Source organism: Bacteroidales bacterium (assembly GCA_014860575.1).
Taxonomy (GTDB): Bacteria; Bacteroidota; Bacteroidia; order Bacteroidales; family JAAYJT01; genus JAAYJT01.
In genome coordinates this window covers 1-57,671 of the sequence record JACZJK010000054.1, presented here as the reverse complement: position 1 = coordinate 57,671, position 57,671 = coordinate 1, and the positions used below count along the sequence as shown (strand labels likewise).

At 43.5% G+C, this 57,671-nt stretch carries 42 protein-coding genes (1 of these 42 running past the window's edge); 19 read left to right on the top strand and 23 right to left on the bottom strand.

Translation table 11 applies throughout. The features are described 5' to 3' along the window. From IH597_14595 to IH597_14580, 4 genes are all read right to left on the bottom strand, one after another. Window positions 1–991, bottom strand: the start of a protein-coding gene (locus IH597_14595; protein MBE0663681.1) for an agmatine deiminase family protein. Its footprint begins 1,751 nt before the window's first position; the window shows 991 of its 2,742 coding nt (coding positions 1–991); it begins with the start codon at window positions 989–991; its stop codon lies off the left edge, out of view. 81 nt (window positions 992–1,072) lie between these two features. Further along, complete coding sequence (locus IH597_14590) at window positions 1,073–3,409, bottom strand: trypsin-like serine protease (protein ID MBE0663680.1); 2,337 nt, start codon at window positions 3,407–3,409, stop codon at window positions 1,073–1,075. Window positions 3,410–3,655: 246 nt separating this feature from the next. After that, a complete protein-coding gene (locus IH597_14585; GenBank protein MBE0663679.1) occupies window positions 3,656–7,387 on the bottom strand; it encodes a T9SS type A sorting domain-containing protein in 3,732 nt (1,243 codons plus the stop codon). A gap of 202 nt (window positions 7,388–7,589) precedes the next feature. Continuing rightward, entirely contained in the window at window positions 7,590–12,347 is a 4,758-nt protein-coding gene (locus tag IH597_14580) for a S8 family serine peptidase (protein MBE0663678.1), read from the bottom strand. A gap of 788 nt (window positions 12,348–13,135) precedes the next feature. Here IH597_14580 and IH597_14575 point away from each other — a divergent pair. After that, entirely contained in the window at window positions 13,136–15,196 is a 2,061-nt protein-coding gene (locus IH597_14575) for an acetate--CoA ligase family protein (protein ID MBE0663677.1), read from the top strand. A 143-nt stretch (window positions 15,197–15,339) separates the two neighbouring features. On the opposite strand, the gene IH597_14570 is transcribed toward IH597_14575, so the two are convergent. Further along, on the bottom strand, window positions 15,340–15,570 hold the full coding sequence (locus IH597_14570; GenBank protein MBE0663676.1) for a 4a-hydroxytetrahydrobiopterin dehydratase: 231 nt from the start codon (window positions 15,568–15,570) through the stop codon (window positions 15,340–15,342). A gap of 163 nt (window positions 15,571–15,733) precedes the next feature. On the opposite strand from IH597_14570, the gene IH597_14565 reads away from it, so the two are divergent. From IH597_14565 to IH597_14535, 7 genes are all read left to right on the top strand, one after another. After that, window positions 15,734–18,181, top strand: a complete 2,448-nt coding sequence (locus IH597_14565; protein ID MBE0663675.1) for a transketolase — start codon at window positions 15,734–15,736, stop codon at window positions 18,179–18,181. Window positions 18,182–18,255: 74 nt separating this feature from the next. After that, a complete protein-coding gene (locus IH597_14560; GenBank protein ID MBE0663674.1) occupies window positions 18,256–19,224 on the top strand; it encodes a tetratricopeptide repeat protein in 969 nt (322 codons plus the stop codon). Between the two features lie 106 nt (window positions 19,225–19,330). After that, window positions 19,331–21,295 (top strand): glycosyltransferase, encoded by a 1,965-nt coding sequence (locus tag IH597_14555; GenBank protein ID MBE0663673.1) that lies wholly within the window; start codon window positions 19,331–19,333, stop codon window positions 21,293–21,295. Between the two features lie 103 nt (window positions 21,296–21,398). Continuing rightward, window positions 21,399–22,784 carry a 2-oxo acid dehydrogenase subunit E2 gene (locus tag IH597_14550; GenBank protein MBE0663672.1) on the top strand — a complete coding sequence of 462 codons (1,386 nt, stop codon included), beginning with the start codon at window positions 21,399–21,401 and terminating at the stop codon, window positions 22,782–22,784. Window positions 22,785–22,874: 90 nt separating this feature from the next. Continuing rightward, entirely contained in the window at window positions 22,875–23,699 is an 825-nt protein-coding gene (locus tag IH597_14545) for a 3'-5' exonuclease (GenBank protein MBE0663671.1), read from the top strand. A gap of 156 nt (window positions 23,700–23,855) precedes the next feature. Then, complete coding sequence (locus tag IH597_14540) at window positions 23,856–24,467, top strand: fumarylacetoacetate hydrolase family protein (GenBank protein MBE0663670.1); 612 nt, start codon at window positions 23,856–23,858, stop codon at window positions 24,465–24,467. 60 nt (window positions 24,468–24,527) lie between these two features. Beyond that, window positions 24,528–24,791: a hypothetical protein gene (locus IH597_14535; protein ID MBE0663669.1), complete on the top strand. Its 264-nt coding sequence runs from the start codon at window positions 24,528–24,530 to the stop codon at window positions 24,789–24,791. 62 nt (window positions 24,792–24,853) lie between these two features. On the opposite strand, the gene ligA is transcribed toward IH597_14535, so the two are convergent. From ligA to IH597_14520, 3 genes are all read right to left on the bottom strand, one after another. Next, window positions 24,854–26,899 carry an NAD-dependent DNA ligase LigA gene (gene ligA, locus IH597_14530; GenBank protein MBE0663668.1) on the bottom strand — a complete coding sequence of 682 codons (2,046 nt, stop codon included), beginning with the start codon at window positions 26,897–26,899 and terminating at the stop codon, window positions 24,854–24,856. Window positions 26,900–26,922: 23 nt separating this feature from the next. After that, window positions 26,923–27,504, bottom strand: coding sequence for a phosphohydrolase (locus IH597_14525; GenBank protein ID MBE0663667.1), 582 nt, complete (start codon window positions 27,502–27,504; stop codon window positions 26,923–26,925). Window positions 27,505–27,654: 150 nt separating this feature from the next. Then, a complete protein-coding gene (locus IH597_14520) occupies window positions 27,655–28,500 on the bottom strand; it encodes a universal stress protein (GenBank protein MBE0663666.1) in 846 nt (281 codons plus the stop codon). Window positions 28,501–28,774: 274 nt separating this feature from the next. Here IH597_14520 and IH597_14515 point away from each other — a divergent pair, with 274 nt between their 5' ends. From IH597_14515 to IH597_14505, 3 genes are all read left to right on the top strand, one after another. Beyond that, window positions 28,775–30,799, top strand: coding sequence for a S9 family peptidase (locus IH597_14515; protein MBE0663665.1), 2,025 nt, complete (start codon window positions 28,775–28,777; stop codon window positions 30,797–30,799). Between the two features lie 386 nt (window positions 30,800–31,185). Next, entirely contained in the window at window positions 31,186–31,737 is a 552-nt protein-coding gene (locus IH597_14510) for a hypothetical protein (GenBank protein ID MBE0663664.1), read from the top strand. Window positions 31,738–31,882: 145 nt separating this feature from the next. After that, window positions 31,883–32,500, top strand: coding sequence for a T9SS type A sorting domain-containing protein (locus IH597_14505; protein MBE0663663.1), 618 nt, complete (start codon window positions 31,883–31,885; stop codon window positions 32,498–32,500). A 240-nt stretch (window positions 32,501–32,740) separates the two neighbouring features. Here IH597_14505 and miaA read toward each other — a convergent pair whose 3' ends face one another. From miaA to IH597_14490, 3 genes are all read right to left on the bottom strand, one after another. Then, complete coding sequence (gene miaA, locus IH597_14500; GenBank protein ID MBE0663662.1) at window positions 32,741–33,667, bottom strand: tRNA (adenosine(37)-N6)-dimethylallyltransferase MiaA; 927 nt, start codon at window positions 33,665–33,667, stop codon at window positions 32,741–32,743. A gap of 365 nt (window positions 33,668–34,032) precedes the next feature. Further along, window positions 34,033–34,611 carry a hypothetical protein gene (locus tag IH597_14495; GenBank protein MBE0663661.1) on the bottom strand — a complete coding sequence of 193 codons (579 nt, stop codon included), beginning with the start codon at window positions 34,609–34,611 and terminating at the stop codon, window positions 34,033–34,035. A gap of 35 nt (window positions 34,612–34,646) precedes the next feature. Beyond that, on the bottom strand, window positions 34,647–36,071 hold the full coding sequence (locus tag IH597_14490; GenBank protein MBE0663660.1) for an HD domain-containing protein: 1,425 nt from the start codon (window positions 36,069–36,071) through the stop codon (window positions 34,647–34,649). 320 nt (window positions 36,072–36,391) lie between these two features. Between IH597_14490 and IH597_14485 the strand changes: the two genes are divergently transcribed. Beyond that, entirely contained in the window at window positions 36,392–36,790 is a 399-nt protein-coding gene (locus IH597_14485; GenBank protein ID MBE0663659.1) for an Rrf2 family transcriptional regulator, read from the top strand. Window positions 36,791–36,925: 135 nt separating this feature from the next. Here IH597_14485 and IH597_14480 read toward each other — a convergent pair whose 3' ends face one another. Beyond that, a complete protein-coding gene (locus IH597_14480; protein MBE0663658.1) occupies window positions 36,926–37,903 on the bottom strand; it encodes a hypothetical protein in 978 nt (325 codons plus the stop codon). 484 nt (window positions 37,904–38,387) lie between these two features. Between IH597_14480 and IH597_14475 the strand changes: the two genes are divergently transcribed. The 6 genes from IH597_14475 to IH597_14450 all read left to right on the top strand — a co-directional run bounded on the left by IH597_14475 (window position 38,388) and on the right by IH597_14450 (window position 42,945). Further along, the gene (locus IH597_14475) at window positions 38,388–38,822 is read left to right on the top strand and encodes an Rrf2 family transcriptional regulator (protein MBE0663657.1); all 435 of its coding nucleotides are present in this window, start codon (window positions 38,388–38,390) and stop codon (window positions 38,820–38,822) included. After that, window positions 38,797–39,720, top strand: coding sequence for a 4Fe-4S dicluster domain-containing protein (locus IH597_14470; protein ID MBE0663656.1), 924 nt, complete (start codon window positions 38,797–38,799; stop codon window positions 39,718–39,720). The genes IH597_14475 and IH597_14470 overlap by 26 nt, the downstream gene beginning before the upstream one ends. A gap of 154 nt (window positions 39,721–39,874) precedes the next feature. Beyond that, window positions 39,875–40,204, top strand: a complete 330-nt coding sequence (locus IH597_14465; GenBank protein MBE0663655.1) for a cupin domain-containing protein — start codon at window positions 39,875–39,877, stop codon at window positions 40,202–40,204. Between the two features lie 18 nt (window positions 40,205–40,222). Then, window positions 40,223–41,770, top strand: a complete 1,548-nt coding sequence (locus IH597_14460) for a PepSY domain-containing protein (protein ID MBE0663654.1) — start codon at window positions 40,223–40,225, stop codon at window positions 41,768–41,770. Window positions 41,771–42,136: 366 nt separating this feature from the next. Next, complete coding sequence (locus IH597_14455; protein MBE0663653.1) at window positions 42,137–42,478, top strand: nitrous oxide-stimulated promoter family protein; 342 nt, start codon at window positions 42,137–42,139, stop codon at window positions 42,476–42,478. 152 nt (window positions 42,479–42,630) lie between these two features. Then, on the top strand, window positions 42,631–42,945 hold the full coding sequence (locus IH597_14450; protein MBE0663652.1) for a cupin domain-containing protein: 315 nt from the start codon (window positions 42,631–42,633) through the stop codon (window positions 42,943–42,945). Between the two features lie 90 nt (window positions 42,946–43,035). Here IH597_14450 and IH597_14445 read toward each other — a convergent pair whose 3' ends face one another. From IH597_14445 to IH597_14415, 7 genes are all read right to left on the bottom strand, one after another. Continuing rightward, window positions 43,036–44,526: an SLC13/DASS family transporter gene (locus tag IH597_14445; protein ID MBE0663651.1), complete on the bottom strand. Its 1,491-nt coding sequence runs from the start codon at window positions 44,524–44,526 to the stop codon at window positions 43,036–43,038. Between the two features lie 25 nt (window positions 44,527–44,551). Further along, window positions 44,552–45,031, bottom strand: coding sequence for a hypothetical protein (locus IH597_14440; GenBank protein MBE0663650.1), 480 nt, complete (start codon window positions 45,029–45,031; stop codon window positions 44,552–44,554). 331 nt (window positions 45,032–45,362) lie between these two features. Beyond that, the gene (locus IH597_14435; protein MBE0663649.1) at window positions 45,363–46,247 is read right to left on the bottom strand and encodes a restriction endonuclease; all 885 of its coding nucleotides are present in this window, start codon (window positions 46,245–46,247) and stop codon (window positions 45,363–45,365) included. A 189-nt stretch (window positions 46,248–46,436) separates the two neighbouring features. Beyond that, the gene (locus IH597_14430; GenBank protein MBE0663648.1) at window positions 46,437–47,018 is read right to left on the bottom strand and encodes a DUF1287 domain-containing protein; all 582 of its coding nucleotides are present in this window, start codon (window positions 47,016–47,018) and stop codon (window positions 46,437–46,439) included. 224 nt (window positions 47,019–47,242) lie between these two features. Further along, window positions 47,243–49,243, bottom strand: a complete 2,001-nt coding sequence (locus tag IH597_14425) for a cation:proton antiporter (GenBank protein ID MBE0663647.1) — start codon at window positions 49,241–49,243, stop codon at window positions 47,243–47,245. A 172-nt stretch (window positions 49,244–49,415) separates the two neighbouring features. After that, window positions 49,416–50,690, bottom strand: coding sequence for an NAD(P)/FAD-dependent oxidoreductase (locus IH597_14420; GenBank protein ID MBE0663646.1), 1,275 nt, complete (start codon window positions 50,688–50,690; stop codon window positions 49,416–49,418). 85 nt (window positions 50,691–50,775) lie between these two features. After that, window positions 50,776–51,882, bottom strand: a complete 1,107-nt coding sequence (locus tag IH597_14415) for an AI-2E family transporter (GenBank protein ID MBE0663645.1) — start codon at window positions 51,880–51,882, stop codon at window positions 50,776–50,778. Window positions 51,883–52,137: 255 nt separating this feature from the next. On the opposite strand from IH597_14415, the gene IH597_14410 reads away from it, so the two are divergent. Beyond that, a complete protein-coding gene (locus IH597_14410) occupies window positions 52,138–52,962 on the top strand; it encodes a sulfotransferase family 2 domain-containing protein (GenBank protein ID MBE0663644.1) in 825 nt (274 codons plus the stop codon). A gap of 56 nt (window positions 52,963–53,018) precedes the next feature. On the opposite strand, the gene IH597_14405 is transcribed toward IH597_14410, so the two are convergent. The 4 genes from IH597_14405 to IH597_14390 form a co-directional block, all read right to left on the bottom strand. Next, window positions 53,019–53,483, bottom strand: coding sequence for a VOC family protein (locus tag IH597_14405; protein ID MBE0663643.1), 465 nt, complete (start codon window positions 53,481–53,483; stop codon window positions 53,019–53,021). 533 nt (window positions 53,484–54,016) lie between these two features. Next, on the bottom strand, window positions 54,017–54,589 hold the full coding sequence (locus IH597_14400; GenBank protein MBE0663642.1) for a hypothetical protein: 573 nt from the start codon (window positions 54,587–54,589) through the stop codon (window positions 54,017–54,019). Between the two features lie 187 nt (window positions 54,590–54,776). Continuing rightward, window positions 54,777–55,778, bottom strand: a complete 1,002-nt coding sequence (locus IH597_14395) for a formylglycine-generating enzyme family protein (GenBank protein MBE0663641.1) — start codon at window positions 55,776–55,778, stop codon at window positions 54,777–54,779. 186 nt (window positions 55,779–55,964) lie between these two features. After that, window positions 55,965–57,275 (bottom strand): PQQ-binding-like beta-propeller repeat protein, encoded by a 1,311-nt coding sequence (locus tag IH597_14390; protein ID MBE0663640.1) that lies wholly within the window; start codon window positions 57,273–57,275, stop codon window positions 55,965–55,967. Window positions 57,276–57,671: the final 396 nt, after the last annotated feature.

The following is a 57,671-nucleotide window of genomic DNA, read 5'->3' as shown; positions in this document are numbered from 1 at the left end:
TGGCAGCTTCATAAGCAGCCAAAGCCTGGGCATCCCATGATGTGCCCATTACAGGTACCAGCACTTTTTCATTCAGGATGAGCGAGTTGGTATAAGGTTGCCTGTTTGGTGTATAAACACGGTAAACCCTGTATGGCGTCCCATACGAACTGGATTGTTGAGAGAAATACTCTGCTACCTCTTCGTAGGCCCAATAACGGGAGTCTGACTCTGGAACCTGGGCTATAAGTATTTTGTCCGGTGCCAGGAACTTTCCCCAGCAATCAATATGACGGATCGAACTGGCGGGTGGATCCAGGGTAGTGTGATAAGTATTGATGCCGAGGTAATCGGACATCATTTGTAATACATAAGGCTGGTTATTTCCATTTTCCTCAATAACAAGGTCGGTTGAAGCAGAAATACCGACACCATCGGTCATGTAATTTCCTCCGGTGTGAACCAGGCTCATGCCATAAAGTGGTATGTTAAGGAATCCGGCAACAATTACAGGAATTTCATCATCGTACGGCCGAGGACGGTTATATACAAAATCAACTATGCCCACCTGATGGTTTTGATCGGCAACAAACCAGGGTCCATAATCTCTTGTCCAATACGAGTTGGTAGGCGCATGAATAAAAACACAATTGTCAAGATCAACCCCGGCTCCCAGATAAGCGGAGCGTGCCTGGTTCTCGGTTGTTTGATTGGCCACAATGGTGATCACTTTACAGTTGCTTGCCATTTCAGCCACAAGTGCAAGCGAAATCCCAAGCGGATAGCGTATCAGAACGGCCTCATTGCGTTCCCACTCGGCAATGTTTCTTACAGGTGAAAGCGGCGGATCAGTGGCAACGAAATCGCGGCCAATCTCAGCTTTGCGTGTAAGCTCTTCGGAAGTGAAGCCTTTGGGAAGCGGATTTTGCTCGTATGGATTAATATCCTGAGACTTTCCGAAGTAAAAAAGATTGAGAAAAGCAGTTAAAACTATCAATTTGCGCAGGGACATACAAAGCGTTTTAGAAGCTTCAAAAGTACTTTAATCCTTTAAACAACAAGCTAATCAATGATGTACTTTATCAATTGTCAGTTAAAATTTCATTACTTTTTTTAAGCTTACATGAGTACCCTGCAAGACCTTAACTATGTAAAAACCGGCTGGTTTGCCTGCCAGATCGAACGTAAACCGATTTACGTCTGAAATAAAATTGTCAGACACTTTCTCGCCCATCGCCCCAAAAACTTCCACTGATGTTCCCTGGATACCCAATGGGTCATAAATTTCGATGGTCAATGGACCGCTGGTAGGATTGGGATAAACATTAAAGATTGGTTCATCGCGCCCTGCCATCTTTTCACGGCTTAGATCATTTTGAACCGGTTCGCCTTCCACCTGGTCATATACTGCAAGCAGGCTTTTATTGTTGTTGCAGTATTCCCCGTTCGTGTCAATCAGGGCATGGAAACTGCCACCAGTCTTTACCCACGTTCCTTCCAAAAGCAGGATATTATGCCCGGCAACCAGTGTGGCTGTTGCTCCATCTTCAATTAAAAAACTTGTACCGGATCCGGCGACTGAAATTGTTTGCGATGCTGCATAGCATTCGCTATCACCAATGTTCAGTTCAATATTCTGTAGCAGGATTTCAGCCGGAGGACCAGTATAAGTTCCGTTGATCTGCACATCATCAAGTACATTGGCGCGACCCCAAAGGTCAATTCCCTCGAAAGCGATCTGGTAAGTTGAGGATGGGTTCGGAAGAATGATATTTTCCACTAAAGTCCATTGGGCTATATTTCCAATAAAGGCATCTCCAATCTGAACCCATGGATCAGAAGGGTCTGACCGGTAATAGAGTATAAGTTCATTCTGGTCGCCCGACCAGCTTTCCTGTCCATACCAGAAACTGAGAATGATATTTTCGTAGTTATTGAAATTCAGAACCGGAGATACAAGTTTTGTGATCCAGGGACCGCCACTTGTACTTGTGAACCTGGCATTCTTGTCACCATTGTGGGCAGTTAAAATTTGGCCCCCGCCGGCACCGCTTGCAAATGACCAGCGTTTGTTTCCTGTTTCTGTGATCTGTGTCCAGCAATTGCGTGTACCTGAACTATCCTCAAATGTTTCAGTAAATGGAAGCGTGTAAACCGGGCAATCAGTTGTAGCAGCAGCCACTTTACCTATTGAGTATTCATGATCTTCTGACCACGCCCATATCTTATAATAATACCTTGTAGCCTGGCTCAAGCCCGAATGAACAAAGGCGTTTGCACTGCCACTGAACAAAACGGTTCCGCCACCTGGCAAAGTTTCGCCAGCATTATAAGTTTGTCCTGCTTCAGGCGATCCGATGAGGTAGCTATCAGACCATACAAGAAGTACATCGTCATCATCCGGGTTGTTGACCCAGTTGATCTCAATGGATTCAAGCCCTGCTGATTCAGCCGAAATGCTGTTGGGGTTGGGCAATGTAACCGGCCCATCCCAGCTTAAGCCGGTATGCATCGAAATCCAATCTTCAAAATACGAAACCCTGGCCCACACTCCCGGATACAAAGGCTGAGCACAGCCAAACCCCCAACTTGTAACACCTGCCACACTGAAGCCCAATTCACTTCCCGGATCAGCAACCACCAACGGGCCACCGCTATCACCCTGGCAGGCATCAATGCCGCCGGTTCCGAGAAAACCAGCGCAAAGCATATCATCAGTGATCGCCCCGGGTGCGTAACCACCTATTGTCATGGCATCTTCGTTGGAAACAATGGGTAGCTGAGCAAACTGAAGAATATTGGAACTCGGCCCACCCTGGGATAAAGCTCCCCAACCTGTAATGACAGCCATCACTCCGGGATCGGTATAGCCATCGTCAGCATGTGCCTGGGTGATTATTGGAATTGCCTTTACGTTTGGACCCGATAAATCCAGCGGTGATGCTAATTGAATGAGAGATACATCATTGGAATAAGGCGAGTAATTGGGATGATTTATCTTTTGTATAATGAACCTGTCCTGGCCTGTAAGATCAGTGCGGTTGGTAACACCGGCACGGATGCGATTTGGGGTTCCGCAATGCGCAGCGGTGAGTATCCAATTTTCGCCTAGAACTGTACCAGCACAAAACTGCGTCCCGGAAGTGGATATAAGAGCCACATGCCAGGGATAATCTTCAATATTTGCATCACCTCCGCCAACAATCCTGCCTGAACGCCAACCGAAATCTTCATAGAAGCTATCAATAAATTTGCTTTCCTCTTCCAGATCCCTTTCAACGGAATCACCTGGAGGAAACGAGTCATGAAAACCGTTTGAAGATCTTATTGGGTAGATTGATTTGTAGTCTGACCCCTGTCCATTTGCCGGGATAGAAGCATACATCAACAGCGATGCTAAAAGAAAGATCGAGTAAAAGGATGTTTTCATTACTTACAGCATTTTGCAACCTCAATGAATTGAGGTAGTATTTTTTAATTAATTGGCAAAAAGTGTTTCTCCGCAGGAAGTGATGTAAACCATTGCTTTAAAAACTGAAAATGAATCAATGCCATCCAGACACTGATGATTTCAGAAAGAATGATCTTTTAATTCGGGATTTAACAGTTCGCTGGCAACAATTGTTTTTGCAAACTGTCAATTAATTAGAAATGAAGTATCAAAGATAGGAAGGGTTTATCTGATGATGATCTTTTCAAAACCAGTTTCACGACCCATCATCACTCTGATTAAATAAACTCCCCTGGGCCAATGCGACAGATCAAAGTGATGATGACCATTGCCAGTTACACTTATTTGCAAAATTTGTTCGCCCATCAGGTTATATATGATAACTGGAACCAATTCCGGCTTGACTTCAGTAAGCAAAGCCAAGGTAAAAGCTCCATTACTGGGATTTGGAAATATTTTATAGTTGGAAGATTCTGGTATAATTTCGTTGTGTAATCCGGCAACTTCAGATTCATCATTCCTGGTCATCACCATGGTTTCCGGGTTCGCACAATAATCATTATTGGTTGCGATCCGTGCAAGGAAATAAGCACCTTCATTCACCGATGTGCCTTCCAGGAAAACAATATTCTGTCCTGCAACTATTTCGGCGATAGCATCAGCTTCAACAAGAAAAACACTTCCTGCTCCTGCCAGTGTGATTGTTTGTGTTGCATCAAAACATTCGGCTTGATACTGGGACAAAGTTATATTTTCAAGGTAAAGTTCGGTAGGTAAGGCAGTAGTAAACTCCAACTGTTGTCCATAAGCCATTCCTGCACTGTTTACAGCATAGGCTTTCACATAATACGTTGTTTTAGGGGCAAGGCTGTTCAATACACCGCTAAATTCTCCATTGCCGTTTCCTAAAGAAAACTGGGATCCACTGATTTCAGGGTTTGGATCCAGGCTCCAGTAAACACCCTTGTCTGATACAAGGGCACCACCGTTGGAAATGATGTTACCACCAACCCGGGCAGAGGTTGACAGAATATCTGTTGCCTCTACTGTTTCAACAGCCGGCACAACAGCTGGAGGTAAATAATACACCTTGATCGTCCAGGTATTGTTGTTAACCTTGTTGTATGTTGTATTACAACCAGTTCCGCCCCAGGTTCTGCCTGCATGAAGCTGGAACTGTATTGTACCTCCTCCGGTGACGTTATTTGCAATGCTCAAACCAGTACGGTTATAATTAAATGTACCTGTTGTGTTTCCCGAACCCCAGGCAAGAGCGCTTTCTGCCACTCCACCGGTCGAAATGCATCTGAGTTGAGTACACTGCTCTGACATATACCCATAATTTAATGCTGTCATCGAGTAACTAACATCTACCGCAGTTATGATTGCACCAGTTGGTATTGATATGCTTAAAGTTCCCGGGCAGGATGATGCGCCTGGCAGGCTTTGAAATGAAAAATCAGTAGAAATATCACCAGCGCTATAAGTTGCAGAAGCAAGGAATGAAAAACCGGCGATAATGCTTTTATCGGCATTCATCAATAAATTATAAGGGTTTGATGTACTGTTGGCATCACCTGACCAACCGGTAAAAGTTGTAGAAACATCTGCAATGGCAAGGAGGCTTACTGTACTTCCTTCCTTCAACGTGAGTGCTCCTGTATATGGAATACCATCAACTGAAACTGAACCAGCACCATTTACACCAACCGAGAGGGTGAACCAATCCTTTACCTGCACATAATTCGCTTTTTCCCTGAAATATAAGCCATCAACGGTTAATGAAATCGTTTTACCTCCCGGTGTATTATAAACTACTTCGTGCGGACCCGGGCCGATTGCCGTGGCAGGCACAGCGCCTTCGCCAAAATTCCATTCCCAAATGGTGAAGACTCCACCTCCCGAAGCATCCGAAAAAACTACGGTTTCGCCAGTGGCAGGGGCAATCGGATCGGCAATGAAATTGGCATAAGGACCAGATGTCATAACATCAAGATCTGTAATATACGGGATGCGATTATAGGCAGTGATGGCCAGGGTAACCTCGTCACCAATTGAAAGTCCAGAAGTTGAAATATTAATGAGGCCAGCAATTGCGCTCGCTGTGCTCATAATTTCCCCATTTCGTGTGATAACAGCAAAAGCATCATCTGCATCACAGGCAATTTCAAAATCGCCTGAGCCGAAGCTAATATGAGGATCATGGTTCACACTCATTGCTATGGCATTGTCGGTGCGGATTTTTAGTGTTGGATCGCCAAATACGGTCCAGGTTTCAGCAGTTTTATAGCCGTAGCTATCGGGGTTAAGATCCAGCATTTTATACACGCCGTTAATGGATATACCACCGTAACTACGTTTGGTATTGCTTGTGTATAACTCTGTCATGATATCATTAAACTCGTCCTGCGCATCCATTGGCGGGTGCCAGGGCTGATTGATTGTTGACATAAAAACCGCCACAGCACCTGTGGGTTCATTCTGACTATTGGTTGCCCTTAACCAGGTTTCGGCAAAACAGGTCTGCCCCTGAAACTGCCCATTTACACAGGCAACCGCCCAGATAAATGGCAGCTTTCCGGCATTGGTCAATGCATTAACGTGTGTAGCGCTGTAGCCTGCTACACTCCAACCTGTAACAGAACCGTGATTGCAATAATTGATAACGCCCACACCATCGTTGATGCGTTGTGATATCAGCGCCGCAGTAGTATTTGCAAGGCCTGGCACATTGCCATCATATTCTCGGTAAACTACATCATAAGTATAGTTTAAGAGTTTACCTCTGATCAGATCCATGTGCACATAGTCGGCTTCACCGCCATTATGCCCCATACCAGCACCTTCATTGCGGGCAATGCCAAGTCCGTGATGCAACCAACCATTACTGAGATCAAAAGCCTGTTCATATTCCAGGCTTCTTTGAACCTGGGTTTGAACCTGAGCAATATTCTGAGCCGAAAACCTGCCAACGAAAATTTCCTGGTACCTGTCAGAACCGGCCAGGTAACCATAGGCATTATCAGAGTAACCTTCGATAAGGCCGATGTTATATGGTGGAATCTGTTCTGCATCGCCGACCAGTAAAACATACGCCAGATTATTGGCATTATAGTAATTGCTTATGTAAGATTTGATCGCAGCGGGTGTAGTGCCAACAGAAGAAAGTGCTACCATCTCGGTTGGGATTCCTATTGTATTCTTCCATTCCACAAAAGGTTGCATGGCGCTCTGGAAAGCATCGTAGCAAATGATCAGCATCTGACCTTCTTCCTCGAGAGGCGTATAGCGCATATTTTCGCCGAAGTTTATAAACTGGCGGTTATAAATCGTTTGAAACTCACTGATAACATTATCCTGCAAACGGTTCCGGACTAAAACATTTTCACCCGTTTTTCCGGTTGAATATGCCCTGATGGTAAGTTCGGTGTATATCCTTAAGGTTTTGGTTCCGGGATTATATTGGAACGGATAAATATCAAGGGCCTGCCCCCTGAAATCGCGCAAAATATAAGGCTCATTGAGCCTTGCAAGTTTGCCTGGATAAAAACCGTCGCGTTCATACCAGGGGCCATAAACAAAAGGAATTGAATCCGGATCCTGATTTCTGTCGAACTGCCCTTTCGATGGTGCTATATCAATTCCGCTGAGTTCAATGAACTTACTGGATGTTACTTCAAACTCCATCTGATCCATGTCCGGAATGATAATGGATCGAACCAGCTTGGGAAGGTCTGGTGCTCCCTTCTTCGTGATTGCATGTGCGTCAGTTGCAGTGAGTATTTGCGCCGGGCCTTTGGGGGTCAACACTTCAATCAATTTATACTCATCAATGGTAATATTTAGTATAACCTCTTCCTGGCTGCCAGAAACAAGATTGATCGGGTTCTGAGAGAAAATTAGGTTGTGAAACAAGGATAGCGCCAACACAACGCAGAGGGATAAAGTTCGCATCATATAATTTAATTTGATGGGTTATTAGAAACCGACACTACCCACAGCAAATTTGTGCAACAAATACAATGATCAACAAGAAATGGTACATCCGTAAGTAATATCGGTCACGCAAAGCTACAACAGAAAATCTTCTGCTAATGCCTGGATGCATATTTTGTAATAATGATTGCCAGGCAAAAGCAGAAGAGCATCAACCAACGAATTATTTAAACACTATCTTATTAGTTACTGTTTTGTTTCCGTTTATTGCCTTCACCATATATATTCCGGCAGGCAGGGTGAGCGGAATAGTATGCAGGCCAATGGTTTGCAAATTTTCCTGAACTAACAATTTACCTTGCATATCATAGATTCCGACAATGGAAGCAGGGACCTGGTTCTGTACATACAGGCGGTTACCAACCACGTAAATTATATTAGTATTCAGAACAGGGTCTGACCCAAGACCAATAGCTGATTTCTTAAAATGTATTCTGAACCGGTTGTTATCATCCGTTGTGTTTGCAATAAATGAGTAAGAGCGAATCTGACGGAGATCGTGCATTATGCCGGTGATCAAATCCTCAAGTATAACTCCTTCAAAACTCTCTAGTCCTGATGCTTCAATCGTATGTATTGCGGATATGCCTGGCTTAAAACCAAGGATGATGGCTTCATTTTCGTTTACAGCCGGCATGAAGCTGATACTCCACTTTTTATCTTCTTTTTCCGACCACAAGCCCGGGGCATCTGGTTTCATAGAGAAAAATTTCTCCGCGCCGCCTGCTGCAACAGCATGGCCAAATTCCAGGGAAATCTCATCACGGTATGGGTTCGCAGTAGTACTGACAGCTAGCTTTAGCAGTTGACCGTTGTTTCCTGAGTTCTTGATCCAGTACTGCTGGCTATGCACCCGAACTTCATTGTTCATGGTCAACAGCCCGTTTTCTGCAGCCTTCACCCAGAATCCCTGCATTGGGGCAATATTTCTGGTCACGTTGTTGGTTCCTTCATCGGAGAGTGAAGCAGAGTTGTAGGCGCCATACTGGCCGGCCTCGGGGTTCCAAATCCAGATTGTGTAACCGGCAGGATCGCCAGAGGAAGCAAGGCTATTTCTAGTCCAGCCAGATTCAGCTTTCCAGTCAATTGACGATGGATATGGATTTCCGACCAGGTTAAAGCCGGGATTATCATCCGGATGCGCCTGGTGCGAAAGGTCGAAGCTGATTTCGCCCTGGTTCAGGATGCCGGAAAATTCTTTAAGTGGATTGCCATTGTATGCAGCCAGGTAAGCTTTTGCTGAGAGGAAAGTATTACCGCTGTTGGCATCTTCCCATGTAGGCCAAACTATAGTATTGGAAAAGTTGACCCAGGTATTTGCAGGTTCATACCAGGTCATAAAACTTCCATCGTTAAAATTACCTGGGTTGGCGGCCTCAATTGAGTGAGAAGCTACTGGTGAGGAAAGCTGATGCCACGCCATCGGATCACCACTGATATAGCGCTCAACTGTAGCTTCAATTCCGGGAGTTGAATGAAGCAGGGAAGCATCGGGAATTGTACTTGCCGGAGTTGATGTGTTTGAAAGTAATACCAATCCGGAGTTTCCTTCATTGTTCTTCACCTCACCAAATATTGTTAATTCACCGCCTGGGGCTATTGTAAGATTTGATCCAGCCGAGATCATAAGATCATGAACTTCAAGGCTTGTGCTTACTGTTGGATTTAGATCGCAAGGTAAGATCACAACATTCGAATTTACATCAGGTACTCCTTTGGTCCAGTTTGCGGGGTTATGCCAGTTAATACATTCCGCACCCAACCACACCCAAAATGGCGGTGCATCGCTGGTAAGAAAAATATCATCTAAAGCTACGGGATAACCTCCCGTTTGTTGGTAAACAAATCCAAACCTGACTGTTTTTCCAGCATAGGCCGTTACATCTATAAATTGCTGATCCTGGTAAAGGTTATTTTGCTCTCCTACCCAGGATTGTAGTGTATTCCAGTTTCCTTCGCTAAAAACAGTCAGGTAAAAATTTGTTGGTTTAGGGCCCTGGCCGGCATCATTGGCATACCAGAGCCAGAACGACAGTTCAACAATGTAATCTGTTGGTATTTCGAGCTGCGGTGAGATTGCCCAGGTATAATCCGGGGCAGTATAATTAATAGCTAATGATGCTTGTCCATTCTTGATATAGGTTTCAGGAGTAGTTAGTCCGTCAGTGAGTGTGTTTAATATCCAGGCGTCAGCAATGGCATCAACAAGGTTATTGCCATTTAAGCCACCATCTGCCGCTGTGTTGCGTTTGATATCCCATCCCGCTGGAACAGTGGTAAAGGTTGCAGCAGGTTCAAAATCCTCAGTATAAACCACTACCTGTTCATTCACTGAAACATAGTCAGCTTTGATTTCGCTGTAAACACCGTCAAGGGTAAGGCTGACTGTTTTTTCGCCATTGGTATAATACACTACTTCATGAGGACCCTGGCCACTTGCTGCCGGAGGATCGGCGCCATCACCAAATTCCCATTCCCAGCTAGAGTAACTTGTGCTGCCTACTGCATCGGCAAAAGTGATGGTTTCACCTACAAGGGCATTGGTAGGTTCAGCAGTAAAATATGTAGAAGGCCCGGTTACAGTTCCGCTCACTCCAATATCGTCAATGCTCCAGTAGTAGGCCCATGTACCTGTAAAATTCCATTTAAACTTCACCGCACCCTGGCCACCAACTTCAGGAATAATCTGATTAAAACTTGATGGATTAGGGATTGTACTTGTCCAGGTCTGCAGTGTTAACCAGGTCAATCCATTGTCAATGCTGTAAAAGAGGCGGGCTGTTGAGGCTGAGCTATATTGCCTGTAATAATGCGTAAATGTAAGTGTCACATCCGTATATCCTGAAAAATCGAAGGTAGCGGAGATCAGATCAGAATTTTGCGAGTTACCCTGACCATAAAAGTCGCTGTTCAAATAAGCATAGTTACCGGTAGTTCCGGTAAGTATGGCTCCACGTCCAAATTTCCAAACCTGACCGTTTCCTTTATTGTCAATAACAGCCCAGCAGTTTGGAGCATTTGAGCTTTCATTAAAATCCTGGATGAAAGGCAATTCAGTGTATAATTCACAATCGGTACTGGCTGAAACTTCACGACCTGAAGAATACTCAATGAGATCATTCACTGACCATATTTTGTAATAATAGGTCGTTGCATCCAGTAGATCAATGTGTTCAAAGGATTCAAGAGCGCCTTTATAAAGTATGGTGCCGTTTCCGGGAAGTGTCTGACCAACTTCATAAACAATGCCGTCAATAGGGCTGGCAATTGAATCTTCAAGTGACCATGCTAGAATAACATTGTTGCCTTGTGGATTTTTCTGCCAACTCAGGTTAACCTGGTTCGCACCAAGCGCATTGGCATTTAAAAACAATGGGTTCATGATTCCGGATAGCATATCCTGAACCTCTACCAGCGCCTTAAAGGCATTTACCCTGCCGGATCCCAGTTTACCTGTAAAGTTTGTATTTACAGCGTAATGATTATCAGTTGTGTTTTTGAGAATTTGTTTCACATCAGTATTCAACAATGAAAGCCCATTGCGTTGAGCCAGTGAAGCAACCAATGCAGCAATTCCAGAAACATGCGGGCAAGCCATTGAAGTACCCTGGTAATACCCATAACTGTTTCCGGTTAAGGTACTCAAAACGCCGCGTGCGCTCAATGAATTGGTTTCACCCCCTGGTGCCGAAACATCAACCCAGGTGTCGTAATTTGAATACCATGCTTTTTTGTCCTGGTTATTGGTAGCAGCCACCGAAAAAGCGCCCGAATAACAACCCGGGTACCACTGGCCACTTGCATTGCTGTTTCCGGCAGCAAAAATTGTTATACCCCCAATGAGAGAGTTTCCACCACCATTCACATTGAAATAGTCAATTGCATCCAGAACCGAGGCATCGTAAACCCCCACCTGGGTGTAACCCCAACTGTTCTGTGATATGGAAGCGCCATTATCTGCTGCATACACCGGTGCAGTATGAAAACCGCCACTGCTTGAAGCAGTAAATACCTGGCACGACATTAGTCTGATGCCATCACCACTTCCCGAACCACCGGCAACGCCAGCAACTCCAATATTGTTATTATTTACGGCAGCAACCGTTCCTGCTACGTGTGTTCCATGATTATGAGCAACAATAGTGGGAGATCCGCTTACAAAATTGTACCCCACCCCCGACCACATATTGGCAGCCAGATCGCTGTGATTGATCTGAATACCTCCATCAACGATGGCCACAATTACATTATTAAATCCTTTTTCAAAATCCCAGGCCTGCTGCAGTTTAATATCGCAACCGGCTGTTCCTCCCTGTTGGCCGGTATTGGTGTAATGCCACTGATTATTGTATTGCGGGTCGTTTGATGACCAGCGCATCGGCAAGGTATCGCCGGTTTGAATTTCAGAGACTTTCTTACGGAAATCCGGATCATCAATTACAAGCTGCTTTTTGTATTCCGGTTCGGCAAGTTCAATATCATTCAATGAAGAGAACATCTTCACGGCTTCGAGAACATCGGTTTTTGCATCTATTGTCAATTCGAACCACAAATGCAAACCCCAGGCCTGATGCCTCGCCTCATAGTGAAATGCTTTTGAATTGGTTTCATAAAGTGAGGAGAAAAGAGGCTTATAGTCACTTACACCCAAACTTCGGTTCAATTCATCCAACGCATCTATGCCTGTTTCAACAAATCCCAACTCGCCCGCAACCATCCTTTTATTGCCCAAGTATTCAAATAGTTGGGGTTGAACCTTGATCTTCAGTATGCCAGGTTCATAAGCATCGGGTGTGACTTTTGTAAGGTCAATTGGTGGACGTTCTCCACGTTTGATTTCATATACTTCTTGTGCAAAAACGTTGCTGCTCAATAGGTAAAACCCCAGAACAATCAGCTTAAGGTAATTCATTCTCTTCATCTCCAGGTCTTTTAAGTTGCTTAACTTAATTCTTAATTGCTTTATACCAAAAGGAGAATGAAGTTTCCGGCATAACTGTTATAATCGTTTTTTCCAATTGCCTTCGCTCATTTTGTGTATGGAACTCCATGAATCCCGAAGAACTTTTTGATAACTTTTAACATCCCCTTAGGGGTGGATTTCAAAAGATCATATCAGTTTCAATCGCTGGCTTTTAGAAAAGAGTTAGGTAACCTGGTGTTACCTAACTCTGATTACAAAGCTGAATAAATCCCCTTCTGATATGATTAATACCCTTAAGTAAAAAATGTAGCAATTAGCATTGAACAGATTTTTCAACCGATTTAATTTACAAAAACACATAAATCTATGTCACTGTGCTACAACATCATACTGTTGAGATGAATTATTGGCACCAAATCACCAATTCGTAAATATTTTTTACTAACAATATTGAGGCGTTCCTTAAGGCTTTCAGGAAATATGGTCTTTTGCTAACGACATTTATAAAAAGCTCGGACTCAAAAGAAAATGGCCGTAGTGGTTAAGCCGGTCTTCTGCACATATTGGATTTTAGTACTTTTGCCTTCCAATGAAGCATCTGAAATAGCCTATTCCAATGAAACGGTTTGATTATTTTAATTGTAATTGAATAAGTGAATGATCTGAGTAATAATGCTAAGCTTTCTGACCAATATGCCCGAATCAGATAATAGTTTTTTAAGACACGTTCTTCAGTATCCTATCTATTAATTCTTCTAATATTTACTAAATATCGCAAAATCATTATGATAAACAGCCAACTCCTCAACCCAACAAGCATTGTCGTAATCGGCGGATCAAATGATATTTCCAAACCAGGTGGCAAAGTCCTGAAGAACATCATTGACGGAACCTTTGGTGGACAGCTTTTTGTGGTGAACCCAAAAGAAACTGAAGTTCAGGGAATAAAGAGTTTTGCAAATCCCGCTGATCTTCCCCAGGTTGATTTGGCTGTGCTGGCAATTGCCGCAAAATATTGCCTGCCCACCATCGAAATACTGGCCAAAGAAAGAGGGGCACGTGCCTTCATCATCCTTTCGGCAGGTTTCAGCGAAGAAAGCCATGAAGGAGCGGAAATGGAAAAAAAGATTGTTGCATTGATTGATAGTGTTGGCGGTGTGTTGATTGGCCCAAACTGTATTGGTGTAATGACCCCAAACCATCAAAGTGTTTTCACTCTTCCCATCCCAAAATTAGAACCTCAGGGCGCTGATTTTATCTCTGGTTCTGGCGCTACTGCATGTTTTATTATGGAAGCCGGAATTCCAAAAGGTCTCACATTCTCCAGCGTATTTTCAGTTGGCAACAGCGCCCAGACCGGCGTTGAAGAAGTTCTTGAATATTTAGACGAAAACTTTGATTCTGAAAACAGTTCCAGGATCAAATTGCTGTACATCGAAAATATCTCCAAACCACAGAAACTACTAAAACATGCAAGTTCATTAATTGAAAAAGGTTGTAAAATAGCTGCCGTTAAAGCAGGATCATCAGAAGCCGGAAGCCGTGCAGCCTCATCGCATACCGGCGCTATGGCAACGCCCGATTTTGCCGTTGACACACTTTTCAGGAAAGCAGGCATTGTGCGCTGTTACGGGCGAGAAGATCTGATAGCTGTTGCATCGGTTTTCATGCATAAACCATTGAATGGCAATAACATTGCCATTATCACACATGCCGGCGGCCCGGCGGTTATGCTTACTGATGCGCTTTCACAGGGAGGTTTGCAGGTTCCACATATTGAACATCCTGCAGCAAAAGACCTACTTACACATTTGTTTCCCGGTTCCTCCGTTGCGAACCCAATTGATTTCCTGGCAACCGGAAATGCAGAACAATTGGGAACAATCATGGATTATGCGGATCAGAAATTTGATGAGATTGATGCCATGATCGTGATTTTTGGAACGCCTGGCTTGTTTAAGATATTTGATGTTTACAATGTGCTGCATGAAATGATGCAGCAATGCCACAAGCCCGTGTATCCCGTGTTGCCATCCACACTTACTGCAAGTGAGGAAGTAGCGGACTTTATCAGCAAAGGACATGTTTTTTTCCCTGATGAAGTTGTGTTGGGCAATGCGTTGGCAAGGGTTTATGCGACCCCAAAACCTGCAACTTTGATTAAACCTGATTTCTCTATTGATAAGAAAACAATTCGCGAAATCATTGAAAATTCAGACAATGGCTATCTCGAACCCGTGAAAGTACAGGCCTTGCTTGATGCTGTTGGAATTCCCCGTGCAGGCGAAGCGGTGGTTCAGACTAAAAAAATCGCTGTAGAAACTGCTGAGAAGTTTGGCTATCCGGTGGTAATGAAAGTGGTGGGCCCGGTTCACAAATCAGATAAAGGCGGCGTGATCCTTGATGTGAAAGATTCGGCGATGGTTGAAAAGCATTTTGATTTCATCATGAAAATTGAAGGTGCAACATCCGTGATGATTCAACCTATGCTTAAAGGCGCTGAGCTTTTTGCTGGTGTTAAATACGAACCCGGCTTCGGCCACATGCTGCTTTGCGGCCTTGGTGGCATATTCATTGAAGTGCTGAAAGATGTAAGCGCCACCCTGGTTCCGGCTTCAAAATCGGAAGCTTCGGCCATGATAAAAAACCTGAAAGGCTATAAACTTTTCAAAGGTGTTCGCGGCAAGCCAGGCATCAACGAGGATATTTTTGCCGAAATCATTGTAAGGCTCTCAGCCCTCATTGAAGCTGCTCCTGAAATCACTGAATTAGACCTTAACCCTTTGCTTGGACTGCCCGATAAGGTTGTTGCCGTAGATGCAAGGATGTGTGTGGAAAAGGCTTAGAAGTGATACAGTGATACAGTGATGCAGTACTGAACTGGAGTATTTGATGGAGTAATGTAGTAATGGAGTGATGCCCACCCGAATGACTGTTCAGCCAATCGGGGAGTGATGTATTTGGCTGCCAAATGCATCCGATAGTATTCTTAGACTACCAAATCAATCTTCCGGGCAAGTTCCCGGTCCTTCTCTGTTACAACATTTCCGGCATCATGGGTTGATAACCTGATCTCAACTTTGTTGTATACATTTTTCCACTCAGGATGGTGGTTAAGCTTTTCCGCAATGAGCGCCACGCGGGTCATGAAGCTAAAAGCGCTTATAAAATCAGGAAACTCAAAGGTTCTGATTAACTGATCATTTTCTTCTTTCCACATAGAATTGTTTTTATTTTATAACAATTAATCTCCAGCTATGGTTTCAAGGCCGGAATTAAAAATCAACTGATATGGCCTGTTTTTAATCTGATGCCTTCTTTGGTGAACCTAAGCCGTTGTATCTTTGTTGACTCAAAAGAAATTAGAAACCCTGTTGTATCAAATGTCCAAATCCCCTTCACATACTCAAACTGCTGCCAAAATCCTAACTCCATTCAAGCTGTTGCCTGAAGCACCGGAAATCCTAAGAGATTACCGCATCGGCTGGGAAAGCCGACATGCAAGTTTGCTCGGCAGAAGGGAAGTGCTTACTGGTAAAGCCAAGTTCGGCATTTTTGGCGATGGCAAAGAAGTGCCACAACTGGCAATGGCAAGGGTGTTCAGGGAGGGTGACTGGCGTTCGGGTTATTATCGCGATCAGACCTTTATGCTTGCCGCGGGCATGATGACCCTCGAAGAATTCTTCGCTCAGCTTTATGGCGATACCGATCATACAGCCAGTCCGGGCAGTGGTGGCCGCATGATGAACAACCATTTTGCGACCCAATCGCTTGATGAAAATGGCGAATGGAAAGACCTCACAAAACAAAAGAATACTTCAGCCGACATCTCCCCTACTGCCGGTCAAATGCCAAGATTGCTTGGATTGGCCCTGGCCTCCAAATTATACAGGCATAATCCGGAATTAAAAGGTTTTAAGAAATTTTCAGATAGGGGCAATGAAATTGCTTTTGGCACCATTGGTGATTCAAGCACCAGCGAAGGGCATTTCTTTGAAAGTATCAATGCAATTGGCGTTTTGAAAGTTCCTGCGGTAATTTCCATCTGGGACGATGGTTGGGGCATTTCGGTGCCTGTATCTCAACAAACAACCAAGGGAAGTATTTCAGCAATCCTGAAAGGGTTCGAACTGGATGAAAACAATGATGGTTTCAAAATCATTAAGGTGAAAGGTTGGGATTACGCCGCTCTTCTCAGCGCTTATCACGAAGCTTCCGAACTCGCGCGCAATCAGCATATTCCGGCCATAATCCATGCAACAGAACTCACACAGCCGCAGGGGCATTCAACTTCGGGATCACAGGAAAGATACAAGACAGCCCAGCAACTCGAATGGGAAAAACAGCATGATTGCCTGTTGAAAATGCGTGAATGGATCATTGAAAGCCAGATTGCAGGGTCACAGGAATTGGACCAGATAGAGGAAGAGGCAAAAATGCGTGCGCGCGAAGCGCGCACCATTGCATGGAAAAATTATATGCAGCCCTTGCTCAACATGCGTAAGGAGTTTATTGAACTGGTAGATATCACTACTTGCAAATGTGCAAAAACCAGGAATATCGAAGCCATTAAAAATGAACTTTCACGCATTGCCGAACCAATACGAAAAGATATTTACTCATCTGCAAAACGGATTCTCAGACTGATCTGCGATTCATGCAGCAATCCTTCAAATTCTCTGAAGATAAATGTTACAAAATGGTTACAGGCTTCCATGGAAGAAAGCTTCCGTCGCTATAATTCGCATCTTTACAGTGAATCAAAATATGCTGCTAAAAAGATCCAGGAAGTAAAACCTGTGTTCGCCGATAATGCAAAACTGGTTCCCGGCCGTGAAATTCTTCGTGATAATTTTGAACGGATCATGGAGAAATACAAAGAAGTCGTAATTTTTGGAGAGGACGTAGGTAAAATAGGCGGTGTGAACCAAACCTATGAAGGATTGCAGGAAAAATATGGAAAGCAGCGCATTTTCGACACTGGCATTCGTGAGGCTACCATCATCGGCCAGGGCATCGGACTTGCCATGCGTGGGTTCAGACCCATAGCAGAAATCCAGTATTTCGATTATATGCTTTATGGACTTCAGGTTCTGAGCGACGACCTTGCTACACTGCAATACCGCTCAGTAGGCCGGCAGAAAGCACCCATGATCATCACAACACGTGGCCACCGCCTCGAAGGGATCTGGCATGCAGGTTCACCGCTAAGCATGGTCATCAACTCCGTCAGAGGGATTTATGTGCTGGTTCCAAGAAATATGACCCAGGCAGCCGGTTTTTATAACACGATGCTCGCATCTGATGAGCCCGCACTGATCATTGAGCCTCTGAATGGATACAGGTTAAAGGAAAAGAAACCAGTCAACCTGGGCGAGTTCCAAGTACCGCTGGGCATCACCGAAACCCTGGCCGAAGGTGACGATATAACCCTGGTTACGTATGGTTCCTGTGTAAGGATTGCTGAAGAAGCCTCACAGCAGTTGCGCGAGTTTAATATCAGTGTCGAACTTATTGATGTTCAGAGTCTGCTCCCGTTCGATGTTGAACATTCCATTGTTAAGTCGTTAAAGAAAACCAATAAAATCTTGTTCTTTGATGAAGATGTTCCCGGTGGCGCCACTTCCTTTATGATGCAAAAAGTCCTGGAGGAACAAGGTGGGTATCGCTATCTTGATGCCGAACCCAGAACTGTTACCTCCAAGCCGCACAGAGCGGCTTACAGCACCGATGGAGATTACTTTTCGAACCCAAATGCCGAAGATGTATTTGATGCGGTTTACAACCTGATGCATGAATACAATCCAGTGAAGTACCCAAAAATATTCTGATTTTTATATTTTTGCGGCACAAAAATTGTTTAGCCAATTCAAAACTATTAACTAACAACCTCAAAATCAAAAAAATGAAAATTCTCAAGACCTTAAGCCTTGCGCTTGTAATGATTGTAGCCGGAGTTTCATATTCTGCAGCACAAACCCTCGACGACGTAGTGAAAAAGTTCAATTCAGCGGCTGAACTCGTTAATTCAGACGCAGTAACCGCCGCGAAACTTCTTGAAGAAGCTATTGAATTGGCTAATAAAGTTGGCGCCGAAGCAGATGAAGTCAGGGTGATGGCAGAGTCACAGTTACCTGCGGTTCATTTCAAAATTGGTTCGGAACAACAAAAAGATGGAAATACGGATGCAGCGATCACATCATTTCAGAAAAGCCTCGACCTTGGCCTTGAATACAACGATGCCAATACTGTTGCCAGGGCCCAGAGCATTTTAGGAAAATTATACCTTTCGCAAGGTAACAATGCCTATCGTGCCGGCGAAAATGAGCAGGCGCTGGTAATGTTGAATAAATCTATTGAATTTGACGCTGAAAACGCCAAAACGTACTTGCTTATCGGTTTGACCCACCGCAAACTTGAAGATACCGATAATATGATTGCTGCAATGGACAAATCAATCGAATTTGCTAAAAAGGCAGCAGACGCCCAAACACAAGGCTCTGCTGAAAAAACTGTGCGCGATTACCTGGCAGTAAGAGCCAATCGCAGCATCCAGGGCGGGCGTGGAGAAGAAGCGCTTGAAATGCTGAACACGGCTGTCAATTACGGTGAAGAAGCGCAAACCTATTTTTTATTGACACTTGCCTACAATAGTCTTCAGCAATGGGATAACGCAATTTCTTCAGCAGAAAAAGCTCTTGCACTCGAAGTTGACAATGCTGTTGAGAAAGCAAAGATTTATTTTGAATTGGGCAACGCATTACGCGAAAAAGGCGATGCAACAGCAGCTTGCAAAGCATTTGCAAGTGCAGCCCATGGCGATTACACCGAAGCAGCAAATTACCAGATTCAGCATGTACTGAAATGTAATTAACATTTTTCAACCCGGAGTACAGGATTAATCAATTAAACCTGACTGGTTTCCAAAACCTGTCAGGTTTTCTTTATTTTTGCCAACCCGTTATCAAGTCCATCCCTGCATGAAACTATCAGTTGTTATCGTTAACTACAATGTGAAGTACTTTCTTGAACAATGCCTGCACTCGGTTCGCAGGGCAATGAAAGGTATTGACGGGGAAGTGTTTGTTGTTGATAATAATTCCGTTGACGGTTCCATAAAAATGCTTGAGGAAAAATTTCCTGAAGTAATTGTGATCGCCAATAAAGACAACAAAGGTTTTTCGAAAGCCAACAACCAGGCCATCAGGGTTTCAAAAGGCAAATACGTTTTATTGCTGAACCCAGACACAATTGTTGAAGACGACACATTCCACAAAGTGGTCGCCTTCATGGAGGAGCACCCGGATGCCGGAGGACTTGGCGTTAAAATGATTGACGGCAAAGGGCGTTTTCTGCCCGAGTCAAAGCGCGGGCTTCCAAAACCTTCGGTGGCATTTTACAAGATTTTCGGCCTTGCAAAGCTCTTTCCGCGCTCCCGGGTTTTCGGGCAGTACCACCTTACTTACCTTGATAAAGAAAAAACCCATCAGGTGGATGTGCTCAGCGGCGCTTTCATGCTGTTGCGTCGCGAAACGCTTGATAAATCAGGTCTTTTGGATGAATCCTTTTTCATGTACGGCGAAGACATTGACCTCAGCTACCGGATCACACTTGCAGGGTACAGGAATTATTATTTCCCTGAAGCACGGATCATTCATTACAAAGGCGAAAGCACCAAGAAAAGCAGCGTAAATTACGTTTTCACGTTTTACAAGGCAATGATCATTTTTGCCCGCAAACATTTCACGCTTCAAAATGCACAGCTATTCTCTTTCCTGATCCATCTGGCCATTTGGTTCAGAGCCGGTTTATCTATTTTCTGGCGTTTTGCGCGTAACGCCTTTTTACCTGCCATGGACGCGGTTCTTATTTTCGCAGGTATATATTTTATTAAACGCTACTGGGAAAACAATTTCATTTACCTGGAAGGCGGAAGCTATCCGCCTGAATTCATGCAAATTGCCGTTCCGATTTATATCCTCATCTGGTTATTAGCAACCTATTTTAGCGGAGGGTATGATAAGCCTGTAAAGCTAATCAGGATTCTACAAGGCCTTTTTTTCGGAACCGTTACTATCCTCGTTTTTTACGCCCTGCTGAGCGAAGAGTATCGCTTTTCGAGGGCGATAATTATTCTTGGAGCCTTCTGGGGTCTGATAGCGATGATGGGGATGCGCTTGTTGCTGCATTTTTCAAATATCAAGGATTTCAGGCTGGGAACCGCTGAAAATAAAAAATATCTTGTAGCCGGTGAAATTGAAGAAGCAGAACGTGTAGCCGAATTGCTAAGAAAAACCGAATTAAACCCCAGCTTCATCGGCTTGGTAAGCATCAAGGAATCAAACAAACAATCCAACGGTTTTATTGGAACCCTTGGTCAGATCCGTGATTTGATAACAATCTATAATATTGACGAAGTCGTGTTTTGCGCCAAGGATGTTCCCGCACGCGAGATGATTGATTTAATGTCGGAACTTGGCCAGGCCAGGGTAGAATACAAAATTGCACCACCTGAAAGCCTTTCAATTATTGGAAGTAATTCCATTAACACATCCGGCGACCTTTACATGATTGAAATAAACTCAATCGCCCGTGTAAATAATCGCAGGAACAAGAGGTTGTTTGATGTGGCTGCTTCCTTGATTTTACTCTTATTTCTTCCAGCAGCCGTGTTTATTGTGAAAAAACCCCTCGGTTATGTCCGCAATATTTTCCTGGTTTTCATAGGCAAACGTTCATGGGTCGGATATTCGACACTTGACAATAAAGAAGAACAACGTCTGCCAGCGATCCGCAAAGGCATACTTAGTCCGGCAGATGCACTTCCACAACGCCAACTCAGCCGTGACGACATTACCCGGCTTAATATCCTGTATGCACGCAATTACAAACTTAGCAACGATGCACGCATCCTACTAAAAGGTTTCAGGCATGCCGGAAGGTAGACAGCCAGCTGCAATTATTGACAGCGGGCGAGCCCAAACAAATAAACACTATCTTTGTTAGGTAAATAAGTTCAGAAACAAACAAATCCAAGATTTTTATATCATGTCCAAATTTGAAGTTATCATGCCCAAAATGGGCGAAAGCGTTATTGAAGCCACCATTACAAAATGGCTAAAAAAAGAAGGTGATAAGATTACTGAAGATGACCCTATCTGCGAAATAGCTACTGATAAAGTTGATTCAGAGATCCCATCACCGGTTGAAGGCGTATTGGTAAAAGTATTGTTCAAAGAAAATGATGTAGTTGCTGTAGGCCAGGTCATTGCCATCATTGACATGGGAGGCGATGGTTCAGAAGATAGTGAAGAACCCGAAACGGAAGATAAGAAGGCCGATACAAAAGATAAGAAGGAAGAAGCTACGAAACCTGAAGAGGAAGAAAAATCTTCAGACCAGGATGAGGAAGAGAAGGAAGAAGAATCGGACCCCAAAAAGGAAGAAAAAGCTACGGACCAGGGTGAAGAAAAGAAGGAAGAAGCCGATACAGAACCTTCGAGATTTTATTCGCCCCTTGTGAAAAATATTGCCATAGAAGAGAAAGTCGGCATGGCGGAACTGGAGAAGATTCCGGGAACTGGAAAAGAAGGCAGGCTCACCAAGGATGATCTCTTGAAATATCTGAAAACAAGAACAGAAGTTAAGTCCAAACCTGAAACCAAGGCTGAGACTCCTAAAGCAGCACCGGCCAAAACGGAAGCTCCGAAAGTAAGTAAAATGGAAGGTGATGAAATTGTTGAAATGGATCGCATGCGCAGGCTCATTGCCGACCACATGGTACATTCGGCTCACACTTCTCCACACGTAACTTCATTTATTGAAGTTGATGTAACCAATGTTGTAAAATGGCGTGAAAAATACAAAGATGAATTCCAGAAACGCTATGGTGAGAAAATCACATTTATGCCGCTGTTCATCGAAGCTGCAGCCAAGGCACTCAGGGAATATCCTAATGTAAATGCTTCAATTGACGGTTATAATGTGATCCGGCGCAAAAATATCAACATCGGAATGGCTACTGCCCTGCCCAATGGAAACCTGATTGTGCCGGTTATCAAAAACGCGGATCAGAAAAATCTTGCAGGCCTTGCAAAGGATGTAAACAACCTTGCCAACAAAGCCCGAAACAACAAACTTGACCCCGATGATATTCAGGGTGGAACCTTTACGATCACAAATTTCGGAACCTTTGCCAGCACAACAGGAACGCCCATTATCAACCAGCCACAGGTGGCTATTCTGGGTGTGGGCGTGATCAGAAAGAAACCTGTTGTCATGGAAACCAAAGATGGCGATGTGATAGCTATCCGCCAGATGATGATCCTCAGCCTTGCTTACGACCACCGCTGGGTTGACGGCGCTTTAGGCGGTATGTTTATCAAGAAAATAACCGATCTGCTCGAAGCCTTTGACCCGGATATGGGAATTTAACATTCGCTGCAACCTTCGTACTTCTACATTCGTCATTCTACATTCGTAAATCATCATTCGTAAATCGTAAATCAATCAACCTTCCCCTTCATGAACCTCAACCTCACACGCCCATTGGCCGTCATTGATCTGGAAACTACCGGCACCAATGTTGGTAGCGACCGTATTGTAGAAATCTGTATCCTCAAGGTACATCCCGATGGCAGGCAGGAAGTTAAAACCCATCGCGTGAATCCGGGAATACCGATTCCTCCTGTTGTAACAGCTATTCACGGCATAAGTGATGAGGACATAAAGGATGCTCCCAAATTCGGAGAGTTGGCGCCCCAGCTTTTTCAATTTCTACATGGTTGCGACCTCAGCGGCTACAATGCCCTGAAGTTTGATATACCCTTGCTCGCGGAAGAATTCCTTCGTGCGGGCGTGGATTTTGATCTCAAAGGCCGCCGGGTTGTAGATGTGCAGAATATCTTTCACAAAATGGAACCACGCAACCTGCGGGCGGCATACCAGTTTTATTGCGGCAAAGACCTGGTTGGAGCACACGGAGCAGAAGCCGATACCTTAGCAACTTTTGAAATCCTCGACGCTCAGGTAAAACGCTATCATGAAGCGCCTTATACCGATTTCAATGGAAAAGTTAGCTACCCGGATCTTAACAATATGGACGTTTTGCATGAATTCTCGGTGTATCATAAATTCTGCGATCTGGCCGGTCACTTGATCTTTGACGACAAAGGCAGGGAAACATTCAATTTCGGGAAGTACAAAGGCAGGCTGGTTGAAGATGTTTTCAGTCGCGAGCCCTCCTATTACGACTGGATGATGAACGCCCAGTTCCCGGAATATACAAAGAAAATACTCACGGCAATTAAGTTGAGAGGATTTAACAAGGGAGCGGCTTCTTTGAAGTAGGCAGAGTAGCAGCGGAAGTGGCAGTAGCAGTGGCAGTAGCAGCGGCAGTAGCAGTAGCAGTAGCAGCGGCAGTTGGCAGTTGGCAAAAGTTAGTAGGGAAATTGAATCTGGAATTTGAATATGGAATATGGAATTTTGAATCTTGAATAAATAAGAATGAAAATAATCTGCATTGGCCGAAACTACGTTGAACATGCAAAGGAGTTGAAAAACCCGGTTCCGAAAAAGCCGGTTTTTTTTCTGAAACCTGACACTTCATTGCTTATCCGCAACCGCCCATTCTTTTACCCGGATTTCTCTGAGGACATTCACTATGAACTTGAGCTTGTGCTGAAAATCTGTAAAAACGGAAAAAACATCGCTGAAGAATTTGCACCGAACTATTATAAAGAGATTGGCCTGGGCATTGATTTTACCGCACGTGACCTGCAGCAGCAAGCCAAGGAAAGAGGTTTGCCCTGGGAAATCGCCAAAGCCTTTGATCAGTCGGCCGCCATCAGTGAATTTGTGCCGCTTGAGAGCATTACAAACCCTGAGAAAATATCATTCCGCCTCGACCTGAATGGTAACACTGTTCAGAACGGCTTGAGCACAGATATGATTTTTCATTTCAATCACCTGATAGCTTATGTCTCGAAATTCATGACCCTGCGTGCCGGTGATCTGCTTTTTACCGGAACACCGGAAGGCGTTGGGCCGGTTAAGATTGGTGATAAGCTTGAGGGATATCTTGAAGACAAGCTTTTGCTTGCGTGCGAAATAAGATAATTTGACAGGTTAGGAAATTATTCTGTATAATCATTATTGGCCGAAGAAAAGAGCATGATTATGAAAAAATCATTCAGCAGTATTGTAAAAGCAGCCTATAGCCTTCCTTTGGAAGAGCATCTTGAATTATTTAATTTGCTGGGTAAAAATATTTCAGAGGAAAAGCGAAACAATATTCATTCAAACAGTCTGAAAGCAATGCAGGAAGAAAAGAAGAAAAAGTTAGTTTTCTCATCTGATCAAATTCTGCTAAAAGAAAATCTCTTAGGGAAGCTTTCTGCCACATATTGTCTGACTACTCCGAACAGCCCCGCTAGGGGCTAAATATTGGTAAAAAAAACAATCCCAAATCTGTTAAGTCCGCCAGAGGTGGACGACATATCTGTTCAGCTAAGCATCGCATTAAATTCCGCTTCCCCAATTATAGCAACGCCAAGCTCCTCAGCCTTTTTCTTTTTCTCCGGGCCCATATTTTCACCGGCCAGCACAAAATCTGTTTTTGACGAAATGGATGAAGTCACCTTCCCACCATTGTCTTCTATGGCTTTTTTGATCCCGTCGCGGGAATAACCCGAAAATACACCGCTGACGACAAAGGATTTTCCTTCCAGTTTTGAACTGCCTGCACTCTCTTTTCCTTGAACCTCGAATAGCAGGCCATGTTGCCTCAGGCGCTCAATCATTGCTTTGTGTTCAGGTTTTGAAAAGTATTCCGTAATTGAAAATGCAATGCGCTCGCCAACATCGGGTACGGCAATTAATTCTTCAGCGGTGGCTGACATCAGTGAATTAATGTTTTCAAAATGTGCGGCAAGCTTTTTCGCAACGGTTTCACCAACATGCCTGATGCCCAGGGCGTATAATAGCCGTGGAAATGAAATGCTCCTTGAGGCTTCAATTCCTTTCAGGATATTATCTACGGTTTTTTCGCGAAAGCTGATTATTTTTGATTTGCCGCTTTCTTGGTCTTCGATTACTTTTTCAAGACCCAGCAAATCCTGGTATTTCAGATCATACAAATCCGCAGCATTATTCACCAATCCCTTTTCATACAGCAAACTGATCTTGCCTTCACCCAAACTGTCAATGTCCATGGCTTTACGGCTGATGAAGTGCTCAAGCTTTCCCTTGATCTGTGGCGGGCAGTTATCCTCATTCGGACAAAAGTATGCCGCTTCCCCTTCATTGCGAACCAGCGTAGTTCCGCATTCAGGGCAAATGGAAATAAATTGAAGTTTTGCTGCTTCCGGTGCACGAAGCGTAAAATCAACACCGGTAATTTTAGGTATGATCTCACCGCCCTTTTCTACGAACACCATATCATCCAACCGAATATCAAGTTTTGCGATGATGTCTGCATTGTGCAACGAAGCTCTTTTTACAACTGTTCCGGCCAGGAGAACAGGTTCAAGGTTCGCAACAGGAGTAACAGTACCTGTGCGCCCAACCTGAAAATCAACCGAACGCAACCGGGTGGCCGCTTCCTGAGCCTGGTATTTATAGGCGATGGCCCAGCGCGGCGATTTTGCCGTGAACCCAAGTAGCTGCTGTTGTGCCATGGAATTTACCTTCACCACCACTCCATCAATGTCAAATGGCAGTTGTGCGCGTGCGGTTTCCCATTCTTTGATAAAATCCCACACTTCATCAATGTTATGGCAGCGTACCAGGTATTCGGCAATATGGAGACCCCATTCTTTGGCCTTTTGCAGATTTTTATAATGCGTTTCAAAGGGCAGGTTTTCGCCTAGCAGATAATATAAATAGCAATCGAGGCCGCGTTTGGCCACCTCTGATGGATTCTGCATTTTCAGGCTGCCGGAAGCGGCATTGCGCGGATTGGCAAAAGGCAGGTCGCCGGCTTCTATACGCCGTGAATTAATTTGTTCAAATTGCCTACGGGTCATAAAAATCTCACCGCGAATCTCAAAATCATCCGGAAAATCCTTTCCGCGAAGCTGCACAGGAATGCTGCGTATTGTTTTTGCATTTGCAGTTACATCATCGCCCTGCACACCATCACCACGGGTGACTGCTTTTTCGAGCCAGCCATTTTTATAGGTAAGCCCGATAGCCACGCCATCAAATTTGAGTTCGCACACATACTCTATCGGTTCGCCAATCGCCTTTTTTACCCGTTTGTCGAAATCCATCAGTTCGCCCTGCGAATAGGTGTTCGACAAAGAAAGCATTGGATATTTATGGCTGACTGCCGTGAACTCTTTGGTAAGATCGCTGCCCACACGTTGCGTTGGCGAATCGGGTTGGATCAGATCCGGCCAGAATTCTTCAAGCTGCTCAAGTTCCTTCAGTAGCAAATCGTACTTAAAGTCGTCAATCACAGGTTCATGAAGCACATAATACCTGTAATTGTGATCACTGAGTTCGCGGGTAAGCTCAAGGATTTTTTGTAATGCTTCTGCTTTTTCCATCCTTACGCAATTGTGTGAACGGTTTACTTGCCCAATGTCCTTTCAATTTCTGTAAGGTTCTTCCTCTTTCCTTCATCGCGCAACAGGCGGGCGGCACGGGTATAATATTTATGGTTCCCAAGAAATCTGAGCTGCATCTCATACCATTCCCTCAAACCATAACGATTGCCCATCAATTCCCATTCGTAGCGCAGGCGTTGCGCAATCATAAAAAAATCGGGTCGCCCAAGATAATCCAGATCAGAATCACAAAGAATTTCACCCAGGAGGGTAATGGCGCTCTGTGGCAATTTTGTTTTGAGGATGATGCACTCTATGATTTTCATTTCATCTTCTGTGTATCCAAATTCCGGGAGAATTTCCCTGGCAATTTTCACCGAAGCCTCTTCATGGTTCTCATAAGTTTCAATAATTCCTGAATCGTGAAAAAAAGCGGCAGTCTCAAGCAAGGCAAGGTCTGAACCGTTAACCCCTTCAATTCTGGCCAGTTCAAGACAGGCGTGATGCACATCAAAGGTGTGATCAATACTATGGTAATGCAGATGAGGGCTAAGCTCACTAGCCATACGTTTCAGGATATAATCGCGGGCAGCATCCAGGTTCATAGTGTGTGTATATGAGTAAACGACTGTAAAAATAGAATTTATCCTTTGTTTGATTCTCTATGTAAAAAGATCGTTGCCCGGGTTATCCTGACAACGATCCATAAACCTTGCAATATTTAACGACTGCTATTTAGCAGCAAGAACAACCATCTATAAACCTAAAATCTCGTAATTGAATTTCCGTGGATTAATGCACATTACAGGAACCTGTGCTGCATTGAAGAGCATATCTTCGTCATAGCTTCCCAGGATGAACTTTGAATAGCCTTTATCGGGGTTGGTCATGATCATGATAAGATCGGAATTGCCGGCAACAGCAAAATCAATTACCTGTTTGGAAAAACTTCCTGCTTTACCGGCTATGCTTACACTGTGGGTAACTTCATTTTTATCGAAATAGCCTGAAATTCTTTCGGTAGCAGATGTAACATCCTCGGCAGGATTGTTAGGAAGCAACAACTGAATGGTTGAGCCAAACTGTTTGGCCATATAAACAGCCCATTTTGTTTTTTCCCATGGGCCGGCACCACTCGTGATGGGCAATACAACATTTTTATAGCCTTTATCGAATGGCCTTTTTTGAACCACGATGACCGGGCAGGGTGATGAAGTGACCACTTTGATGGCAAAACTACCGGTGAGGTGTTGCATGCCAACTTTCCCGTGGGTGCCGAGGTACATCAGGTTTGCGCCAAGATCAGTTGCAACCTCCGGGATCACATCGAATATGGTACCTTCTTTAACCAAATAATCCACCTCCACATTGTAGGCAGTCTTAAGTTCGGAAGCAAGGGCTTTCAGTCGCTGATCAATGAATTCAGCCGAAAGCTTTTCTTCTTTCAGGTATGCCTTGGTTTCTTTGTTGATCACGTGCAGCAGCACCACTTTAAATTTCAGCGAACCGGCTGCTTCAGCGGCTTTATTGGCAGCATTGGTGCACACCTCCGAAAAATCGGTGGGAACCAGAATGATGTTTTTCATTTTGTTGACGTCCATGATAACAGGCTTTTGATTTATTGATTGGATATTCAGATTTAGAACCGAACAAAATTAGTAAAAATATTTTGGGGTGCAAGAAACAGAGGAATTTTGTATTTCATTTACCCGTCCGACCGCTTCGAGCGGTCTGACGGATAAACAAAAGTTCCATAATATCCGTCGGACCGCTTGGAGCGGTCAGACGGAAGGGGTTTAAAATTTCAATTCGGATCAAACAACCTCCTTTTTTCATATTTTCGCATTCAAACAATTTCCATTAAATCCTGAAAAAATGAAAAGAATAAACACACTGCTTTCGATCATCCTGTTGTTGGGTCTCACAGCCCAGGCAAATGAACCTTTTTCAGCTGAGCTTATGTGGGCGCTTGGCCGTGTTAGCGAAGCCCAGGTATCATCTGACGGTACATTGGTGCTTTATGGGATTACCAATTACAGCATTGAAGAAAACAAGGGCAAACGCGACTTGTTCATTGTGCCCGTTGCTGGTGGCGAACCGAAAAAAATCACTTCACAGGAAACAAGTTGTTATAATGCCATCTGGCGTCCCGATGGTAAGGCAATCGGCTACCTGACTTCTGCCTCAGGCTCAATGCAAATCTGGGAAATGGATGCCGATGGCGGCAACCCGCGCCAGGTAAGCGATGTGGAAGGCGGCATCAATGGGTTCGCATATTCACCGGACATGAAGCATGTGCTTTTCACGCAAGATGTTAAGCTCGATGCCAGTCCGCTGGATTTATATCCCCACCTGCCCAAAGCCAACGCTTTTATTGCTGACGATCTGATGTACCGCCACTGGGATAGCTGGCACGATTACACCTATTCCCATATTTTCGTGGCAAGCTATGAGAACGGTAAAACAGCTGAACCGCTCGATATAATGAAAGGCGAACGCTTTGACAGCCCGTTGAAACCTTGGGGTGGCATGGAACAAATCGCCTGGAGCCCCGATGGAACAAAAATCGCTTATACCTGCAAGAAACTTTCGGGCAAAGAATATGCTTTAAGCACCAACTCGGATATTTATATCTATGACCTGAACACAAAAAGGGCCACCAATCTTACACCCGACAACCCTGGCTATGACCAGGAACCTGTGTTCTCGCCCGATGGAAAGAAACTGGTTTGGCACAGCATGGCAACTGCTGGTTTCGAAGCCGATAAGCAACGCATCATGATCCATGATTTTGATAATAAAACCACCACCGACTTCTCAAAGGACTTTGACCAAAGTTCATCGGGTTTTACGTGGTCAGCCGACGGCAAAATGCTTTATTTCATCAGCGGCATTCAGGCAACTTACCAGATATTCTCCCTTGATATTGACTCAGGGAAAATCGCACAGATAACCAAAGGAGATCACAACTACCAGAGCGTAGCCATTGCAAATGATGCGCTTGTTGGAACCAAAATGACAATGGGTTTACCTACTGAAATATTCCGTGTTGATGTTCAAACCGGGGAAGAAACCCAGCTCAGCTTTACCAATAAAAAAATCCTCGACAACACCATGCTTGCCACAATCCAAAAGCGTTGGGTTCCCACCACTGATGGCAAAGAAATGCTGGTTTGGGTCATACTGCCGCCTGATTTCGATCCCAATAAGAAATATCCCGCCCTGCTGTATTGCCAGGGTGGCCCGCAAAGTGCGGTGAGCCAGTTTTTCTCTTACCGCTGGAACTTCCAGATGATGGCGGCAAACGGCTATGTTGTTGTGGCTCCGAACCGCCGCGGACTGCCAACATTCGGGCAGGAATGGAACGACCAAATCAGTGGCGATTATGGCGGTCAAAACATGCTCGATTATCTGTCGGCCATTGATGACGTTGCCAAAGAACCCTGGGTAGATGAAAACCGATTGGGAGCCGTTGGCGCCAGCTACGGAGGGTATTCTGTTTTTTACCTGGCCGGACATCATAACAAACGCTTTAAGGCTTTTATTTCGCATTGTGGCATTTTCAACCTCGAAAGTTTCTATGCATCCACCGAAGAGTATTTCTTTGTGAATTACGATTATAAAGGCGCATCCTGGGAAGAACCGCAACCTCCCTCCTACCGCTTTTCGCCGCATCTGTATGTTAAAAACTGGGATACGCCTATCATGATCATTCATGGCGCCAACGATTTCAGGATTCCTTATGCACAAAGTTTGCAAGCGTTCAATACCGCCCAGCTTCTTGGAATTCCAAGCCGGCTGCTGTTCTTTGCAGAAGAATCGCATTTCGTACTCAAACCCCAGAATGCCGTTCTATGGCAGAATGAGTTTTTCAGATGGCTGGATCAGTGGCTGAAGTAGGTTTGCTGGGAGATGGGGAGATGGGGAAATGGGGAGATGGGGAAATGGAGTGATGGAGTAATGGAGTAATGGAGTAATGCCCGCCCGAACGTGCTGCTTCGGTACGGGCGGGGAGTAATGGAGGAACGAAATGGTGAAATGTTATGGCAAGGTTTGCGAAGAGCCCGTCCCCCTTTGAAAAGGGGGTTAGGGGGATTGACTGACTATACAGGTTTGTGATAGGATGATGCAGTGTGAAATTATTAATGAAAGCGGCACATGAATTAAATGTATTCATCCGTGAATCCGCCCCGGCGGACAAGTTCCGTGGCCTGGCATTTAGCTTTTAACAAGAGCAAAATATTAAAATATCATAGTAGAAGTCTCAACTAATAAATCATTAAACTATGAAACACAAATTCTTGTTTTTATTACCTCTCATTTTCACATGCTCCATATCATATGCACAATATGAAATTTGGGAAACTCAATTGGATATAGAGTACTTCACCCATCTCGACCGTATTTATTTTCTTGATGAAAATAATGGTTGGGCCATTGGCGGTCCGTATTTTTATACCGAGGACGGGGGTGTAAACTGGTACCTTGATCCGAACTGGTGGTTCTTTGATCACTATGGCTCTGATATTGTATTTATGAACCAGGATACCGGCTTTATTGCTGGGGGAAATGGCATTATACATAAAACTACCGATGGTGGCCAAAATTGGGTGCCAATACAAACCCCGGCAACTCAAAACGTATTCAGACTGTTCTTTGTGGATAAAAATAATGGCTGGGGGGCTTTATACAATCAATCTGACGATTACCAGCTGATTCATACAACAGATGGTGGGAATAATTGGGCAACACAACAGGTTTTTGCTATTAATACAAGCGGTATCGAATGTCTATATTTCTTGAACGACAGTATAGGCTTCGCTGGGGGGGTATTATGATATACCAAACAATACCGTCTATAGCTGTATTGTTAAAACCGTTAATAGTGGATATACCTGGGAAAATATATACATTTCTCAAAATTCATCTTATTGGATACGTGACATTTATTTTAAAGATGAATTATCAGGCTGGGCTGTTGGTGTGAAAGGCTATCCTTACACTTACTTTATTTTATATACTGAAGATGGTGGAGAAACATGGACAGAGCAAACACTCCCGGATAATTACCGTGGGATTCCAGCTCAAGCCAACTGCGTGTTTTTTATAAACGATACTGTTGGATGGATAGGAACCAGTGGGTCAGGGTTCGGAGGTTCAATATATATAACAAAAGATGGGGGGGCTAACTGGAAAAAGCAACAGGATTTTGAACAAGAAATTTTCGACATACAGATGCTTAGCATTGATACCGGCTGGGCCGTTGGTGGTGATTTTGTTTACCATACTACAAATGGGTCATTTGTTACCAGTGTAATTGAACATCACCTTGCAAAAGAATCGTTAAGAATAATACCAAACCCTGTAAGCAATACTTTTCGTATAGAAACCAACATTGCGTTTTCTTATGAGAATTGCCAGCTGGAAATTACAAATATTACCGGGAATCCCATTCTTCGTTTAAACAGTGTTTCTTTTGAAGCAATCACCTCTGAATCCATTGACCTGGCAAACTACCCTGCCGGAATTTACTTTGTAACAATCCGGTACGAATCCAATAATCAAATAAATTGTTTCAACCAAAAAGTCATTAAGCTATGAAAAAGTTAACAAGCATTTTTATCATTTCCTTTCACTCGTGAATAAAACTTACAATGGCCTAAGTCTTAAACCCGAATCTGTTAACTCGGCATGATGGTTTTAAAGCGAATTCACGAACGGATTAAATGTATTCATCCGTGAATCCGCCCCGGCGGACAAGTTCCGTGGCAAGCTTTTTATACCAACCCTCCAAAGAGCGCTAAACTTGAATCTGAAATTTTGATTTTTGAATTGCAAGAATCAAGAATTTTCTGTGGCAATCAACGTAGCAATTTCCGCAATCCGTTCCGGATGAAACCAATGGTATTCATGGTCTTTCTTAAACCAGGTAAGCTGGCGCTTGGCATAGCGGCGGGTATTTGTTTTGATGTTGGTAATGGCTTCTTCCAGTGAGATATTTCCATCCAGGTGTTCGAAGAGCTCCTTGTATCCAACCGTGTTCAGGGCATTTTCATGGCGATAGGGCAAGAGGCTTTTTACTTCATCCAGTAAACCCTCAGCCATCATCTGATTGGTTCTTGCAGCAATGCGTTCAAAAAGTTCTTCACGATCACGGTTTAATGCAATTTTCAAAATCCGGAAAGGCCTTTCCTTCACCTGCCCTTTTCTCAACTGTGAATAAGGTTTGCCTGTGGCCTCGCAAACTTCGATAGCACGCAGCAAACGATTGGGATTGTTTTTATCCACTTTTTCGAAATACAGCGGATCAAGTTTTTTAAGTTTATCCTGTAAAGCAGCAATTCCTTCATTATCAAATAAAGCCTGAAGCTTCTTGCGCAAGCCCCGGTCGCGATCGGGAAGTTCGTCAAATCCTTTGCAAACCGCATTGATGTATAATCCGCTGCCCCCGGTCATGATCACAAGCTTGTGTTCAAGAAACAACTGCTCCAGCCTGGCAAGTGCTTCGGTTTCAAACCTCGAAACATCATACCGATCATGAATTGAAAGATGCCCGATGAAATGATGCGTAACCACTGACAGTTCTTCCGGCGAAGGAATGGCGGTTCCGATTTTCATTTCCCTGTAAAACTGCCTTGAGTCAGAAGAAATAATCTCCGTCCCAAACTCCTGTGCCAATTGTAAAGCAACACCAGTTTTCCCAACAGCCGTTGGGCCGGCGAGCACGATTAGCAGGGGGGTGTTGGGAGGTGGGAGGTTTGTGTGCATTTTTATTCAGTTGGCAGTTAGCAGTTGGCAGTTAGCAATAGCAGGAGGCAGTTGGCAGCGCCAGCGGCAGTGGCAGCGGCAGTGGCAGTGGCAGCGGCAAATATGAAAATTGAATCATGAGTTCATTCCGAATCGGTATTGCCCCTAAATCCCCTAAAGGGGACTTCCGCTAACAGCTAATTTTTCTCGTTTTCCCTATAAAGATTGCCGCAAAAAATGTTAAAAATTATTAGTTTTTACTTTTCGGAGAAGACTCAACATTGAACCTCGAACCACGAACGTCAAACCGGCACTTCGACACGCTCAGTGCCCGGAATTTTGAATATTGAATTTTGAATCTGGAATCTTGAACCCCGAACGCGAAGCTACCACTCCGTCGGTTCTTCCACCGATCCTTCGTCGGTGTTCACTTCAAACATATCGTCGAGCATGTCATCCTCGGTGGTTAGCAAATCTTCGCCAAGGTCTTCAAGTGCAAATCTTTTACGCAGCGGCGCTCTCACAAACTCGCCCACTGAGCGGCTACACAGCGGATATTCCTGTTCTTTATCGCCTGGCACAATTTTGTACAATTCAATATAAAACACAACAGGGTTCAGGAAGTCATACTCATACACCATGCGCTGATGCGGATCATCAATAATATCCCTGATCTTCACCTGGTTCATCACAAAAACAGGCAGTTTGTTTTTCTTAACCGGCTTTTCGTCTTCATCCTCATCATCAAAATCCTCATCATGCTCCATGTCAATAAGCGTAAGCTCTTTTATCCGGCGCCATTTATTATCGCAAATATAAAAGGAAGCCAACTCTTCACTGTCAAGTTTGAACATTGCAATCAAAGCCCGGTGAAATTCCTCAAAGGTTTGGTTCGCAAGGATATCAATATCTCTTAGGAACTCATCCTGGTCTTCTGCAAGTAATCTGAAACGATATGCGTGCATGATGGGTGTGTTTTAGTCGCCTGCAAAGATAAAGATTATTTGACCCGCTCAAGCCCCATTTTTTCACCTTCCTTTAACATTAAGGCATAAGCTTCTTCAAAATTATTACTTATGACCCCATCAAGGATGGCTTCGCGTATGGCCGTTTTTATGACCCCAACCTCACGGCTTGGGCTCAAACCAAAAGTTTCCATGATCACCTCGCCCGAAACCGGGGGCTGCCAGTTCCTGAGTTTGTCGCTTTCCTCCACTTCTTTCAGTTTCTTGCGAACCAGGGCAAAGTTGCTTAGAAACCGCCTTACTTTATTCGGATTTTTTGAAGTGATGTCGGCTTCGCAGAGGAGCATCAGATCGTCAATATCATCGCCGGCATCAAACAATAGCCTGCGCACTGCCGACTCAGTAACTTGTTCCTCAGAAAGCACGATGGGCCGCAGGTGCAGCAACACAAGTTTCTGCACATACTTCATTTTCTCATTGAGGGGCAGCCGGAGGTGTTTAAAAATCTGGGGAACCATTTTGTAACCCAAATGGTCATGCCCATGAAAAGTCCATCCGGTTTCGACATTGAACCGCTTGGTGGCGGGCTTTCCAATATCATGCAGCAATGCAGCCCATCGCAGCCAAAGGTTTTCAGATTTCTCAGCCAGATTGTCAAGCACTTTCAACGTATGATAAAAATTATCTTTATGACCCACGCCTTCAACAAGCTCAGCGCCTTTCAGGGCGAGAAACTGGGGGAAGATCAGCTCCAATAAGCCGCATTCGTCAAGCAATTTAAAACCTCCTGATGGAACCTGGGCCAGAATAATCTTGTTAAGTTCTTCTGTCACCCGCTCACCCGAAACGATCGAAATCCTCTCCCTGTTTCGTTGTATTGACTGCCAGGTTTCGGGTTCGATCCCAAAATCCAGTTGGGTCGCAAAACGGATCGCACGCATCATACGCAGCGGATCATCAGAAAATGTGGTATCAGGATTTAAGGGAGTGCGGATGATTCGGTTCTCAATATCCTGCAAACCGTTAAACGGGTCAACAAGGCGACCGTAATCTTCGGTTTGTAAGCTCAGCGCCAGGGCGTTGATGATAAAATCACGTCGAAACTGATCGTCTTCCAGGGTTCCTTCTTCAACCATGGGTTTTCTTGAATCCCTGTTGTAGGATTCCTTGCGGGCGCCTACAAATTCCACCTGGTAATGCCGGAAATGCAGCATGGCGGTGCCGAAGTTTTTGAACACCGTCACCTGGCTTCCCTCCGCGATCTTCTCGGCTACCCTGTTGGCAAGTTCAATGCCGTTGCCGGCCACCACAATATCAATATCGGTACAGGGGCGCTGCATGATGAGGTCGCGCACAAAACCGCCAATCACAAAAGCCGGTTTGCCCATTTCGCGGGCAGCCTGGGCCGTGATCTCAAAAACCGGATGTTGCAAATCCTCAGCAAAGCTTTTATTTTCCATGCGGCAAAATTAGGGGAAAATCCGGTGTCACCGAAATTATCAATGGGGGTAGAGACGCAACGCCTTGCGTCTCTGAATTTCCCAATTTTGTCATCCTGAACGAAGTGAAGGATCTCTTTTTGAAATTGTAAATTAGATTCTTCGCTGCGCTCAGAATGACAAAAACCGATAAAACCGAGAGTTTTGAGACATCCTCGCATTTAGCTAAGGATGTCTCAATTTTGTCATCCTGAACGAAGTGAAGGATCTCTTCTTGATCAGGATATATTTTGAATCAATTATTTCCGATATTTGCGCAATCAAATACCTAATTTACTTGTATGTCGCGTATCATTGCCCTGTCAGAAGCCGCATCCATTGCTATTCACAGTTTTGTGCTGATTTCCCGCAGCGAAGAAATGCTGAATGTGAACAAAATATCGGAAGCCACCGGTTCATCAAAACACCATGTTGCTAAGGTATTGCAGCGTTTAGTCAAGGATGGCTACCTTTCCTCTACCCGCGGGCCAAGCGGTGGTTTTATAATGCGCAAAGAGCCAAATGAAGTTACTTTGTTGAACATATACGAAGCCATTGAAGGCAAGATTGAGATCACCGATTGCCCCATGGAGCATCCGGTTTGCCCATTCGATAAATGCCTGATGGGAAATGTTGTAAAGAAACTCACGGCTGAATTCCGCGATCACCTGGCAAGCCAGACTATTGAAGAGTTTTTGTAGGAAGAATAGAAAATGTTAAAAGATTAATTACCACTGAGACACTAAGTTCACTAAGAAACACTTAGTGAATCTAAGTGTTCTCAGTGCCTTAGTGGTTTATAATTATGGAACTCCACCGACGAAAAAAGCCTCAGCCTAGTTGTCATTTTGTTTGAAGCGGCCTGATAATAGTTCATCCTTTAGCTTCTGGTCCGGAGGGAAGAAAATGGGTTCGTCCGGGGCTGGATATTCACTGAAATCATATACCAGTCCCCTGGCTTTCCCCAGCATCACGGGACAAACTTGAAGCTTGCCGTCAATTTCAGCAGTTGAATCAGAATTATCTTCCGTCATCAGGGTTGTCCACTTTTCATTTACCCACTTAAAAATAAGGTAAGGATCAATGATCCTGAACAGGCGAAAAGGCTCTTCACCGCCAGCCCATTGTTTTTCAATAAATACCTCGGAAAGAGCAACGATATTACCTGTTGTTGGACCTCCAATCAAATGAAAAGGCACTTTGGCCTCTGCGACCCAGCTATCTTCCCAACCGGGTTGAAGGATTCCGGCAACTTCAAAAAAACTAACGCCAAAGGCCGAACAGCCAGCTCCCAGGCCTTCCCGGGGTTTATTCAGTCCATTGTAAATTCTATCATAACCCCGCTCCTGGTATTCTTCGAGATAGTTTGTCAATCTATCAAAATTTTCTTCACTGATCTTTGCTTTGATGAACGCTATTTTACCATTATGGTAATGATGCGACAAATCCTTAGTGATTGGATTACCAAATCCAAGCCTGCCATCAATTCCGGCAAAAAGAATCCCAAGGCCATAACCATTCATGACATCTTTTCTACCCGAAATAAAAAGTTGCCTTTTGACAGATTCAACAAAAGTTGAATATTCCGGGCCCGCCAACTCAATGAAAACATGTCCCATTGCATGTTTGCGCTGGCTGAAATGAAGGGAAAAGGCATTCAAAGATGATGTTACCATCATTCGGCGGGGAGAGCTAAAATCAATTTGGTTGCGCGGCGGAATGGTGTACAATGTTATATAAAACTCTTCGGAAAGACTTGATAGTGTGCTTAAAAGAAATAAACACACAATAGATGCTATTCTGATGGTTCGCATGATTAATGTGTTGAGGCTGTAAATATAGCATGTTTCCTGGAAAAGCAATAGAGGATTTAAAATATCTCATGTTCTAAAGTCCAAAGCCCAAAATCCAAAGCCCAAAAACTAAAAATTCAAATAACAATCATTTGTGGATTTCCGAATCTTAAATCTTGAGCCCACTCCGAAAAGTAAATCTGCCCCTAAATCCCCTAAAGGGGACTTCCACAAATTGCTGATTTTTAGCGTTTCCCCTTTAGGGGTCAGGGGCTAAAAACGCTAAATTTCAGCAATTTGTGACTTTTCGTAGCAGACTCAATCTTGAATTTTGAATTAACATCCATCACTCCCCACCCGTATCGAAGCGGCACGTTCGGGCGGGCATTACACTATTACTCCATCTAAAAAATCCAAAACCCAAAAATTAAAATTTCAAGGTAATGTTGTCAGGGTTCAAAAATTATTTATACATTTGCGCATTGTAATACCTAATTACTGCATAATGTCAAAATTCATTAACATATCAGAAGCAGCCTCGCTGGCAATTCATAGCATGGCATTAATAGCGGCGGGAAATGCGAAACTGAATGTGAACAATATCGCTGAAATTACAGGCGCTTCAAAGAATCATCTGGCCAAGGTATTGCAAACACTTGTAAAGTATGATTTACTGGTTTCGAACCGTGGGCCAAAAGGCGGATTTGAATTGAAGCGTGCAGCAGATCAGATATCATTGTTCGAAGTTTATCAGCTGATGGAAGGTATCATTGACCGCGACCATTGCGGATTGCATAATAGTCCCTGCCCGTTTTCCGATTGCATATTTGGTGGCATGACCCGGCAGTTCACGAGTGATTTCATCGAATACCTTCAAAATAAAAAATTATCAGACATTCAATACAAAACCCAGGATGAAAAGAACGATCATAAACATTGACGAAGACCTTTGCAACGGCTGCGGCGATTGCATTCCCAATTGTCATGAAGGAGCGCTGCAGGTAATTGACGGCAAAGCCCGCCTTATCAGCGACCTGATGTGCGACGGCCTTGGCGCTTGTGTTGGTCATTGCCCGGTGGGAGCCATCACAATGGAAGAATGCGAGGCTGAACCCTACAATGAAACCCTTGTAATGGAGCAAATTGTAAAAAAAGGCCGCAACACCGTGCTTGCCCACTTCTCACATCTTCGCGATCATAACCAGAAAGGGTTTCTTCAGGAAGCCATCGAATACATCCGCAAAAATAACATTGACCTTAGCCCGGGCGGTGAATTGGATAGAGGCAACGCTCAAGCTGCTGGCCATCCAAGCATTAAACAAGTTGTTGCTGAGCAGAAGAAAGCCCACGGAGGTGGTGGTTGCCCCGGAATGGCAATGGCGGATTTCAGGGAAAAGCAGCCCGTAGCGCATACACATGCGCACAATCATGAACCTGAAGGAAATGGTGGTGGCCCTTCCGAACTCCGTCAATGGCCTGTTCAATTACATTTATTGAACCCAAATGCACCTTACTTTAAAAATGCCGATGTAGTGCTTGCCGCCGACTGTGCAGCTTTTGCCCACGGCAATTTCCACCAGAAATTCCTGAAAGGCAAAACACTGGCCATCGCCTGTCCGAAGTTGGATTCGAACCAGGAAACCTATCTTGAAAAACTTACAGCCATGATCCAGCATGCCAACATCAACACCCTCACAGTAGTAATTATGGAAGTTCCCTGCTGCGGTGGATTGGAACGCATGGCTCAAACGGCCATCGCAAGATCCGGCAAAAAAACTCCAATGAAACTGGCAATGGTCAGCATACAGGGGGAGGTAATTAAGGAGGAATGGGTTTAGGAAAATTCCAAATTCAAAATTCCAAATTCAAGGTTCAATGTTTAAGGTTCGAAGTTCAAGGCTCAAAGAACCTACGAATTAACAAATTAACTAATTGACTAATTTACAAATAACCACAGTATCACAGTATCATACAAATTAACACAAATATAAAATGGAAACAACTGGATTAGAACACTCAAAAGTGATGGATTTCAATGGAATCATCGAATATTCGGCTGATGGAATTATCAGCAAGCAAGTAATTAAAAAGCCTACGGGCAATGTAACCTTGTTCTCGTTCGATCGCGGACAAGGCCTCAGCGAGCATACCGCTCCATTTGATGCGCTCGTGAACGTAATCGAGGGTGAAGCTGTGGTAACCATTGACAAGAAAAACTACAACCTCAAAGCCGGCGAAGCCATTATCATGCCTGCAAACGTTCCGCATGCATTATCGGCGCTCGTGAGGTTCAAGATGTTGCTCACCATGATCAGGAGCTAACCTGAAATCGTTTCTGCGATGAGGGTGATGAAATGGCTGCACCGGTGGCTGGGGGTGATTGTCGCGTTTTTTGTGCTGTTTTTTGCACTCTCCGGCATCGTGCTCAACCACCGGGGCTTCTTCTCTATTATTGATGTGAACCGCAACCTCTTGCCGGGCAAATACCGTTTCGGGAACTGGAACCTTGCTGCCGTGCGTTCGGCAACAACTGTTGGAACCGATAGTCTGCTGATTTTTGGCAATATTGGCATCTGGCTTACCGACAACAGTTTTTCGCAGTTCGAACCTATGAACGAGGGTTTGAAAAAAGGCATTGACAACCGCAAAACCATGGCGGTGGTCAGAACCAACAGCGGAAGGGTCTTTGCCGGGACATTGTCGGGAGTTTATGAACTCGAAACAGATCGCTGGAAAAAAATTGAACTTCCGGATAACGAAAACCGTATCGCAGCTATGATCGCTATGGGCGACAGCCTGCTGGTACTTACCCGATCTCACTTAATGATTGCAAGAGAGAATCCGGGTGAGGTGGTGTTCGAAAAAATACAACTCCCCCACCCTGCCGGGTTCGTATCAGAAACATCATTGTTCAAAGCGTTATGGACAATACACAGCGGAGAAATATTTGGCCTGCCCGGCAAGCTGATCGTTGACGTTGTGGGCCTGATTATGATCTTTCTATCCTTCACCGGCATTGTTTGGTTTATCGCTCCCGATGTGATCAAAAAATTCAGACACAGAAAAAAGCTTAAAAAAAACACTGCCAGGCTGAACCGCTTTTCGCGGAAATGGCATAACCACATCGGCATCTGGGCGGTGGCCATTCTAATTATCACGACCCTGACTGGAATGTTTCTCAGACCACCATTGCTGATTGTGATTATTCGCAGCAAGGTTCCAGCCTACAAGTTCACGGCGCTTTTCAACATTAATCCCTGGCACGACAAGCTGCGTGGTATCCAATACGATAAATTTAACCATAGTTTTATTTTCTCAACTTCCGATGGTTTTTACCATGCCGAACCGAACCTGACCGATAGCCTGAGGCGTTTCCGTGTTCAGCCCCCGGTCAGCGTGATGGGCATCAATGTGTTTGAGCAGCCTGAAAGAGGGGTATTCGTTGTTGGTTCGTTCAGTGGCATTTATCGCTGGGTTCCGGCAGTGAATTATGCGCAGGATATGATCACCGGCCTGGAAGTTCAACCCAGACGTGGCGGGCCGCCAGCCTTTGGCAGTATCGCTGTGGCAGGTTATATAAATACCAGCACCGGCGAAGATTTTATTTTCGATTACGATGCCGGCGTGTTTTCAAAGAAACCCGGTCAACGTTTCCCGGATATGGCTGCGCATATAAAAAACAAATCACCACTGCCTCTTTGGAATACAGCCCTCGAAATCCACACAGGACGTATCTATTACGTGATCTTCGGTAAGTACCAACCCTGGTTTATCCCCATCATAGGCCTGCACATCCTTATAGTTCTGATCACAGGATTGATCCGGTGGTTTCGGGAGCATGCTCGTAAACGACGGGTGAGGAAGGATTGTGATTCAGTTTTATTGTGATGCAGTGTTACAGTGATGCTGTGAGTGAAAATGATTACAAAGAGCGAGTCCCACTTGGCGAAGGGGATTAGGGGGATTGATTGACTTGGCAGATTTTATGAAGCAGTGTACCAGAGTGTGTTTGGTTAATTAGTCAATTGGTTAATTAGTTTGGAGTAATGCCCGCCCGAACGACGTTCAGTCGGGCGGGTAGTAATGGAGTAGTGGAACGTTGTGACTAAGTGTGCGAAGAGTGCATCCCCCTTTGGAAAAGGGGGTTAGGGGGATTTACAGTCTCTTCGAATAATGTGATCAAGTAAATTAATTTCGGTTTTTCTTTGAATTTTGAATTTTGAACTTTGAGCTTAGGACCTATAATTAACGGTGATGCTTAAGAAACTAAGGGAAAACTACATCGAGATAGAGAAGCAAACCGTCTCGGCCATGATTACGGTATACTGCCGTGGGCATGGGCATGAACTTCCATGCGCCGAATGTGAAGCGCTGCGGGAATATGCGCTGAAACGCCTCGACAAATGTCCCTACGGTAACGAAAAACCCGCCTGCAAAGACTGCCCCATCCATTGCTACAAACCGGCCATGCGGGAAAAGATCAAACAGGTAATGCGATATTCCGGCCCTAGAATGCTGTGGAAGTATCCGTGGCTGTCTGTCAGTCATAAGATTAGCCAACTCATCAACAAACCAAAAAGTACAATTGGGCTGTAGAGGCAGAAATAAAGTCCCAAGTTCCAAATTCCAAGATCAAAGCTCAAAGTCTAAAGAACAAAGCAATAAATTCTATTTTGGCCCCAATCTAACACTGCATTACTGCATTACTGCATCACTGAAACACTGCATCACTGCATCACAAAAAAACCATGCTCAAAATCACTACCCCCGAAACCGCCCCACGTGTGCCTTTCCAAGTGGATGGCAGAATCATGCTTTCAAGACCAAAACTTGAAATAATACATCTAACTCTGAAACCCGCTGAGGTTGTGCCCAAACACATCAACGATTTTGATGTGGCCATTTATGTGCTGGAAGGAACAGGAAAAATTGAAACCGGCTTTGATTCCGGCGATGTAAAGCCCGGTATGCTCATTGAAATTGAAGCTGGTGAAGAAAGAGGCATGGCCAATACCGGAAGAGCTGACTTCAGGGTGCTGGTAATTAAACTACCTGGTGGTTGATCAGTTTTAAATGCTTTTCACTGCAAAGACGCGAAGAAGGTTTTCACATTGCGTCATCGCACCTTTGCCGATATCTGTATTTTATTTCTTTCAATGCGTGCCGGCATGTATATCGAACACTATATCACCCCAGAAATACATCATCAATGTAATAACAACGGCTCCCACGAGGTTCAGAAAAAGTCCGGTGCGTGCCATTTGCCCGACGCTGATGCGTGAGGTTCCAAAAATGATTGCATTCGGAGGCGTTGCCACCGGAAGCATAAACGCCATGGAAGCCGACATGGTTGCCGGAATCATCAGCATCAGCGGATGAATATTGGATGTAATGGCCATCCCGGCCAAAATCGGTAGCAGCATTTCCGTGGTGGCTGTGTTGGAAGTAAGTTCGGTTAAAAAGGTCATAAACAGGGCAATGATCATGATAATAATGATCGGATGCAATGAAGCCAATCCTGTGAGGTGGCCACCAAACCACATTGAAAGCCCCGACTCTTTAAAAGCCGTTGCCAAAGCAAACCCACCGCCAAACAACAGCAAAATATGCCAGGGTAATTTTGAAGCCGTTGCCCAATCGAGAATCCTGGCGCCTTTTTGACTTTTCGATGGCAGAATAAACAGGATCACAGCCATAAGCACCGCCACCGTTCCATCGTTAATAAAACCGCTGCTGGGGAAGATTCCGGCCCACCCCGGGATCGCAAGAAAGCCAAGATCAAGGTCGCTTCTGAAAATCCACAACAATGCCAGAGAAACGAAAACCACAAAGACTGTTTTTTCTTCGGGGCCTGGTTTGCCCATGGATCGCAACTGGGAAAGGAAAGTATCCTTGTTGATGGCAGCCCATTGCCCTTTTGCAGGTTTAAAAGAAAGATAAAGATACGCCCACGTAATTGCGAAAAGGATCAAACTGACAGGCAAGGCAAACATCAGCCAGGTGGAAAAAGAAATTTCAGGAGCCGTTGGAAAATAAATGTGATAAATCCGGCTGAAAGAGAGATTGGGCGGGGTTCCCACCAGGGTTGCCATCCCTCCTATAGAGGCAGCATACGCAATGCTGAGCAGCAAGCCTACGCTAAACTTATTGGTGCTTTTATTACTGACAAGATCGTCCAGTTGCCCGATGATAGACATGGCGATGGGCAGCATCATCATGGCGGTGGCCGTGTTCGAAATCCACATAGAAAGAAAAAAGGAAGCCAGCATAAAACCCAGCAGTATGCGCGCCGGGCTCACACCGGTAATGCATAAAATATTCAGTGCGATCCGGCGGTGAAGGTCCCAACGTTCCATGGCCAGCGCCACCATGAAACCTCCCATAAACAGGAATATCACGTCGTTGAAATAAGCAGATGAAACCAGTTTGCCATCCATGACACCAAACAGCGGGAAAAGCGCGACTGGCAACAATGATGTAACCGCCAGCGGAACCACCTCTGTGATCCACCATACCGCCATCAGCAGGGCGATGCAGAAGGTGTAAGTAACTTTCGGGTTGCCCGGATCAAGATCGGCGAAAAGCAAGATGCAGAGAATGACAATGGGAGTGATGATAAAACTGATGATCCTTTTTGTTCTCATACTTGAGGCGGTATTTACTTCTGCTTCAAAGTGTGCGCAACGCCATGATTACCGGATAGATCATACCTGCAACCATGGCCAGGGTGATAAACGGGCGGTTGATGTTCTGCCATTTATAGTTTTTCCGTCGCACGGCATCCAGCGCATGGTTCAGGCCGGAGAAAATGAAAAAGAAAATGAAGGCGAAAAAAATTGTGAGTTCCGCACGAATGCCCCAGTTCAGGAAATAAACGACAACAGCGATCACAGCATAAGAAAGCAATGCAATGGCCGACTGCCGCTGGTAATTGGAATCGGCGACAAAACCTTTGGCGCTAGCAGATTTATTTCCAAAGAACAAACCTTCAAGCCCGGAAATCCCGGCAATGGCAACAATTATCACGGGGATCATAAAATGCAGTTGTGCAATTGGATCATACGCATCGCGAAAACCAATCTGGTAACCAACAAAGAAAGCGACGCAAACAATAAGAATGCGCACAGTGTCGAGGATGTTAAGAAGCATGGCTCAGTATATTAGGTTAATAATGGTTTCTCTTCCAGAAAATATATTGAGGTAAGAACGCGGTTCAGCGGTTTTGCAAAAACTTTATTGAATGATGTAGCCTGATAGGTTGGGCAACTCCCCTTAAACTATAATCGTGGCTAAAATAGGAAAAAATGAAAGCGGGAAGGTTTGAGGGGGGAAAATAGTTGGAAAACCGGGTTGGGGTGTAAAAATACTTTTAGGGTGGTGTGGATGGCGTGGTGATAGGGATTATAGCAAGTGGAGTTTGGATGCTGGAGGGCTGAATTCAACGTGCAGCGGTGACCGTATTGCGCCAGAATGTGCTTTATTAGATTTTATCTTTTTCCAAATACGGCTCAAAAAATGGTAAATCCACTTCATAAACAGTCTTTGGTTTTACACCCAATTGTACACGTTTAAACATTTCTACCAGTTTCTCTCCATCAACAAGCTCTACTTGTGGTGCACCTTCTCTGTTTGCTTCCTTGACTGCATCAGTTGAGAATGTTCCTGTAGTCATTATTATCCCTTTTTCAGCTCTACCAATCATAGCATTTCTGAAATCTCCAACTTGTGCTCTAGAAACTGTTCCTTTGTATCTTTTACATTGAAATAAAACTTTAAAACTCACGAAAGGATTCATTTCTAAAGTACCATAACCATCAATACCACCATCATGAGACTGTCCTGTTACAACGACTTTCTCAAAACCAGATTCACGTAAAAGTCGCTGGCATATCTTTTCAAAACCCACAGGTGTTAAACTCTGAAGAACTTGTAGTAGATCCATTTTATTTGCAGATTGAATCTCGTCAGGCTCATTCTCTTCAAGTTCCTCAATAATTTCAGTTTCTGTTTTATCCTTTTTTGCATTTCTATGTATATCAACCCATTTTAAAAATATCTCGCGTGCTTGCTCTTCTGTCAGCTTGGTTGATTCTCCTTTTGCAGACAAAGTCCAAATACCATGTTTAGAAGTATCCAATAAGCCTTCCCATGCGAGGTATTGTCTTGCCCAAGCAACTTGATTATAATATCTTGATTGGCCAGATTCGAGCAACTCATTTAATTTATCATCACGTAGTTTCAGGTTCTCTGCAATCTTATCAGATGCTTCACGTGGTTTGGCTGAACCACCTAGTTGTCTTAGAGCATCTAGAAGAGGTCCAAACCATCTTACAAATTCTGCTTGATTATTTCTTTTTTTCCCCATTTTTTATAGTGTGTATGTCTCTTAGCATTGCTGGCAACTCGTTTATATCAGGACCATAGGTATACCCTGAGCGTTGTGCAACTGTACTCCGGGGGTGTTTTTAATTTCCCCGCTAATTTATAAAATATCCCCACACAACAAAGAATTAAAATTCCCGGAATAGTACACTTCGCGCCACCCGTCTCTCTCTCATTTTTCATATTGGTAATGTCCTATTATCGTAAAACTAAACAAACAGTCCTCAACTACCTGTCCTGCGCCAATATTATGCACAATCAGGTAGCGTTTGCCGTCGATGGATTTTTTTCGGGTAACAATTCCGATGTGGGTAACGCCCCCGCCCAGGTTCCAGCAAACAATATCGCCTGGTTGGTAATCATTTGGATTGTTGCTTATTTGCTTTTCAGTTCCATGACGGGAGAAAAATGTCATAAGGTTGGGCACACGCCTGTGATCAATATTTTTGTCGGGCCGTGTTAAACCCCAATGCTTTGGATATTGATCAAAGTTGGCTTTCATATCTTCATGCACTTCTTTCTGCAAGTCAATTCCGAGTTTACGGTAGGCACGGATAATTACGTCGGTGCATACTCCTTTGTCAGGTGCAACATCTCCGTTGGGGTATTCAATCACGCGGTATGCCGGGTCGTAGGTTACTTGTTGTTGGGTCAGCACCAATGCAGAATCGGCAAGCCGTTCAAAGAAGGTGGTTTGGCCAGTTGCGGAACTAAAAGTTAAAAGAAGTAATGCGAGTATTTGCGCCTGTTTCATGACTTCATATATATTTACATAACTGTAGCAAATTCTAAGCAGTGGGATTTCCTGTGATATTTACTTTGCCCGTGAATCGGCCAAGGCATTTTATTTTCTACTGAGCCTGAGCATTTTCGAGTTTTTTCACTTTTTGGCTAGTTGTAATTACTTTTTGCCAGAATATTTGTCCGGTTTTATTTTGATTTAAGATTTGTTTGCTGGCATTCAAACCAACACCAGGGTCAGATCAGGTATTTGTTCACTTTCGAGATGTTTTCGGGTGAACCGAAAAGGTAGAGCATGTCGTCGGTTTGAATGCGCATATCGGGCTTTATTTCGGTAATAAATTTCTTGTTCCGCCTGATGGCCAGCACGGTAACATTGAACTGGCTTTTTAGCTCACTTTCCAGGATACTCTTGCCAACGATCCGGTTGTCTTCCTGCTGAACCGGCAAAGATGCTATTACCATATCCGGGATATGCAACTGGATGGGGGCAGGCAGTTGGGTGTCATCTCCGGCTTTTGAAAGCAGCTCATAATTTCGGGCTTTTATCTGCGTGATGAAAGTCTGGATCTCATCAAAAGGCACCAGGTATCGGTTCAACACCTTGGTAAATATTTCAATGGAGGTTTCAAATTCTTCCGGAATAACTTCATCGGCTCCAAGGCGCAAGGTTTCATCAATGTCCTTTACTGAGCGGGTTCGCACGATAACATGGGCAGTTTCAGAAATTTCGCGGATGCCGGTAACAATATTTTTCGCTTTTTCAGCATCCGATATAGAGATCACAACCACACGGGCATCATGAACGCTGGCCTGCTCAAGAATATGTGGTTCGGAAGCATCGCCAAACACAACAGGATGATTATCGCGTTTTGCCTCCATAAACAGTTCATAGTCCATTTCAATGATCACAAAAGGGATTTTGGCCTGCTTTGCGGTGCGGGAAACATTATGCCCGTTCAGGCCATAGCCTACAATTACAAGATGGTCGCGTAAATCCTGTATTTCAAGTGTTGCTGCCGGCTGTTTATCGCGCTGGTATTTGTAAAGACGTTTGCGTATCCGTGCGGGAAGCATGGATCGCACCACCCAATCGGCCATCGGTTCGGAATAGCCTATTATGAAAGGTGTGACCGCCATACTGAGGATTGAAACGACCAGGAAATTCTGATAAACCTCATGGGTAAGCAAATCGTTTTGTAAGCCCACAGTTGACAGCAAGAATGCAAACTCACCAACCTGGAACAAGGTAAATGCCGATAAAATTGCTGTGCGAACCGGGTATTTCTTAATCAGAACGGCAATGAGGATGACCAACATCTTCAAAATGATCACCGCAACGGTGAAAAGCAACAGTATCCAGATATTTTCCAGAAAATATCGGATATCTAGCAAAAGGCCTATAGAGACAAAGAAAAAGCTAATAAATATTTCTCGAAAAGGTAAAATACTGGCAGTAGCCTGATGGCTGTAGTCGGATTCGGAAATGATCAATCCTGCAAAAAATGCACCCAGCGCAAGCGATAAACCCACAGACGATGTAAGCCAGGCCGTAGCAAAGCAAATTACCACAATGGTGAGTATGAACACTTCGCGGCTGCGGGTTTTTACAACAAGGTGCAGAATACGTGGCACAACATAGCGGGCCAGTAGTATAAGCAGGCCAATGACCAACACAAACTTGCCCAGCATCAGGAGGGATGTTACGAGCAAATCATCTGCCTTACCAGCCAACAAAGGCGTTACCAGGATCATGGGCACAACGATGATGTCCTGGAAAATTAAAATTCCAAGTGCAATCCTGCCGTGCGGTGCTGATATTTTTCCCTGTTCCTGCAATATCTTCATTACGATCGCGGTGCTGCTGAGGGAAATCAGGAAACCCATGAACACAGCTTTTGCCAGAGGCAGCCCCAGAAAATAGGCAATCAACGAAGCAAGTAAAATAGTACCGCCAACCTGTAAGGATCCTCCGATGAGTACAGTATTCCTGATCTTATTCAGCCCTTTCAGCGAAAACTCGATGCCAATAACAAACAGCAGGAAAATAATACCGGTTTCAGCCAGCATTTCAATTTCGTGTGATGCGCTTATCAGTCCAAACCCATGTGGTCCGGCAATGATACCGGTTAGCAGGAAACCGATGATGGCAGGCATTTTAAAACGACGGAAGGCAAGAATAATCAGAACCGAAAGGCCCAGGATAATAACGATTTGTTTCAGGATAGGAATTTCCACAGGCGATAATTTTGGTTATCCGGTTCTTATATTTCAGGCAATCAGTGTGTGATTGTTGCTCAAAAGTACATTATATTTGCCTTAATGGGCATCACCCCTGCAATGGTGGTTGATCAGGAGGTTTACGTCTTTGTTGTGTGCGTGTTGTAAACTCATCTTCCTTATTAATCTGCTATGAATCGTTTTTATCATTTATTGGTTTCAGAATAAGTCGTAAAGAGGTGTCCTTAAATAAGTAGGCCCATGCCCAGTTAATAAAGATTATCAATTTGTTTCTCACACTAAGAATCAACATCAGGTGCAGAAACATCCATACCAGCCATGCAAAGTAACCTTTGAATTTTAGCGACGGCAGATCAACAACCGCTTTGTTTCTTCCGATGGTTGCCATTGAGCCCAGGTCTTTGTATTCATATTCAGTAGTTTCTTTGTTCAGGAAAAGCATTTTAAGATTCCATGCCAGGTTCTTCGCCTGGTTGATCGCAACATTCGCTACCTGAGGATGACCGTCCGGGTATTTGGGAGTTTGCATCAACGCAATGTCTCCAACAGCAAAAACATTATTGATCCCTTCAATCTGACTGATTCGGTTTATTTTGATCCTTCCGCCATAGGTCATACAACTTTCAGGTAATCCACCAATTATGTTTCCGGTTATTCCTGCAGCCCAAATTACGGTTTTGGTATTTACAACTGCCCCATTACTTAACTCTAACACAGAACCGTTATAGTTTTTCACCAGGGTTTCTGTAATAATCTGGACTCCCATTTTCTGTAAATATTTCCTTGAAGCAAGTTTGGCCTGATCACTCATGCTGCTAAGTGTATTTGCACCGCCTTCAATCAGAAAAATCTTGAAATCTGAAAAATCAATTCCCGGATAGTCTTTGGGTAATATGGTGTTCTTTATTTCTGCGAAAGCACCAGCCAATTCAACGCCTGTTGGACCGGCGCCTACAATTACCAGGTTTAAAAGACTTTTTCGCTCTTGCGAATTTGCAGAGATCAAACGCTCAAAGGTATGGATGATATGGTTCCTGATTTTAATAGCATCATATGTTGTCTTCAGAGCGAAGACATTCTTCTCAATGGTTGGATTACTAAAAAAATTGGTTGTGCATCCTGTGGCAATTACAAGAAAATCGTAACTAAAATCTCCTATTGAAGTTGAAATTTCATTTCGAACGCAATCAATTGAGTCTACCCTGGCTAAGCGAATCTGAAGGCTCTTTTTATGCTTGAATATATTTCTTAAAGGGAAGGAAATGCTGGCCGGTTCGAGTTGAGATGTTGCTACCTGATAAAACAGCGGTTGAAACTGATGATGGTTAATTTTATCAATCAAAAGTATGTCAAACAGATTTTCATCTAGCTTTTTTACCAGTGATACTCCGGCGAATCCACCGCCGATAACGATTATTTTTTTCTTTGCTTCCAACTCCGCGATTTAGATCATTAACAAATTTCTTCGTCTATTGGCTTTGATGGAATGAAATTGTTATGCTGCTTGCCCTGAGCGTATTAATCAGGCATTAAGAAAACCAGCTTTTTATCTTTTGAACCAATTTTTTTTGACCGTCATTTTTGTCTTTTTTGTTATAATTCTCATCACCAATCAACATGGCAAACGGTTTAAGATTTTCATATTCTTCGCAAACTGTTTTCAACATAGCGGCGAAGGGCAAAAATAAAATCATACCGGCAATACCCCACACCGACGCACCGATGATGATGCTTAAAATTGAAGTTAAAGCATTAATCTTCAAATTTCCTCCAACAATTTTGGGGGTCAGAAAATTACTTTCAACAATCTGAACCAGCCAGAAGAATATAGCTATGCTTAATGGCATCAAGAGAGAATCATAAGTTAAAAAGGCATACAATACTGGAATCGCGGCTCCTAAAAAGGTTCCGGCATAAGGAATAATGGCTAAAACGGAGGCCAGGAACCCAAAGAGGAAAGGGCTATCAATGCCAATGATCATAAGCCCGATGCTGTTTACAATACCCAGTATAAGAACAATTACCAACATTCCAAAAAGATATTGCTGTCCTACCTTCTGAACGGATTCGAACATATGGAGGGCCTTATCTCTATGCTCCAGTGGAAAAAAACTCACCAAAGCCCGGATCATACCACTTCTGTAAATAAGGATCAGAAAGATGAAAATAATTGAAGTCAATATCCCGAAAATGATACTGGCTGTGCTACTGAAGGTTTGGCTTAACAATTTTCCGGAGGACTCGCTAAACCAGGTTTTGATTTTATCAATCAACTCTCCTTTTTCCAATTGCGGTAAAAAATTAAAGTTCTGGTTTATGAATACTGTGGCATCCGTAAATATATTGAGTATTTTATCTTTAAACTCTGATAAGTCTGTTGAGAGTTGGATGATTTGATTTGAAAAAAGATATACGCCTGCTGCAATCAGCAGCAGTAAGCACAGAATTGACAGAGAAGCTGCCAAAATTTTATTCACACCCCAGGATTCAAACCTACTGGCAACAGGAAAAAGTATAAACGCTACTAAAAAGGAAAATGCGATTGGTATCAGCACTTCTCTTGCTAAAACCATGATAGCAAATAAGCCTACTATCGTGGCTATGGTATAAAACACTTTTTGAAAAGACAGGTGCATATTCAATTTGTTTTAAAGAATTAATGATAAAGTTAAGCAGAATTCGTGCACGTCAAACGAGGATTTGTAAAATTAGTTTCTTTTCATTTTCATTAAAAATTTTTTATCCAACGCCTCCCCCTGCCAACAGAAAGTATGCCAATTGGCTACTAAAAGTACAATCTGTGTACAAGGACAGTGTGGTATTCGGATTCTTTTACCTTTGACGAAATGAATTTTATGTATTGCATGTTTCCAGCCAGATTTAAGTACAAGATGAGTTTAATAAATAGGCCATTGCTTTTTGAACATATCCCGAAAACCGGTGGTATTACCTTCAGGAAACTGTTAACGAAAATGTATGGCACCGACAGGGTTTTTGTGATTAACAGCCGGAACATAAAAAGCTCGTTGGATGAGTTTTCCGGTTTTCCCACCGAAAAACGGACGCAGTATCGTGTTATAGCCGGACATGGCGCACAGTTGTTCGGGCATTTCCTTGAAAATCCTTTTCGCGTATGCATAGTGCGTGAACCCATTTCATTATTTCTCTCGCAATATTATTACTTGAGAACCAGCAAAAAAGATGTTTTCTGGGAAGATGTAAACAAGCTTGCTTCTGCCGATGCTTATATAGAATATGCTCTTAAAATGGGGCATGACAATATGATGACGCGGTTTCTTTCGAACTCAATACAGTATATACTTAATCCGGAAATTCCAATACCCGCGATGAATGACAAAGGGGATAAACAGCTTGAAATAGCAATCAACTCGATGAATAATTTTGACGCACTCATGGATCTTTCAAACTTTGACGCCGGCGTATATGCATTTGGGAAAAAACTTGGTTGGCCGGGCTGGGTGCCTCTGTATGCGCCTGTTAACCGAACCAAAAGCAAGCCAACAAGGTTCGCACCCTCCGAAGAGTTTTTGCATCGCCTTCAATCAGTACTTAAGTATGACATTGCATTATTCAAACACTTTCAGCATCACAAAATGGACATCGCTTTTCAGATAAATGAGAATAATACTTCCTTCCGTTTATTTTTAATCCGGCAACAAATGGCCAAACAAGCGGCAAGGCTATTGGGGAAATAATTTCCCATTGTTGAGTTCTATCCTGAATTTTGGCTCTTCTGATAAGTTCTCTCAATTTATTTCGTTGTCTTCCCGCCCATTGCTGTGAACACGCTGTCAACGGGTTCCCAGAGTTCAATCTTGTTGCCTTCGGGATCAAGGATATGGACAAACTTGCCATAATCAAATGTCTCAATGCTATCGAGGATGGTTACGCCGCTTTCCCTCAGCTTACTGACCAGGCCTTCAATATTCTGCACCCGGTAGTTGATCATAAATTCCTTTTTGGAAGGGCTGAAATATTTGCTTCCTGTTTTGAAAGGGCTCCATTGCAGGTAATTGATCTCTTCGGGCTGGTTGGCATTTCTAAACTCAAAACTTGAGCCCCATTCATTGGTCTCCAGCCCCAGTTGACCAGCATACCATTCTTTCAGTTTATCGGGATCGTCAGAGAAAAAGAAAATGCCGCCGATTCCGGTTACCCTGGGTGTTGTATCGCTGGCAGATGTTGTATTGCTTAGTTGATTTTTCGATTCTTCCATAGTTTTTACTTTTTGGGTTTCGGTATTACAGCCTGGCAGGGCTGTGATTAGGATCAGGGTTAGTAGGAGTTTGGTCATTTCGTGGTACATTATTATTTTAGCACAGATTCATAAATTCAAAAATACAAATTTATTTCAGTGGATTGCAGAATTGTGCAAATTCCATAATGTGATCTTTAAGAAGTCATTGCGCAGCTGATCGCTTAAAGAAAAGAGGCTACGAGCCATGCTAAGACTTTACCAGCGTAATGCCCCACGTCTAATTGAATCGCCATATTCCAACCTGTCGGGTCAGGCCGTCATGACCCATAAGTGCAAGGTGCTTCGGAATACTCAGTAGAACTGTGAAAGGCTCGGAGGATGTGAAACTAGAAGAACAAAATGGTACGATTTGATACGTTTAGATTTGATTCCGATACGAAAAAGTCATTGCTTTTAGTTGTGAGGTCCTCTAGATGCGAGTGTATCATGGCTTGCTACGGTAGCGTTATGAAAAGTTGCCAATTGCGGGCGATTTCCTATCAAGCTACACACTAGTTGAAGCGGGCTACAAACCTTCGTATATCATTGAAACCCTTATTGGCTATATTGTGTGTTGGCTGCTGCTTTTTTTCAGGTCTATTAACAAAGAAAATGGTCGCAAGAAATAATAATCCAACTATATACAAAATCAATCCCACATTCCTGTCAGTCCTTGTTTTATTTTCAATATTAATCAAGTTATTTTCCCCATAATCAACGTTATAAACATGAAGATTTATACCTTCTTCTGTCTCTCCCCAAGAGTCAAGATAGGTAATCTCAATAATTTCGTCTTTTTTTCTAATCTTTTCAATTATGGGTTCATAATCATTTCTTGAATTTAAATACAAACCTATTCTTTTATCAAAGCTATGAATTTGAAATTCAAGTACAGGGATTTTATACCTTTTAAGGTTAGTGTATCGCGTTACTTCAGTGATTTTATAGTCAATTAACTGTCCTGAAATGATTTTTACGTCATCCGAAGTCTTTGAACCCCGAATTATCATCATAGTCCCAAAGACGAACCAAACTAATCCTGAAATCAGTATTACTATTATTTTTGTCTTATATGAATAACCCATTTATCAATTAATCATTTTGGGTTAGCTCGGTCTCCTAAAGTTGCAGCCAACGGCGATAAATTGTATGAGTAGTGGCAGATTGCTTGGTAGTTTCCTGTCAAACCACTACGCAGTTTGAGTGGACTACAAACCTTTCTATTTAGTACTTTGCCTGCCATTACTTATACAAAATGTTGTGTGGCGTAATTTATTGTTTTTTGAAGTTTTTTGCCGGAATAACGCATCTGAATCCTATCCAATGCATTCTTGTTGAAGAAGGAGTCAAAATCTTCCTGTAACTACATCTGACATGCCAGCTTGGGTCATACCACGAACCGCCTTTACCAATCTTTAGTTCACCGTTTTCAGGTCCTTGCGGATTTTCTTTTAATGAATTCGAATAGTAATCATCTGCGTACCAGTCATAAACCCATTCATGAACATTCCCACCCAAATCTAAAGCTGCGCACCAACTTGCTCCATCTGGATAACTCCCGACTGGTGCCCATTGAGAATTTCCGTCAGAAAAACAAGTATCTTTACCGAAATTATCAAAATCAAATGTTGAATCACGGTAGTTTACTATTTTACCATTAAATTTATTCCCCCAAGGATAAACATTGTTTGAAGTGCCTTTAGCGGCATATTCCCATTCGGCTTCAGTGGGTAATCTGCCGCCAATCCATTTACAATAAGCATTTGCTCCATACCATGAAACTTCAATGACAGGATGATTTTCATAACCAACTTTTGGAGTGAAAATTCCATCAATTTCCTGAATATATCCATAAGTTACTCCCCTATGACCTGCTCCAGGTTCAAACCACTTAATTCCATTTGTTGTTTGATTTCCCATATTATTTAAGAATTTGCAAAACTGTGAATTTGTAACTTCTGTTTTGTCTATCCAAAAAGCATTTAAACCCACATTATGTTGAGGTTGTTCCTGTCTTGCATAATTATGTCTTGGGCATTCATTTTCAGTACCATACATTTCTTCACAATCATGCATAGCCTTATCAAGTTGTTCATCACTACTTCCCATTAGAAAATTACCAGATGGAACATAAACCATTTCCATAGAGTCTTTTTCTCTCAATTTAGTATCACCTAATTTGCAGGATGATTGTTTAAATTGAAATAACAGAGAAACAAATAGAATAAGAAGCGTAACATATAAATATGCTCTGGATTTTAATAAATTTGTCATGATTCCCCCTTTTTTGTCAATTTACGTTTCAAGCTTATCCTCTAACGTTTTGCAGCTACAAGAAGTTGGCGATTTCGAAGCACAAAACTGTCTGCCAGCACTGAACTTGATACGAAGCAAAAAGCTTCATTTAACCATTGAACCGCCAATTTCTTGTAGCTGCTGTTAGCGGTTCGTATATTTATATTACCTTCTTCCATTATGGGCATTGCTAAGTTGAAAGGTTGATGAACCACAGTTAGGAAGTAGCCCTGTAGCATCTGTTTGAAAGGCATAAACTCCCGAAGGGAATTGCCCATCGTGAGTATACATTGAGGAAACGTATAACATTCCGTTATCTGATAATATAGGTGAGCCCCAGGTTACGTCATTATAAAGTTGAGCTGACCAAATTCTTTCACTATTCGACATTCTAAAAGCATGAAGTCTGTTGTGCTTATCCTCTGTATTGCCATGACCTTCGGAACCAAGATAAATTACCCTGTCGTTGCCAAGTGTAGGTGAAGAATAAATATCGGAACCAAGATTATTTTGCCATAAAATCCCTGAACCATCAGCCTTAACCGCATATAAGGTAGATTCATCGTTATCCAAGCCAAAACCATGGCTTCCAATATAAATAACTCCATTATCATCTACTGCAGGTGTAGACCTGAAATCAGCATTCATATTAATAGGATACTTCCAGTCTAAATTGCCACCTGAAGTTTTTATGGAATAAATTTCTTTACCAACAGCAATGATCAAATTCGAATAATCCTTTGTAAAGGCAGGGCTTGAAACACCGGCATCACTGGTAATATACGTCCATCTTTCATGCCCGTTTTTGTCGAGTGAAATGACATGAGTGTAATCTGTGAAGAACAGGTTGCCGGCAGGGTCAATAATTATTGCACTTCTAATGCCACCCGGAAGAGTATTCAGATCACCGTAAACCCATTTAACTGTTCCATTAATGTCAAAGGCATACAGCGAATCTCCACCGGCATAGATGGTATTGTCATCGGCAATGGCGATGCTTTTTATGCATGGTTCTGTGTCAAATGAACCAATGTCTTTTGACCATCTGTAATTGCCATTATTATCAAGTGAGTAGATTTTATTGATAGTATTTCCAAACGCTTCTGTTCTTCCGGAGTCAACTACAAAATAAATATTGCCGTAAGTATCCAGCGAGGCAGGACCCCGTAATTGTTTATTGCTCAACGGAAACTCCCAAACCTTATTCAGCGTTGCATCGAGTTTATAAAAATAATTAGTAGGAGAAGGTGGGTAGCTAAGATTTGATGAAGTGCCTATATAAATAAAATTATTGACCAGCGTGGGGCAGCCCACACTAAAGCCTAAACCTGGAACCGAAAACTCATATTTTTGTCTATCTGATTTGGTTACCTCATTACCATCTTTCATGTTTTCTTTATCACAACCAATTAATGTCAGACCTAACATTAAAATAATGGTTGTGATTTCAATTATTGTTTTTTCTGTTTTTTGCATAAGTCTTTTTTTATATGACCGCTAACGTTTGAGGCTAAAAGCTGGCGGGCATTTCGGAGCACTTCACTTTCAACCTGCGATAAAGTTTATTAGTTACAATACCTTTCAAATTAGCACTTTCCGCCCGCTTGATTTTAGCCTTTGTTACCGCCTGGTGTTCTTTCATCAGTCCTTGTAAACCATTGACAGTATTATTTTTCTGTGGTATTGCTATTTTTTTTTACTATCATATCTGTTTATTTGGTTAATTTATTTTATCTCAAATAGGAACATCAAAGCAGTTCCAAAGTCCATAACGCCATGTAAAATTGCAAAGTAAATGAAAAGCGAAGGTCGATAATAAATTGACACTCCGATTAAGATAGCGAAAGGTAAAAATACCAGACCACGATACAT

Excerpts from the sequence above, each read along its gene's own strand:
- IH597_14405 (MBE0663643.1), bottom strand. The coding sequence starts at position 53,483 with ATGGAAGAATCGAAAAATCAACTAAGCAATACAACATCTGCCAGCGAT.
- ligA (MBE0663668.1), bottom strand. The coding sequence starts at position 26,899 with ATGGAAAAAGCAGAAGCATTACAAAAAATCCTTGAGCTTACCCGCGAA.
- IH597_14545 (MBE0663671.1), top strand. The coding sequence starts at position 22,875 with ATGAACCTCAACCTCACACGCCCATTGGCCGTCATTGATCTGGAAACT.
- IH597_14520 (MBE0663666.1), bottom strand. The coding sequence starts at position 28,500 with ATGGACGTCAACAAAATGAAAAACATCATTCTGGTTCCCACCGATTTT.
- IH597_14510 (MBE0663664.1), top strand. The coding sequence starts at position 31,186 with ATGAAACACAAATTCTTGTTTTTATTACCTCTCATTTTCACATGCTCC.
- IH597_14415 (MBE0663645.1), bottom strand. The coding sequence starts at position 51,882 with ATGCACCTGTCTTTTCAAAAAGTGTTTTATACCATAGCCACGATAGTA.
- IH597_14455 (MBE0663653.1), top strand. The coding sequence starts at position 42,137 with ATGCTTAAGAAACTAAGGGAAAACTACATCGAGATAGAGAAGCAAACC.
- IH597_14445 (MBE0663651.1), bottom strand. The coding sequence starts at position 44,526 with ATGAGAACAAAAAGGATCATCAGTTTTATCATCACTCCCATTGTCATT.
- IH597_14555 (MBE0663673.1), top strand. The coding sequence starts at position 19,331 with ATGAAACTATCAGTTGTTATCGTTAACTACAATGTGAAGTACTTTCTT.
- IH597_14560 (MBE0663674.1), top strand. The coding sequence starts at position 18,256 with ATGAAAATTCTCAAGACCTTAAGCCTTGCGCTTGTAATGATTGTAGCC.
- IH597_14460 (MBE0663654.1), top strand. The coding sequence starts at position 40,223 with ATGAGGGTGATGAAATGGCTGCACCGGTGGCTGGGGGTGATTGTCGCG.
- IH597_14475 (MBE0663657.1), top strand. The coding sequence starts at position 38,388 with ATGTCAAAATTCATTAACATATCAGAAGCAGCCTCGCTGGCAATTCAT.
- IH597_14495 (MBE0663661.1), bottom strand. The coding sequence starts at position 34,611 with ATGCACGCATATCGTTTCAGATTACTTGCAGAAGACCAGGATGAGTTC.
- IH597_14435 (MBE0663649.1), bottom strand. The coding sequence starts at position 46,247 with ATGGGGAAAAAAAGAAATAATCAAGCAGAATTTGTAAGATGGTTTGGA.
- IH597_14450 (MBE0663652.1), top strand. The coding sequence starts at position 42,631 with ATGCTCAAAATCACTACCCCCGAAACCGCCCCACGTGTGCCTTTCCAA.
- miaA (MBE0663662.1), bottom strand. The coding sequence starts at position 33,667 with ATGCACACAAACCTCCCACCTCCCAACACCCCCCTGCTAATCGTGCTC.
- IH597_14580 (MBE0663678.1), bottom strand. The coding sequence starts at position 12,347 with ATGAAGAGAATGAATTACCTTAAGCTGATTGTTCTGGGGTTTTACCTA.
- IH597_14470 (MBE0663656.1), top strand. The coding sequence starts at position 38,797 with ATGAAAAGAACGATCATAAACATTGACGAAGACCTTTGCAACGGCTGC.
- IH597_14525 (MBE0663667.1), bottom strand. The coding sequence starts at position 27,504 with ATGAACCTGGATGCTGCCCGCGATTATATCCTGAAACGTATGGCTAGT.
- IH597_14570 (MBE0663676.1), bottom strand. The coding sequence starts at position 15,570 with ATGTGGAAAGAAGAAAATGATCAGTTAATCAGAACCTTTGAGTTTCCT.
- IH597_14575 (MBE0663677.1), top strand. The coding sequence starts at position 13,136 with ATGATAAACAGCCAACTCCTCAACCCAACAAGCATTGTCGTAATCGGC.
- IH597_14480 (MBE0663658.1), bottom strand. The coding sequence starts at position 37,903 with ATGCGAACCATCAGAATAGCATCTATTGTGTGTTTATTTCTTTTAAGC.
- IH597_14540 (MBE0663670.1), top strand. The coding sequence starts at position 23,856 with ATGAAAATAATCTGCATTGGCCGAAACTACGTTGAACATGCAAAGGAG.
- IH597_14465 (MBE0663655.1), top strand. The coding sequence starts at position 39,875 with ATGGAAACAACTGGATTAGAACACTCAAAAGTGATGGATTTCAATGGA.
- IH597_14590 (MBE0663680.1), bottom strand. The coding sequence starts at position 3,409 with ATGAAAACATCCTTTTACTCGATCTTTCTTTTAGCATCGCTGTTGATG.
- IH597_14565 (MBE0663675.1), top strand. The coding sequence starts at position 15,734 with ATGTCCAAATCCCCTTCACATACTCAAACTGCTGCCAAAATCCTAACT.
- IH597_14440 (MBE0663650.1), bottom strand. The coding sequence starts at position 45,031 with ATGCTTCTTAACATCCTCGACACTGTGCGCATTCTTATTGTTTGCGTC.
- IH597_14485 (MBE0663659.1), top strand. The coding sequence starts at position 36,392 with ATGTCGCGTATCATTGCCCTGTCAGAAGCCGCATCCATTGCTATTCAC.
- IH597_14490 (MBE0663660.1), bottom strand. The coding sequence starts at position 36,071 with ATGGAAAATAAAAGCTTTGCTGAGGATTTGCAACATCCGGTTTTTGAG.
- IH597_14390 (MBE0663640.1), bottom strand. The coding sequence starts at position 57,275 with ATGCAAAAAACAGAAAAAACAATAATTGAAATCACAACCATTATTTTA.
- IH597_14395 (MBE0663641.1), bottom strand. The coding sequence starts at position 55,778 with ATGACAAATTTATTAAAATCCAGAGCATATTTATATGTTACGCTTCTT.
- IH597_14535 (MBE0663669.1), top strand. The coding sequence starts at position 24,528 with ATGAAAAAATCATTCAGCAGTATTGTAAAAGCAGCCTATAGCCTTCCT.
- IH597_14515 (MBE0663665.1), top strand. The coding sequence starts at position 28,775 with ATGAAAAGAATAAACACACTGCTTTCGATCATCCTGTTGTTGGGTCTC.
- IH597_14410 (MBE0663644.1), top strand. The coding sequence starts at position 52,138 with ATGAGTTTAATAAATAGGCCATTGCTTTTTGAACATATCCCGAAAACC.
- IH597_14585 (MBE0663679.1), bottom strand. The coding sequence starts at position 7,387 with ATGATGCGAACTTTATCCCTCTGCGTTGTGTTGGCGCTATCCTTGTTT.
- IH597_14550 (MBE0663672.1), top strand. The coding sequence starts at position 21,399 with ATGTCCAAATTTGAAGTTATCATGCCCAAAATGGGCGAAAGCGTTATT.
- IH597_14400 (MBE0663642.1), bottom strand. The coding sequence starts at position 54,589 with ATGGGTTATTCATATAAGACAAAAATAATAGTAATACTGATTTCAGGA.
- IH597_14430 (MBE0663648.1), bottom strand. The coding sequence starts at position 47,018 with ATGAAACAGGCGCAAATACTCGCATTACTTCTTTTAACTTTTAGTTCC.